Source organism: Streptomyces sp. NPDC001927 (assembly GCF_053594455.1).
The window spans coordinates 1-57286 of record NZ_JBSFEN010000017.1 but is presented as its reverse complement, the minus strand read 5'-3'; the positions used below and the strand labels follow the sequence as shown (position 1 = coordinate 57286).

50 protein-coding genes and 2 tRNA genes (1 of these 52 cut by a window edge) are annotated in these 57286 nt (G+C 71.9%); 39 read left to right on the top strand and 13 right to left on the bottom strand.

The features are described 5' to 3' along the window. Positions 1–607, top strand: the end of a protein-coding gene (locus tag ACWCO8_RS35620; RefSeq protein ID WP_451035716.1) for a glycosyltransferase family 2 protein. The gene continues 986 nt to the left of window position 1, outside the view; only the last 607 of its 1593 coding nucleotides appear in the window; its start codon lies beyond the left edge, outside the window; the stop codon is at positions 605–607. 19 nt (positions 608–626) lie between these two features. After that, on the top strand, positions 627–1613 hold the full coding sequence (galE, locus tag ACWCO8_RS35615) for a UDP-glucose 4-epimerase GalE (RefSeq protein WP_362006550.1): 987 nt from the start codon (positions 627–629) through the stop codon (positions 1611–1613). A gap of 86 nt (positions 1614–1699) precedes the next feature. On the opposite strand, the gene ACWCO8_RS35610 is transcribed toward galE, so the two are convergent. From ACWCO8_RS35610 to ACWCO8_RS35600, 3 genes are all read right to left on the bottom strand, one after another. Next, a complete protein-coding gene (locus ACWCO8_RS35610; protein WP_451035677.1) occupies positions 1700–3259 on the bottom strand; it encodes a DUF6056 family protein in 1560 nt (519 codons plus the stop codon). Positions 3260–3266: 7 nt separating this feature from the next. After that, positions 3267–4373: a glycosyltransferase gene (locus tag ACWCO8_RS35605; protein ID WP_451035715.1), complete on the bottom strand. Its 1107-nt coding sequence runs from the start codon at positions 4371–4373 to the stop codon at positions 3267–3269. 62 nt (positions 4374–4435) lie between these two features. Then, on the bottom strand, positions 4436–7306 hold the full coding sequence (locus tag ACWCO8_RS35600) for a bifunctional glycosyltransferase/CDP-glycerol:glycerophosphate glycerophosphotransferase (protein ID WP_451035676.1): 2871 nt from the start codon (positions 7304–7306) through the stop codon (positions 4436–4438). A gap of 405 nt (positions 7307–7711) precedes the next feature. Between ACWCO8_RS35600 and ACWCO8_RS35595 the strand changes: the two genes are divergently transcribed. The 7 genes from ACWCO8_RS35595 (at position 7712) to ACWCO8_RS35565 (ending at position 14491) form a co-directional block, all read left to right on the top strand. Continuing rightward, complete coding sequence (locus ACWCO8_RS35595) at positions 7712–8692, top strand: glycosyltransferase family 2 protein (RefSeq protein ID WP_451035675.1); 981 nt, start codon at positions 7712–7714, stop codon at positions 8690–8692. Next, positions 8692–9150: a GtrA family protein gene (locus tag ACWCO8_RS35590; protein ID WP_451035674.1), complete on the top strand. Its 459-nt coding sequence runs from the start codon at positions 8692–8694 to the stop codon at positions 9148–9150. Before ACWCO8_RS35595 ends, ACWCO8_RS35590 begins: the two co-directional genes overlap by 1 nt. 164 nt (positions 9151–9314) lie before the next feature. Continuing rightward, positions 9315–10442 (top strand): glutamate 5-kinase, encoded by a 1128-nt coding sequence (gene proB, locus ACWCO8_RS35585; RefSeq protein ID WP_451035673.1) that lies wholly within the window; start codon positions 9315–9317, stop codon positions 10440–10442. Positions 10443–10653: 211 nt separating this feature from the next. Further along, a complete protein-coding gene (locus tag ACWCO8_RS35580) occupies positions 10654–11148 on the top strand; it encodes a hypothetical protein (RefSeq protein ID WP_362006532.1) in 495 nt (164 codons plus the stop codon). A 138-nt stretch (positions 11149–11286) separates the two neighbouring features. After that, on the top strand, positions 11287–12570 hold the full coding sequence (locus ACWCO8_RS35575; RefSeq protein ID WP_362006529.1) for a glutamate-5-semialdehyde dehydrogenase: 1284 nt from the start codon (positions 11287–11289) through the stop codon (positions 12568–12570). A 115-nt stretch (positions 12571–12685) separates the two neighbouring features. After that, a complete protein-coding gene (locus tag ACWCO8_RS35570; protein ID WP_451035672.1) occupies positions 12686–13291 on the top strand; it encodes an SCO2584 family spore wall biosynthesis protein in 606 nt (201 codons plus the stop codon). 120 nt (positions 13292–13411) lie between these two features. Further along, positions 13412–14491, top strand: coding sequence for an SCO2583 family membrane protein (locus ACWCO8_RS35565; protein ID WP_451035671.1), 1080 nt, complete (start codon positions 13412–13414; stop codon positions 14489–14491). On the opposite strand, the gene ACWCO8_RS35560 is transcribed toward ACWCO8_RS35565, so the two are convergent. Next, complete coding sequence (locus tag ACWCO8_RS35560; RefSeq protein ID WP_451035670.1) at positions 14476–15636, bottom strand: M48 family metallopeptidase; 1161 nt, start codon at positions 15634–15636, stop codon at positions 14476–14478. The two genes, ACWCO8_RS35565 and ACWCO8_RS35560, sit on opposite strands and share 16 nt — an antisense overlap. 225 nt (positions 15637–15861) lie before the next feature. On the opposite strand from ACWCO8_RS35560, the gene ACWCO8_RS35555 reads away from it, so the two are divergent. From ACWCO8_RS35555 to ACWCO8_RS35530, 6 genes are all read left to right on the top strand, one after another. After that, complete coding sequence (locus ACWCO8_RS35555; protein ID WP_260226309.1) at positions 15862–16023, top strand: hypothetical protein; 162 nt, start codon at positions 15862–15864, stop codon at positions 16021–16023. A 52-nt stretch (positions 16024–16075) separates the two neighbouring features. Next, the gene (gene nadD / locus ACWCO8_RS35550; protein ID WP_362006522.1) at positions 16076–16696 is read left to right on the top strand and encodes a nicotinate-nucleotide adenylyltransferase; all 621 of its coding nucleotides are present in this window, start codon (positions 16076–16078) and stop codon (positions 16694–16696) included. 19 nt (positions 16697–16715) lie between these two features. Next, positions 16716–18461 carry an LCP family protein gene (locus tag ACWCO8_RS35545; protein ID WP_451035669.1) on the top strand — a complete coding sequence of 582 codons (1746 nt, stop codon included), beginning with the start codon at positions 16716–16718 and terminating at the stop codon, positions 18459–18461. An 80-nt stretch (positions 18462–18541) separates the two neighbouring features. After that, the gene (gene rsfS / locus ACWCO8_RS35540) at positions 18542–18982 is read left to right on the top strand and encodes a ribosome silencing factor (RefSeq protein ID WP_361970235.1); all 441 of its coding nucleotides are present in this window, start codon (positions 18542–18544) and stop codon (positions 18980–18982) included. Further along, positions 18979–19632, top strand: a complete 654-nt coding sequence (locus ACWCO8_RS35535; RefSeq protein WP_451035714.1) for a histidine phosphatase family protein — start codon at positions 18979–18981, stop codon at positions 19630–19632. The genes rsfS and ACWCO8_RS35535 overlap by 4 nt, the downstream gene beginning before the upstream one ends. 85 nt (positions 19633–19717) lie before the next feature. Then, positions 19718–19790 (top strand) — tRNA-Ala (locus ACWCO8_RS35530). 55 nt (positions 19791–19845) lie between these two features. On the opposite strand, the gene ACWCO8_RS35525 is transcribed toward ACWCO8_RS35530, so the two are convergent. Further along, positions 19846–20712 carry a helix-turn-helix transcriptional regulator gene (locus tag ACWCO8_RS35525; RefSeq protein ID WP_451035668.1) on the bottom strand — a complete coding sequence of 289 codons (867 nt, stop codon included), beginning with the start codon at positions 20710–20712 and terminating at the stop codon, positions 19846–19848. Positions 20713–20814: 102 nt separating this feature from the next. On the opposite strand from ACWCO8_RS35525, the gene ACWCO8_RS35520 reads away from it, so the two are divergent. The 3 genes from ACWCO8_RS35520 (at position 20815) to ACWCO8_RS35510 (ending at position 22739) form a co-directional block, all read left to right on the top strand. After that, positions 20815–22248 (top strand): MFS transporter, encoded by a 1434-nt coding sequence (locus tag ACWCO8_RS35520; protein WP_451035667.1) that lies wholly within the window; start codon positions 20815–20817, stop codon positions 22246–22248. 71 nt (positions 22249–22319) lie between these two features. Continuing rightward, positions 22320–22502 carry a hypothetical protein gene (locus ACWCO8_RS35515; protein ID WP_451035666.1) on the top strand — a complete coding sequence of 61 codons (183 nt, stop codon included), beginning with the start codon at positions 22320–22322 and terminating at the stop codon, positions 22500–22502. A 3-nt stretch (positions 22503–22505) separates the two neighbouring features. Then, a complete protein-coding gene (locus ACWCO8_RS35510; protein ID WP_362006510.1) occupies positions 22506–22739 on the top strand; it encodes a hypothetical protein in 234 nt (77 codons plus the stop codon). Here ACWCO8_RS35510 and ACWCO8_RS35505 read toward each other — a convergent pair. After that, positions 22718–23992, bottom strand: a complete 1275-nt coding sequence (locus ACWCO8_RS35505; protein ID WP_451035665.1) for a glycosyltransferase 87 family protein — start codon at positions 23990–23992, stop codon at positions 22718–22720. The genes ACWCO8_RS35510 and ACWCO8_RS35505 overlap by 22 nt on opposite strands. Positions 23993–24112: 120 nt before the next feature. Here ACWCO8_RS35505 and ACWCO8_RS35500 point away from each other — a divergent pair. Then, positions 24113–24185: transfer RNA gene (locus ACWCO8_RS35500), tRNA-Ala, on the top strand. 82 nt (positions 24186–24267) lie between these two features. On the opposite strand, the gene ACWCO8_RS35495 is transcribed toward ACWCO8_RS35500, so the two are convergent. Both ACWCO8_RS35495 and ACWCO8_RS35490 read right to left on the bottom strand, forming a co-directional pair. Next, entirely contained in the window at positions 24268–25845 is a 1578-nt protein-coding gene (locus ACWCO8_RS35495) for an NADH-ubiquinone oxidoreductase-F iron-sulfur binding region domain-containing protein (protein WP_451035664.1), read from the bottom strand. Next, positions 25842–27038 (bottom strand): hypothetical protein, encoded by a 1197-nt coding sequence (locus ACWCO8_RS35490; RefSeq protein ID WP_451035663.1) that lies wholly within the window; start codon positions 27036–27038, stop codon positions 25842–25844. Before ACWCO8_RS35490 ends, ACWCO8_RS35495 begins: the two co-directional genes overlap by 4 nt. 498 nt (positions 27039–27536) lie before the next feature. On the opposite strand from ACWCO8_RS35490, the gene leuS reads away from it, so the two are divergent. From leuS to ACWCO8_RS35465, 5 genes are all read left to right on the top strand, one after another. After that, positions 27537–30407 carry a leucine--tRNA ligase gene (leuS, locus tag ACWCO8_RS35485; RefSeq protein ID WP_451035662.1) on the top strand — a complete coding sequence of 957 codons (2871 nt, stop codon included), beginning with the start codon at positions 27537–27539 and terminating at the stop codon, positions 30405–30407. Between the two features lie 182 nt (positions 30408–30589). After that, positions 30590–31387: a hypothetical protein gene (locus tag ACWCO8_RS35480; protein WP_451035661.1), complete on the top strand. Its 798-nt coding sequence runs from the start codon at positions 30590–30592 to the stop codon at positions 31385–31387. A 59-nt stretch (positions 31388–31446) separates the two neighbouring features. Then, the gene (locus ACWCO8_RS35475) at positions 31447–32292 is read left to right on the top strand and encodes a DegV family protein (RefSeq protein WP_451035660.1); all 846 of its coding nucleotides are present in this window, start codon (positions 31447–31449) and stop codon (positions 32290–32292) included. Positions 32293–32688: 396 nt separating this feature from the next. Next, positions 32689–33432, top strand: coding sequence for a helix-hairpin-helix domain-containing protein (locus tag ACWCO8_RS35470; RefSeq protein ID WP_451035659.1), 744 nt, complete (start codon positions 32689–32691; stop codon positions 33430–33432). After that, a complete protein-coding gene (locus ACWCO8_RS35465) occupies positions 33429–35939 on the top strand; it encodes a ComEC/Rec2 family competence protein (protein WP_451035658.1) in 2511 nt (836 codons plus the stop codon). The genes ACWCO8_RS35470 and ACWCO8_RS35465 overlap by 4 nt, the downstream gene beginning before the upstream one ends. Positions 35940–35980: 41 nt before the next feature. Here ACWCO8_RS35465 and ACWCO8_RS35460 read toward each other — a convergent pair whose 3' ends face one another. Then, complete coding sequence (locus ACWCO8_RS35460) at positions 35981–36466, bottom strand: pyridoxamine 5'-phosphate oxidase family protein (RefSeq protein WP_451035657.1); 486 nt, start codon at positions 36464–36466, stop codon at positions 35981–35983. A gap of 116 nt (positions 36467–36582) precedes the next feature. Between ACWCO8_RS35460 and ACWCO8_RS35455 the strand changes: the two genes are divergently transcribed. Further along, positions 36583–37383 (top strand): arylamine N-acetyltransferase family protein, encoded by an 801-nt coding sequence (locus ACWCO8_RS35455; RefSeq protein ID WP_451035656.1) that lies wholly within the window; start codon positions 36583–36585, stop codon positions 37381–37383. 171 nt (positions 37384–37554) lie between these two features. On the opposite strand, the gene ACWCO8_RS35450 is transcribed toward ACWCO8_RS35455, so the two are convergent. After that, on the bottom strand, positions 37555–37815 hold the full coding sequence (locus ACWCO8_RS35450; protein WP_451035713.1) for a hypothetical protein: 261 nt from the start codon (positions 37813–37815) through the stop codon (positions 37555–37557). A gap of 52 nt (positions 37816–37867) precedes the next feature. Between ACWCO8_RS35450 and holA the strand changes: the two genes are divergently transcribed. Continuing rightward, complete coding sequence (holA, locus tag ACWCO8_RS35445; protein WP_362006480.1) at positions 37868–38854, top strand: DNA polymerase III subunit delta; 987 nt, start codon at positions 37868–37870, stop codon at positions 38852–38854. Positions 38855–39447: 593 nt separating this feature from the next. Here the strand turns inward: holA and rpsT are convergent. Further along, positions 39448–39714, bottom strand: coding sequence for a 30S ribosomal protein S20 (rpsT, locus tag ACWCO8_RS35440; protein ID WP_055643511.1), 267 nt, complete (start codon positions 39712–39714; stop codon positions 39448–39450). A 185-nt stretch (positions 39715–39899) separates the two neighbouring features. On the opposite strand from rpsT, the gene lepA reads away from it, so the two are divergent. The 3 genes from lepA to hemW all read left to right on the top strand — a co-directional run bounded on the left by lepA (position 39900) and on the right by hemW (position 45284). Further along, positions 39900–41768, top strand: coding sequence for a translation elongation factor 4 (gene lepA / locus ACWCO8_RS35435; protein ID WP_451035655.1), 1869 nt, complete (start codon positions 39900–39902; stop codon positions 41766–41768). A 325-nt stretch (positions 41769–42093) separates the two neighbouring features. After that, complete coding sequence (locus ACWCO8_RS35430) at positions 42094–43968, top strand: AMP-dependent synthetase/ligase (protein ID WP_451035654.1); 1875 nt, start codon at positions 42094–42096, stop codon at positions 43966–43968. Positions 43969–44081: 113 nt separating this feature from the next. Next, complete coding sequence (gene hemW, locus ACWCO8_RS35425) at positions 44082–45284, top strand: radical SAM family heme chaperone HemW (protein WP_451035712.1); 1203 nt, start codon at positions 44082–44084, stop codon at positions 45282–45284. Positions 45285–45479: 195 nt separating this feature from the next. Here hemW and ACWCO8_RS35420 read toward each other — a convergent pair whose 3' ends face one another. Together ACWCO8_RS35420 and ACWCO8_RS35415 are read right to left on the bottom strand one after the other, a co-directional pair. After that, the gene (locus ACWCO8_RS35420; RefSeq protein WP_451035653.1) at positions 45480–46280 is read right to left on the bottom strand and encodes a DUF3097 domain-containing protein; all 801 of its coding nucleotides are present in this window, start codon (positions 46278–46280) and stop codon (positions 45480–45482) included. A gap of 10 nt (positions 46281–46290) precedes the next feature. Continuing rightward, the gene (locus ACWCO8_RS35415) at positions 46291–47013 is read right to left on the bottom strand and encodes an MBL fold metallo-hydrolase (protein ID WP_362006468.1); all 723 of its coding nucleotides are present in this window, start codon (positions 47011–47013) and stop codon (positions 46291–46293) included. A gap of 199 nt (positions 47014–47212) precedes the next feature. Between ACWCO8_RS35415 and hrcA the strand changes: the two genes are divergently transcribed. The 10 genes from hrcA to ACWCO8_RS35365 all read left to right on the top strand — a co-directional run bounded on the left by hrcA (position 47213) and on the right by ACWCO8_RS35365 (position 57147). Beyond that, entirely contained in the window at positions 47213–48232 is a 1020-nt protein-coding gene (gene hrcA, locus ACWCO8_RS35410; RefSeq protein WP_362006465.1) for a heat-inducible transcriptional repressor HrcA, read from the top strand. Further along, positions 48233–49372: a molecular chaperone DnaJ gene (gene dnaJ / locus ACWCO8_RS35405; protein ID WP_362006463.1), complete on the top strand. Its 1140-nt coding sequence runs from the start codon at positions 48233–48235 to the stop codon at positions 49370–49372. Between the two features lie 72 nt (positions 49373–49444). Further along, complete coding sequence (locus tag ACWCO8_RS35400; protein ID WP_451035652.1) at positions 49445–50524, top strand: nitronate monooxygenase; 1080 nt, start codon at positions 49445–49447, stop codon at positions 50522–50524. Beyond that, on the top strand, positions 50521–51264 hold the full coding sequence (locus ACWCO8_RS35395) for a 16S rRNA (uracil(1498)-N(3))-methyltransferase (protein ID WP_451035651.1): 744 nt from the start codon (positions 50521–50523) through the stop codon (positions 51262–51264). The genes ACWCO8_RS35400 and ACWCO8_RS35395 overlap by 4 nt, the downstream gene beginning before the upstream one ends. A gap of 63 nt (positions 51265–51327) precedes the next feature. After that, the gene (locus tag ACWCO8_RS35390) at positions 51328–52611 is read left to right on the top strand and encodes an ATP-binding protein (RefSeq protein WP_451035650.1); all 1284 of its coding nucleotides are present in this window, start codon (positions 51328–51330) and stop codon (positions 52609–52611) included. After that, entirely contained in the window at positions 52608–53693 is a 1086-nt protein-coding gene (locus ACWCO8_RS35385; RefSeq protein WP_451035649.1) for a tetratricopeptide repeat protein, read from the top strand. Before ACWCO8_RS35390 ends, ACWCO8_RS35385 begins: the two co-directional genes overlap by 4 nt. After that, on the top strand, positions 53693–54790 hold the full coding sequence (locus ACWCO8_RS35380; protein ID WP_451035648.1) for a tetratricopeptide repeat protein: 1098 nt from the start codon (positions 53693–53695) through the stop codon (positions 54788–54790). The genes ACWCO8_RS35385 and ACWCO8_RS35380 overlap by 1 nt, the downstream gene beginning before the upstream one ends. Positions 54791–54869: 79 nt before the next feature. Next, entirely contained in the window at positions 54870–55229 is a 360-nt protein-coding gene (locus ACWCO8_RS35375; RefSeq protein WP_361969069.1) for a histidine triad nucleotide-binding protein, read from the top strand. A gap of 3 nt (positions 55230–55232) precedes the next feature. Continuing rightward, a complete protein-coding gene (locus ACWCO8_RS35370; protein ID WP_451035647.1) occupies positions 55233–56135 on the top strand; it encodes a ribonuclease Z in 903 nt (300 codons plus the stop codon). A 10-nt stretch (positions 56136–56145) separates the two neighbouring features. Continuing rightward, positions 56146–57147: an adenosine deaminase gene (locus ACWCO8_RS35365; protein WP_451035646.1), complete on the top strand. Its 1002-nt coding sequence runs from the start codon at positions 56146–56148 to the stop codon at positions 57145–57147. The last annotated feature ends 139 nt before the right edge of the window (positions 57148–57286 follow it).

Genomic DNA, 57286 nt, shown 5'->3' with positions numbered 1-57286 from the left:
CCCGGCCCGCCTCCTCCCGCCGTACGCCCGGAAGGGCGACACCCCCGTCTGGTCCGACGACCTGCCCGACGTGGAGCTTGACGGCGTCGACACCCTGCCCCTCGCCGAGCTCCCGCTGGTGGTGGACGCGGCCCTGCGCACCGGCGCGGGCGCCGAGCTGCGCCTCACGGTCCGCGACCTGTACGGCCGGGTGGGCTCGGCCGGCCCCCGTACCGCCGAGGTGGCGTTCGTCCCCCGGGGCGCGGACGCGCCGGCCCGTACCGAGCGGGCCGAGCTGACCGAGGTGGACGGCGGCTGGACCGCCCGCGTCCCGGCCGGGCTCACCGGCCTGGCCAGGGCCGGCCGCAGCCGCGGCAACGCCGGGATCCAGTTCTGGGACATCCGGGCCACGGTGACGTGCGCCGACGGGGAGACCTTCGTGACGGCGCTCCGGCTGCCGGAGGGCCGCCAGCGGCGCTCGGTGCTGCCGAGCAGCCGGTACGGTGTATTGCTGGTGCAGCAGTACACCACGGCGAACGGCTCGCTCGCGGTGCGGATCGCACCCGGCGCCCGCGACGGGCTCGGGGCGGTCGGAGCCAGACTCCGAAGGCTCTCGCGCCGTTCATAGCGAAAGGAATTGGGGCGTAATGACTTATCTGATCACCGGTGGCGCCGGATACATCGGCTCGCACGTGGTCCGCGCGATGACGCGGGCGGGGGAGCGGGTCGTCGTCCTCGACGACCTGTCCACCGGCTACGCGGAGCGGGTGCCGGAGGGTGTGCCGCTGGTGGTCGGTTCGACCCTGGACCGCGAGGTCCTGGACCGCACCATCGCCGAGCACGGGGTCACGGGCGTCGTCCACCTCGCGGCGAAGAAGCAGGTCGGCGAGTCCGTCGAGATGCCGCTGCACTACTACCGCGAGAACGTGCAGGGTCTCACCGTCCTCCTGGAGGCGGTGGCCGCCGCCGGCGTCCGCAACTTCCTCTTCTCCTCCTCGGCCGCCGTGTACGGCATGCCGGACGTCGACCTCGTCACCGAGGAGACGCCCTGCCTGCCGCTCAGCCCGTACGGCGAGACGAAGCTGGCCGGCGAGTGGATCGTCCGCGCCGCCGGCAAGGCCCACGGCATCTCCACCGCCTGCCTGCGCTACTTCAACGTGGCGGGCGCCGCGACCCCCGAGCTGGCCGACACCGGTGTCTTCAACCTGGTCCCGATGGTCTTCGAGCGGCTCGACGCCGGTGAGGCCCCGCGGATCTTCGGCGACGACTACGCCACCCCGGACGGCACCTGCGTCCGCGACTACATCCACGTCGAGGACCTCGCCGACGCCCACCTCGTCGCCGCGCGCAAGCTCGCCGAGTGGGCCGCCGCCGGTGAGCCGCGCGACCTGACGGTCAACATCGGCCGCGGCGAGGGCGTCTCCGTGACCGAGATGATCGACCTGATCAACGAGATCACCGGCCACTCCGTCGCCCCGGTCGTCACCCCGCGCCGCGCCGGCGACCCGGCGCGCGTGGTTGCCTCCGCCGACCGCATCGCCGGCGAGCTGGGCTGGAAGGCCCGCCACGACGTCCGCGACATGATCGACTCGGCCTGGGCGGGCTGGGTCGCCCGCCGCTCGGTCAACGCCTGATCGGACCCCGCCGGGAAACCGGTACGACGAAGGGCCGGGGAGTTCGCTCCCCGGCCCTTCGTCATGCCCGCACGTTCAGCGGCCCGTCACGGACGGTGGATGCGCTCCACCCCGTAGTACGTGGACACGCACTGGGCGACCCAGTCCTTCTTGTAGTTCTTGGTGTAGTACGGCTCGGCCAGCCAGCCGATGTGCAGCGGCCGGTACTCGACGTCCGTCACACCGCGCGCGACCTGCGCCCGGATCCGCGCGTCCTGCTTGTCCCAGGCGAGACCGCGCGCCACCGTGCCCGAGGTGAGCGTCTGCATCTCCGGCAGCAGGGCCGCCGCGCTGCCGAGGACGGCGGCGGCGGTGACCGCGACGGCCACGAACGAGAGCCGCGCCGAACGGCCGCCGGAGGCCGCGAGCCGCGTCCCGAGCAGCCGGCCCAGCCAGGCGCCGTACAGGCAGAGGGCCATGAGCAGCGGGACCATGAAGCTGGTCCAGGTACGGGCGTACGTCCAGCCCGAGGGGCCGTAACCGCTGCGCAGGCCGTACGTCACGGCGAGCGTGGCGACGACGATCAGCGGCACGGGAAGCAGCATGACGAGCCGCACCACACCGCGCGAAGGGCCCGCCTCGGCGGTCTCGGCCGCTTCGAGGTCGTCGATGCCCGTGCGCGAGACACGGCGCGAGTAGAACGCCACGGCGAGACCCAGCAGCACACCGGCGGCGATCGCGCCCAGGTACGCCCACTGGTCCGACAGCACCTGCCAGATCCGCAGCCAGTCGCGGACCGTCGCCTTCAGCTCCTCCGGCGCGAGCGTGTCGCGCGGCGGCTGCTGGGAGCGGCGCCAGCGGGCACCGGGGGAGGTGTAGAGCAGGACCAGGCCGGCCACCAGGCCGAAGCAGGCCGCGGCGCACCAGGTGAAGGGGAACCAGTCCTTCGCCAGCTTCAGCCGGGGCAGCGACAGCAGCCCGGCGGTGCCGGCGAACAGGCCCGCGACGGCGGTGAACGGCTCGCTGAGCGTGCCGATCGCGACGCCGAGGAGCACCACGCCGACCACGGCGGTGACGCGCGCCGCGCGACGGCCGCTGCGGGCGGCCCAGATCGCCGTGAGGACGGCCCAGATGCCGATGATGCTGGGCAGCGTGTGGGAGATGGTGGCCGGGGCCCAGAGCAGCACCTGGTACGAGCGGGTGCCCGCGAAGAACAGCAGCGTCTCGAGGAGCATCGCGGCGGCGACCAGGCTGATCAGGGGGACCCGCAGACCGAAGGCGCGCAGCACCTCGCGGCCCAGCAGGACCAGGCCCACGCCGAGCGTGAGGATCAGCACGAGGGGCAGCACCTTCGGGCCCAGCAGGCCGTCGGCGTACACCACGCCGCTCAGGAGCGCGTTGGTGACCCGCCCGTTCTGGGTCATGTAGAAGTCCGAGGCGATGCCGAAGACTCCCATGTCACGGGTCTTCCAGACGGCGCACCAGTCGTCCGAGGTGGGGCGCACGTACAGTCCGAGGAAGGCTCCGACGGACAGCAGGGCACCGGTCACGGCGACCGATATCAGCCCGACCCAGCGGAGAAGGCGCCGGATCCCGGCCGGTGCGGCGTCCGCACCCTCACCCTCCGCGCGGCGCACGTGGCGCCGCGACGCCGTAGTACTGCTCATCGTTGTTCTATCTCTCCAGGAACAGGAAGAGGTCTTCCCAGCGGTCGGTGATCTCCTCGGCGGCGTACCGCTGGACGTTCTGCCACGCGGCGTCGCCCATGCGGTCGCGCAGCTCGTCGTCGGCGATCAGGGTGCTGATGTGCGCGCCGAGCTCGATCGTGTTGCCGAGCCGGGCGAGCAGGCCGTCCTCGCCGTCACGGATGATCTCGCGGACACCCGGCGCGCAGTCGAACGCGGCGCAGGGCACCCCGGCGGCCATGGCCTCGAGGAGGGTGATCGGGAAGCCCTCGGCGCGGGACGCCTGGGCGAAGACGGACGCGCCGCGCAGCGCGCCGAGCACGTCGCTCGTGCGGCCCATCCACTCGACGGAGTCGTCCAGGCGCATCGACGTCGCGTGCCGGCGGAGCGTTTCCTCCTCGTCGCCGGCGCCGTAGATCCGCAGCTTCCAGTCGGGGTGCCGGGGGGCGACCTCGGCCCAGGCGTCGAGGAGCATGTCGACGCCCTTCTCGTGCGAGAGGCGGCCGATGCAGGCGACGACCTTCTCGGTACGGGGGGCGGGCGCCTTGGGCATGAACGGCAGCGGGTTCGGCAGGTGGCCGACGTTGTCCATGCCGTTGCGGATCCACAGGTCGGCGTCGCCCGGGGTGAGCACGAGCAGCCGGTCGACGTCCTTGTAGTACCGCTTCACCCGGGCGAGCCGGGAGGAGGCGGCGCTCGCCTGGTACGACTCGTGGCTCATGCCGATGACGGTGAGGCCCTTGGTGTCGGAGAGCGCGACCCACTCCATCGCCCAGACCTGGGTGACGATGACGATCGCTCCGGGGCGGGCCGCGGCGAACAGCGCCGTCAGCTTGTCCGCCTGCTCCCGCATCCCGGCCGCACGGGCCCGGTGGCGCATCCGCTCGGCCGCGTTGAGCTTGCCCTTGAGGCCGCGCAGCGACCCCACGTGCGGCGGGTGGGCGTCGTACAGCGTGGTCGTGGCGTACGGCAGCTCGGCGGGGAACTCGTGGGCGCGACCCGCCGGCGCCGGGGTGATGCCGATGACGTGCACCCGGTGGCCGCGGTCGGCGAACTGACGGGCCATCTGGTGCGACCAGGTGGTCACACCGCCCATCTCGTCGACGCTGTTGGACACGAAGAAGATGTCACGGCCGCCGGACACGGCGGTCTGCTCGGTCACTTACCGCTCCTGGTGAAGAACTTTGCGACGATCTGCCGGGCCGCGTCGCCCCGGTCGTAGGCGCTGAACTCGGCGTTGAAACGCTCCCGAGCCGCCGAGTACTTGGCGTCCGCCTCGTCCTTGAGGTGGGCGATCGCCGAGAACAGCTCGTCCTCGGTGGCCACCACGGGGCCGGGCGCCTTCTCCTTCAGATCGAAGTACGTGCCGCGGCTCTCCGTCGAGTACTCCTCGTAGTCGTACGTGAAGAAGATCATCGGCCGGTCGAGCAGCCCGTAGTCGAACATCACGGACGAGTAGTCCGTGATCAGACCGTCGGCCAGCTCGAGCAGCGGGGTGATGTCGTGGTGGTTCGTGACATCGATGACCCGGCCGCGCACCGAGGGCGGGAGCGTCAGGTTGTTGAGGTAGTGCGAGCGGATCAGCAGGGTGTGCGTGTCGCCGAAGCGGTCCGCGAACTCCTGCACGTCGAACGGCAGCTCGAACTTGCGTACGGCGCCGCCCGGCGCGGCCCGGAAGGTCGGCGCGTACAGCAGCACCGTCTTCTCCGGCGCGATGCCCAGCTCGGCGGCGAGCGCACCGCGCTCACGGGTGCCGTCCCCGCTCTCCCGCTGCCGCGCCGCCACCAGGGCGTCGTTGCGCGGGTAGCCGACCGGGAGGAGCTTCTCCTCCTTGAGCCGGAACGCGGCCGCGAGGGTGTGGATGTCGTGCTCGGAGCGGATCAGGAAGTGGTCGAACCGGTCCAGCGAACGCTGGAACGAGTCCTGCGCCGCCCGGCCCTGCTTCTTCGTGCCCGGCTCGTGGAAGCCCATCCGCTTGAGCGCGGAGCCGTGCCAGGTCTGGATGTACGTGGTGCCGGGACGCTTGGTCAGCTTCAGCGGGAAGCCCTGGTTGTCGACCCAGAACTCCGCCTGGGCCAGCGCCCGCAGGTACTGCCAGCTCCACCGCTTGACCAGCGTGGCGTCCTTGGGGAACCCGGTGGGACGGGCGCCCGCGTAGGACCACACGGCCTCGAACGCCACACCCTGGCGGCGCATCTCCTCGTAGATCGCCTTCGGGCTGTCGCTGTACTGCTTGCCGAGGTGGCTCTCGAAGACGACGAGGCCCTTGCGGATCGGCAGCTTGCTGTACACGTCGTGGTAGACGCGCAGCTTGGTCTCGCCCGCGTTGAGGTCGCGGCGGGCCTTGAGGATCCTGCGCAGGCCCGTCTTGGCCAGGCCGGCGGTGCGGCCGTGCATGGCGCCCTCGATCAGCGCGGACGCGCGGACCGCCGCGCGACCCTCGGCCGTGAGGACGTACGACAGGTTGCCCTTCTTGGTGACCTCGGGCGCGAACCGGTCGGAGACCAACCGGGTCAGCCGGGGCCGGACCCGCACCGTACGGGTCTCGCTGAGCTCGACGCTGCCGGCGGACACCCGGGTCCGCAGCTCGTCGCCGTCGACCACGAGGACGAGACGGACGTCCCAGACCGCGTCGATGATGCCCAGCGGGCGCACCTTGCGGGTGATGTCGGCCGTGGCGTCCCACTCGATCGCGGTGTCCGTGCGGCGCAGCGAGGTCACCGGGAACCGGAAGGCCCGCACACCGATCTTGCGGCGCGGCTGGAACTCCAGGTACGCCCTCAGCTCGGCGTCGGCCCCGATGCGGCCCAGCGGGTTCACGACCGCGCCGGAGAGCCGCACGGCGCCGTCGGTGCCCTCGTAGGAGGTGAGCCGGTTGCCGAGGGCCATGGAGGCCAGCGGCTTGGTGTGGTACCCGGCCGAGGTGACGTCCAGGATGCGCCGGCCCTCGGGGTCGTCGAGGTGACCGTCGCACCAGAAGATCTGACCGTCGTGCTCGATCAGCGGGGCCGTCAGCCGGCCCTTGTTCGCGAGCGCGTCGGACGCCGGGAGCAGGTTGTCCCAGTCCTCCTTGCCCAGCAGATAGGCGCAGATCGCGTGGAGCGGCTGGACCTCGCTGTAGGCGTTCGGGTCGATCCCGGAGAGGTAGCCGTTGGCCAGCTCGGCGAACTCGCGCCGGTACTCCTCGCCCATCCGGGGCAGGTCGCGCAGGTGCAGGACCAGGTCGTGCTTGAGGAACTTGATGTCCTTGCGGTACCGCAGCTCGTCGTAGCCCTTGCTCTTCAGCAGGGCGTCCACCCGACGGTGTATTTCCATGCGGTGCACGAAGTTGGCGATCTCGTGGCGCCGGTTGCTGATGGACTTCGACGCCGCGCCCTCCTGCACGTTCCAGTAGTAGACCTGGTTCGGGATGAGCGTGATGCGGCTGGCGGCGACGTACGCCTGCGCGGAGAAGAGCAGGTCCTCGTAGTGGATGCCGACCGGGAACTCGAGCTGCTGCTCCAGCAGGAACGCCCGCCGGTAGCACTTGTTCGTCGAGAGGGTGTCGAAGACCATCAGGTCGGGCAGCTCGGTGATCGACTCGATCGTCCGGGTGCCCGAGTAGATCCAGGGGTACCACTCGGTGGTCTTGCGGTGGCGGCTGTCGAGGTGGACGCGCACGCAGAGGCCGGAGACGATGTCGGAGTCGGTCCGCTCGGCGGCCTCCAGCATGTTCCGGCAGGCGTTTCGTTCCAGCACGTCGTCGCTGTCCAGGAACATGACGTAGGCGCCCTTGGCACGCTCCACGCCGTAATTGCGGGGAGCCCCGCAACCACCACTGTTCTGGGGCAGCTGGTACGCGCGGACCCGGTCGGGGTGCGCGGCGGCCAGTCCCTTGGCGACCTCGAATGTGTCGTCCTTGCTGCAGTCGTCGACGATGAGGACCTCGACGCTCTGCAGGGTCTGGTCCAGCACTGATCGGACGGCCGTCGGGAGACGCTCTGCGTCGTTGTACGCGATGACGACCACGGAGACGTCAGGCACTTGCACCTCGATCCACTTTCTTCCTTTAGACAGATCCAAGCTACCTGGTGTTAGCCCCCGCCCCTGCCGCACGGGCACTCGGGTGGCGAGGAGCCGTTTCACGATCGTTACGGGACCGCGCCCCCCTCCACCACAACCTTCTCCTCTGTTCATCGGTCACCTTTGGTGCCGACCGAGCGGACTTTCCCCGTCCGGTTGGTGAGATTCTTCGCATCGCCCCCGCAGAACCCCATCAGGGCAGGTAAATGCGGCATTGTCGCGTGATCTGTATCACGGTGCCCGCGCGGTTTAGCCGCCGCGACCCGTACTCTGAGAGGGCTGCCTGCGAGAGCGACCGGTGACCACCCCGGACTCCCGTCCGGTACGCCTCCGCGCCGTACTTTCTCGCTCATCAACCAGGAGTGACCGTTCATGACCAGGCTTTCGGTCGTTGTTCCTTGCTACAACGAGGAAGAGGTCGTCGAGAACTTCGACAACCGAATCCGGGAGGTCCTCGACGGCCTCTCCCTCGACTACGAGATCTGCTACGTGGACGACGGCAGCGCCGACGGCACCCTCGGCAAGCTCCGGGGCATCGCCGCACGTCACCCCGAGGGCACCCAGTACGTCTCCTTCAGCCGTAACTTCGGCAAGGAGGCGGGCATGCTCGCCGGCCTGCGCAAGGCCACCGGCGACGCCGTCGTGATCATGGACGCCGACCTCCAGCACCCGCCGGAGCTCATCGAGGCCATGCTCGACCTCTACCACCTCGGCCACGACCAGGTGATAGCGCGGCGCACCCGCGAGGGCGACAAGAAGGTCCGCTCCGCCCTCAGCCGGCTCTACTACCGGGCGGTCAACCGCTGGGTCGACGTCGAGCTGACCGACGGCGTCGGCGACTTCCGGCTGCTGTCCCGACCCGCCGTGGACGCGCTGCTGTCGCTGCCCGAGTACAACCGCTTCTCCAAGGGCCTGTTCTCCTGGATCGGTTTCGACACGGTCACCTTCGACTACCAGAACGCCGCCCGCGAGGCCGGCGAGACGAAGTGGAAGTTCAGCTCCCTGGTCAACTACGGCATGGACGGGCTGATCTCCTTCAACAACCGTCCGCTGCGCATCGCGATCTGGATGGGTCTCGGCCTGTCCGCCCTGGCCGCGCTGTACGCGATCTGGATCACCGTCACGGCGATCACGCAGGGCGTCTCCGCGCCCGGTTACGTCACGCTCGTCGCGATCATCGTCGGCCTCGGCGGCGTTCAGATGATCATGCTGGGGCTGATCGGCGAGTACATCGGCCGTATCTACTACGAGAGCAAGCGCCGGCCGCACTTCCTGGTCAAGGAGACCCACCGCTCGGTCCCGCGCGGCAACGACAAGCGGGTGCGCGTCGCGGCCACCGACCGGGAAAGCTGATGCGCGGACAGCTCGGGCAGATCGTCCGCTTCGGTCTGGTCGGCGGGATCAACACCGGCACGTTCTACGGGTGCTATCTGCTGCTGCACCCGTGGATGCCGTACTTCGCCGCCTACTCCATCGCGTTCGTGCTCAGCATGATCGGCTCGTTCTTCCTCAACACGTACTTCACCTACCGGACCAGGCCCACCTGGAAGAAGTTCGCGCTCTTCCCGCTCACCAACGTCACCAACTACCTGGTGCAGAGCGTCGGCCTGTACGCGCTGGTGACCTGGGCCGGGATGGACGACCGGATCGCGCCGCTGGTCGCGGCCGTCGTGGCCATTCCGTTCACCTACCTGCTGTCGAAGAAGATCCTCGTGCCGGGCGGCAAGCAGCCGAGCCCGGCCGGGCCTGCCGGGCCGACCGGTCCGGCGGGCGGCGCGGACGTCGAGACGGACCCGGTCGCCAGCCGCTGACGGGTTTCTTCGCTCTTGCCGGTTGGGCGTCCTTGGTCCAGCCGGCAGCGCGCGGTCCAGCCGGCGAAACGGGCGGGCGCCGGTCGTGCCCGCTCGCGTAGATTGCGGCCTGACATCCGAAGAGGGCGACGCCGGTGACGGCGGTACAGGTGGCGGCGGTTCAGGTGACAGTGGCAAGGCAGTTCGTGACGGAAGCCCGCAGGATCGTCGTCAAGGTCGGCTCGTCCTCCCTCACCACCGCCTCCGGCGGGCTCGACGCCGACCGGGTCGACGCCCTCGTCGACGTCCTCGCCAAGGTCCGCAGCGGCGGCGAGAAGGAGATCGTGCTGGTCTCCTCCGGCGCCATCGCCGCCGGACTCGCGCCGCTCGGCCTCACCCGCCGCCCCAAGGACCTCGCCAGGCAGCAGGCCGCCGCCAGCGTCGGCCAGGGCCTCCTCGTCGCCCGCTACACCGCCTCCCTCGCCCGCTACGGCGTCCGCGTCGGCCAGGTCCTGCTCACCACCGACGACACCAGCCGCCGCGCCCACTACCGCAACGCGTACCGGACCCTCGACCAGCTGCTCGCCATGGGCGCCCTGCCGGTCGTCAACGAGAACGACACCGTCGCCACGGACGAGATCCGCTTCGGCGACAACGACCGGCTCGCCGCCCTCGTCGCCCACCTCGTCCGCGCCGACCTGCTCGTGCTGCTCTCCGACGTCGACGGGCTCTACGACGGCGACCCCGCGAAGCCGGGCACCTCGCGGATCGCCGAGGTGGCGGGCCCCGAGGACATCGCCCACGTCGAGATCGGCTCCGCCGGCAAGGCGGGGGTCGGCACCGGCGGCATGGTCACCAAGGTCGAGGCGGCCCGGATCGCCGCGGCCGCCGGCATCCCCGTGGTCCTCACCTCCGCCGTCCGCGCGGCCGACGCCCTGGCGGGCCGCGACACCGGTACGTACTTCCACCGCACCGGCCGCCGCTCCGCCGACCGGCTCCTCTGGCTCGCCCACGCCTCCACCCCGCAGGGCAGCCTCACCCTGGACGAGGGCGCGGTACGGGCCGTGGTCGAGGGCAAGAAGTCGCTGCTCGCCGCCGGGATCGCCGCCGTCGAGGGGGAGTTCGTTGCGGGCGACCCGGTCGAACTGCGCGACACCGACGGCCGCGCCGTCGCCCGCGGGCTCGTCAACTTCGACGCCAAGGAGATCCCCCGGATGCTCGGCCGCTCCACGCCCGAACTCGCCCGCGAGCTCGGGCCGGAGTACGAGCGCGAGGTCGTCCACCGCGACGATCTGGTGGTCGTCCGCGCCTGATCCGTCCCCTTGTGCGAGGTGTGTGGGCGCGTACGTGCGGGCGTGTGTGAGTGCGTGTGGGTGCGGTGTGGAGAAAACGGCTGAAAGACCGGCCATCCGGTAGGGACCTTTACCAAAACCGCCCCACGTGGAGCCTCGGGCTGGTCAACTTTGTCTCGGGGACAAGACAAGGGCGGGGTACAGCACCACACGCATCAACAGGAGGCCGCCGGTGAGACGAGCGCGCCCAGGGGCACCGCCCCGCGGGACAGCCGAACGCGCCCTGACCAGTGTCGAGGCCGGAGCCGACTTCGACGAGGGACAGGGCGGCGGGGGACAGGGCACCCAGACCGCCGAGGTACGCGGTGAGGAGCGGCCCGTGGTCGCCTCGAAGCTCTGGCACATCACCCTCAGCGTCTCGGGCGCCGAGGCCCCGCTGAAGGAGGTCAGGCGCGGCCTCGAGCAGCTGGCCCACGACCATCCCTTCCTGCTGACCAGTCGCTACGCCAATGATCACGCGGAGATCCGCTACTGGGAAGAGGCCCGTGACCTGCACGATGCCGCGGCGGTCGCGCTGCGGCTGTGGGGCGAGCACCGGCAGAGCGCCAAGCTGCCGCCGTGGGAGATCGTCGGTCTCGAGGTCATCGACCGCGAGACCTACCACCTGCGCATCGCCGAGGGCTACGGCCCACCGCCGGCCGCCCCGGTGGGGGTCCACCCGTACTGACGGGCCGGCGCCCCGCTGCCGAGGGGTCGGCGAGGCATATCGGAGGGCGGGGACGTCGGGGGGCCGGGGCGTCTCGGAGTGCGGGATGGGGACGGCATTCGTGAGGGATGTCCGCAGAGGTGCCAGTACCCTGCGGGCATGACCTCGCTCACGCCCCTCGACAACCTGTCCCCGGTAGCCCGGGCCGCCTACCGCGCCCGCGCCGCCGCCGCCGAAATCGCGCCACTTCCGCGCGCGGCCAAGGACGACGCCCTGCTGGCGATCGCGGACGCCCTCGAGGTCCGTACCGCCGAGATCGTCGAGGCCAACGCCGAGGACATCGCCCGCGCCCGCGAGGCCGGCACCAGCGAGACCGTCATCGACCGGCTCACCCTCACCCCCGAGCGCGTCCGCGCCATCGCCGCCGACGTCCGCGACGTGGCCGCCCTGCCGGACCCCGTGGGCGAGGTCGTGCGCGGCTCGACCCTCCCCAACGGCATCGACCTCCGCCAGGTCCGCGTCCCCCTCGGCGTCGTCGGCATCATCTACGAGGCCCGGCCCAACGTGACCGTCGACGCGGCCGCCCTCTGCCTCAAGTCCGGCAACGCCGTCCTGCTGCGCGGCTCGTCCTCCGCGTACTCCTCCAACACCGCCCTGGTGAAGGTCCTGCGCGACGCCGTCGGAGGCGCCGGTCTGCCCGCCGACGCCGTGCAGCTCGTCCCCGGCGAGTCCCGCGACTCGGTACGGGAGCTGATGCGCGCCCGTGGCCTGGTCGACGTCCTCATCCCGCGCGGCGGCGCCTCCCTGATCCGTACGGTCGTCGAGGAGTCCACCGTCCCCGTCATCGAGACCGGCACCGGCAACTGCCACGTCTACGTGGACGCCCAGACCGACCTCGACATGGCCGTCGACATCCTGATCAACTCCAAGGCCCAGCGGCCCAGCGTCTGCAACTCCGCCGAGACGCTCCTGGTCCACCAGGACATCGCCGAGGCCTTCCTGCCGCGCGCCCTGGCCGCCCTGGCCGACGCCGGCGTCACCGTCCACGCCGACGAGCGCGTCCTCGCCCACGCCGAGGGCTCCAAGGCCACCGTCGTCCCGGCGACCCCCGAGGACTGGGAGACCGAGTACCTCTCCTACGACATCGCCGCCGCCGTCGTCGACTCCCTCGACAAGGCCGTCGAGCACATCCGGCTCTGGTCCTCCGGCCACACCGAGGCGATCGTCACCACCTCGCAGGCCGCCGCCCGCCGCTTCACCCAGCTGGTCGACTCCACGACGGTCGCCGTCAACGCGTCCACCCGTTTCACCGACGGAGGCCAGTTCGGCTTCGGCGCCGAGATCGGCATCTCGACCCAGAAACTCCACGCCCGCGGGCCCATGGGCCTGCCCGAGCTGACCTCGACGAAGTACATCGTCACGGGCGACGGCCACACCCGCTGACCCGCGGTTTTCCCTCGTTCGGCCCCGCTCCCGCGGGGCCGAACGGGACGGGACGGGCAGGGATGTTCCGCACTCTCCCTGCCCAAAACCACCTCCCAGGTCTACTCTGAAAAACGTGCCGGACGACGTGGGGGGCAGGCCGTTCCAGGACGGCAGGGACCCTGAGAACTCGGACGACCGCGGGGGCGCGAAGGACGACTTCGCCAACGTGGTGTTCGACGAGGACTTCGTACGGGCCGCCGAGGTCCACGAGCCGACCGCCGTGGAACGCCTCCTGGCGGCCGCCCAGGCGCGCGCCGAGGCCGAGGCCGCCCGCGCCAGAGCCGGCGTGCGACCCGGCGACGACGACGGCTACGAGGACGGCTACGACCCCTCGGACCCCTTCGGCGGCCTCCACGGCGACGCCTACGACCCGGAGGACCCCGACGGCGACCGCAGCCCCTACGGCCCGCACGGCGGCGCCCTGCGCCCCTACCGGGGCAGCGCCCGCTGGCACCGGCCCGTCGCCTGGGTGCTCGCCTTGGTGATGGGCGTCGGCATGGTCGCCCTCGCCTTCACGGCGGTCTACCGGGGCGCCTCCGCCAACCGCCAGGACCAGGTCCCGGCCCCCGCGACCACCGGCATCGACAAGCCGCGCGAGAACCCTCCGGCGGTCACCGCGCCCTCGGCCTCGGCCGAGTACTCCGCGCCCCCGGTCCCCGCCGTTCCGCGCACTCCCTGAACACACCCGGACACCGGCCCGGACGCACGGCCGGTCCCCTCGCGCCACCCGTGCGAATTCTTCGGAACTTGTCGTGTACCTGGGCGTTTACCGAAGCCGCGTCCGACCTACTCTGAAGGTATGGCAGGGCGTGGCGACCCGCCTGAGGGGCCGGTTCCCGACCCCGGCGGTGGTGAGGACGAGTACCGATCCGTCGTCTTCGACGAGTCGTTCGTCAATGCTGCCCGGCTCCAGGAGTTCTCGGCCGAGGAGCGGATGGGCGAGCACTCCCAGGCCGTCCGCTCCCGCCCCCACTGGGAGCCCAGAAGCGGCTCCCGCCAGGCGCTCCTGCTGGTGCTGCTGATCCTCCTCGCCTTCGGCACGGCCATCTATCTCGGCGTCCGCAACCCCTACCAGCCGCCGGTCGACCAGCGGGCCGAACCGCTGCGGATCACCGTGGTCCCGCTCGCCCCGCAGGGCCCGGTCCCGGGCGGCCAGCCCGCCCAGCTCTTCGACCACAGCCCCGCCGCCGAGTACCGCGTCGGAGCCGCCGGCATCAACCTCCCGGTCGCCGGCCGGACCACCCACTTCTCGGAGAGCCAGGTGGTGACGGCCCTGTCCATCGCCAAGGACTACCTCGTCGCCTCCTCCCTGGAGCCCGACGTCCTCGCGGGGGTCACGGTCCGTCCCGCCCGCCTGCTGCTCGACCCCGACCAGCTCGCCCAGTTCGACCAGAGCGTCGAGTCCTCGCTCGACGACGGCCGCCACGCGGAGGCCGGCTGGCTGGTGCGGTTCGACCCGGCCGAGGTCGCCCTCGCCGACCCGGGCGTCCGCGTCCAGGGCACCCTCCGCTTCGCGGAGACGGCCGCCGACATGCTGGAGGTCACCGCGGACCACACCTTCACCTACGCGCTGCGTCCGGCAGCCGCCGGCGCCGGGCCCGTGGCCGCCGCGTCCCTCTTCACCGTCCACCGAGCGGTCCACTTCCGCTTCGACCGCGAGGACCTGCGGATGCACCGCGCCGAGCTGCTGGCCAGCACCGTCCAGGCCGGCCCACAGGCCTGCGGACCCGATGCCGGCGGAGCCCTCCACCCGCTGCTCGCGGGCGAACGGACCCCTGACCCGGGCGGCCCGGCCGTCACCGACCCGTACGCCACGGGCCGGCCCGCCGTCTCCGCGCTCTGCGGGACCCTCGCCCCGGGCGCTCAGCCCTCGCTCTGAGCGCCGCCGCCTCTGCCGCTCTCGCCGCCCGCGTCGCCCTTGCCGCCGTCGGCCTGCTCACCGCCGGCCTTCCCGCCGGCCGTGCCGCCGTCGCCGCGCGGGGCCCCGCCGCCGAACCGGCTGCGCAGCTTCCCGCCCAGGTCGCCCGCCAGGTCGCCCGCGCCACCGGCGATGTCGCCGACCAGCTTCATCAGCGGGTCCTTGCTGGTGCGCACCGACTCGGCGTAGTGCCCGGCGGACTCCCGGAAGGAGTCGGTCACCGAGGTGTCCTTGTCCTCCGTGCGCCGCGGGTAGTGACCGTCCATGATCCGCTGGAAGTCCCGGGTCTCGGACCACTTCTTCAGCTCGGCCGCCCGCACGGTGGTGAAGGGGTGCGTACGCGGGAGCACGTTCAGAATCTTCAGGACGGAGTCACGCAGATCGCCGCCCTTCTCGTACTCGTCGGCCTGGGCGAGGAACGCGTCCACGTTCATCTCGTGCAGATGGTTGCCACCGGCGATCTTCATGAGACCGCGCATCGACGCCTGCAGGTCCTGGCCGACAAGCAGCCCCGCCCGGTCTGCCGACAGCTCGGACTTGCGGAACCACTCCCGCAGCGCCGTCACGATCGCCATGATCGCCACGTTCCCGAGCGGGATCCAGGCGACCTTGACCGCCAGGCTGGTGAGGAACAGCAGGATCGTGCGGTACACGGAGTGACCCGAGAGGGCGTGGCCCACCTCGTGGCCGACGACCGCCCGCATCTCCTCCTCGTCGAGCAGCTCCACGAGGCCCGTGGTGACCACGATGATCGGCTCGTCCAGGCCGATGCACATCGCGTTCGGCTTCGGGTCCTGCGTGACGTACATCGGCGGGACCTTCTCCAGGTCCAGGATGTAACACGCGTCCCTCAGCATGTCGTTGAGGTGGGAGAACTGGGCGTCGCTCACCCGCACGGAGTCGGAGAGGAAGAGCAGTCGCAGGCTCCGCTCGGGCAGCAGCCCGCTGAGCGCCTTGAAGACCGTGTCGAAGCCGGTCAGCTTGCGCAGGGCCACGAGCGCCGAACGGTCCGCCGGGTGCTCGTAGGCGCGTGAGGAGATGTCCGGGAAGCGCTTGCGCTGCCTGCTCGGCACGTTCCCCTGGCCGTTGTCGGTCTTCTCAGTCATGGATGCCCCCTGTTCGTACGAGACCTTGCTCGTCCCCCTGACGCGTCCCAGCCTAGGTGCTGGGGTCCCGGAGCGCCCGAGCCTGTGGATAACTCCGGCGCGGGTGCGACGGCGGGGTACGACAGCCCGGTCAACGACTGAGTCGGCGTGAGCGTGCCCGGACGGCCCGCATACGATGTGCGCGAAGTCTCCGCTCCCATCCCCGATCGATAGGTCCTGCCGAAGATGAGCCTCCACAGCACCGCCGCGAACCTGGTCATGCTCGCCGAGGGCGCCGAGCACGGTGGCAACCACGACAGCCTCAACCCCTACCTCACCGGTTTCGGCGCGCTGGGCGCGCTGCTCCTGCTGCTGTGGATCACCACCCGCTTCAACCGCGACCGCTGAGCCGGAGACCGGACCGAGGGTGCCCGCTGCCGTGCCAGTAGGCTCTGCACGCATGGGAGAGCAGGAAGTGCCTACTGGCGGCCGCGGCAAGCGCCGACTCGGCGTGATGGGCGGAACGTTCGACCCGATCCACCACGGACACCTGGTGGCCGCCAGTGAGGTGGCCGCCCTGTTCCACCTCGACGAGGTGGTGTTCGTACCGACCGGGGAGCCGTGGCAGAAGAGCCACAAGGCGGTGTCGCCGGCCGAGGACCGCTATCTGATGACGGTCATCGCCACGGCGTCCAACCCGCAGTTCTCGGTCAGCCGTATCGAGATCGACCGGGGCGGGCCGACGTACACCATCGACACCCTCCGGGACCTGCGCTCCCTCAACAGCGACTCGGACCTCTTCTTCATCACGGGTGCCGACGCGCTGTCGCAGATCCTCACGTGGCGCGACGCGGAGGAGCTCTTCTCGCTCGCCCACTTCATCGGCGTCACCCGGCCGGGCCACGACCTCACGGACGACGGCCTGCCCAAGGGGGGCGTCTCGCTCGTCGAGGTTCCCGCACTCGCCATCTCCTCCACCGACTGCCGGGCGAGGGTCGCCAAGGGCGATCCGGTCTGGTATTTGGTGCCGGACGGTGTGGTTCGCTACATCGACAAGCGCCAGTTGTACCGCGGCGAGTGAGCCTCGGAGAGGGGCACCGGTGAACGACCAGAACCCGTACGACCCGTACTACCCGCAGCCGCAGATCATCGGCTACGACGAGTACGGGCAACCGGTGTACCAGCAGGTCCCAGCACAGGCGCAGCAGCCGTACGACCCGTACGCCCAGCAGCAGCATGTCCAGCACCAGGGACAGCACCAGGGACAGCAGGGGCAGCAGCCGGGGCAGCACCAGGGACAGCAGCAGGGGTACGGCTACGACGCCTATGGGCAGCCGATCCAGCCCCAGCAGCCCCAGCCGGCCCCCCAGCAGCAGCCGCAGTACGACCCGTACGGGCAGCCCCAGCAGCACCCGCAGCAGGGCTACGGCTACTCCTCGTACGACACCGGCCAGCAGTGGGCCGTCCAGGCCGACACGGCCCCGGCCGCCGCGCCCAGGCCCGCCCCCGCGCCGGCCGCCCCGGTGGCCGCGCCGCCCGGTGTGCCGGGCCAGCGCCCCGCACCCGAGGGCGGCGGTGACCGCGACTACCGCACCGAGCAGTTCTCGTTCATCGAGGAGCCCGACGAGGACTCCGAAGACGTCATCGACTGGCTGAAGTTCACCGAGAGCCGCTCCGAGCGGCGCGAGGAGGCCAGGCGGCGCGGCCGCAACCGGGTCGTCGCCCTCATCGTGGTCCTGGCCCTCGCCGCCGTCGGCGGGGTCGGCTACCTCTGGTCCGCGGGCAAGCTCCCCGGCATGTCCGGCGAACAGCAGAAGCAGAACACCGCGACCGGCCCGCAGAAGCGCGACACGATCGTCGTGCACCTCCACGACATCAAGAGCGGCAACACCTCCACCGCCCTCCTCGTCGACAACACCACGACCGGGCAGGGCACCACCGTGCTGCTCCCGAACAGCCTCTCCGTGTCCAACTCGGAGGGCTCCGCGACCACCCTCGCCAAGTCCGTCGAGGACGACGGATCCAGCGGCACGCGCGAGGCAGTCGGCAACCTCCTCGGCACGAAGATCGCCGGCACCTGGCGCCTGGACAGCCCGTTCCTGGAGAACCTGGTCGAGCTGGTCAGCAACATCGACCTCACCACCGACGTCACCGTGCCCAGCGACAAGAAGGGCGAGGACCCGCTCGTCACCAAGGGCGAGAACCAGACACTGAACGGACGCGCCGCCGTCGCCTACGCGACCTACCGCGCGCCCGGCGAGGCCGAGGCCAAGCAGCTCCAGCGCTTCGGCCAGGTCCTCTACAGCGTGCTGCGGAAGATGTCCGACGACCCCAAGGCCAACGCGGACACCATCGCGACGCTGGTCATGATCCTGGACCCGTCGCTGCCGGAGAAGGACCTCGGCGCCTCGCTCGCCGGTCTGGCCAAGCACGCCAAGGGCGGCGACTACAAGACGGCCGTCCTCCCGGTGGAGCAGGACGGCTCGCTCAGCGAGGCCGCGGCCGACAGCGTGGTCAAGGACATCCTCGGCGGCAAGGTCAGCGCCCCCGAGCAGGGCGCGGCGGTCCGTGTCTCGATCAAGGACTCCACCGGCAAGGACGCCACCGAGGCCGCCAGGGTCGTCCTGGTCAACGGAGGCTTCGCCTTCGTGGGCGGTGCGAAGGCCGGCACCGAGGAGACGTCCCAGGTCCTGTACGGCGACGACGCCCAGAAGGCGACCGCCGCCGAGGTCGCCAAGACCCTCGGGCTCCCGGACGGCGCGGTCAAGAAGGGCAAGCCCGCCGGAAACGCCGATGTCACGGTGGTTCTGGGCCAGGACTACAAGATCCCCGGGACCAAGAAGTGACCCGTTCGTAATCGTTTGCGGGGCGGTCGGCGGTACGTGAGACCCTTGATGTGTCTCTGACCGCCGACGAAAGCCTGCTTGTGACCGCCACGGATCGTTCCATCGAGCTCGTCAACGCCGCCGCCCAGGCGGCGGCCGACCGGCTCGCGCACGACATCATCGCGTACGACGTCAGCGATGTGCTGTCGATCACCGACGCCTTCCTGCTCGCCTCCGCGCCCAACGACCGCCAGGTCAAGTCGATCGTCGACGAGATCGAGGAGCGGCTCAACAAGGAGCTCGGCGCCAAGCCGGTCCGCCGCGAGGGCGACCGCGACGCCCGCTGGATCCTGCTGGACTACGTCGACATCGTCGTCCACGTCCAGCACAGCGAGGAGCGGGTCTTCTACGCCCTGGAGCGGCTGTGGAAGGACTGCCCCGAGCTGCCCCTCCCCGAGGACGCCCTGAAGACCCGCGGCAAGGCCGCCGAGCATGCCGCGCTGACCGGCGTCGGCGAGGAGACGGACGGTGAGCTGAGCTGAGCACCACCAAGGGCGGCACTGGCCGCCGCATCGTCCTGTGGCGGCACGGCCAGACCTCATGGAACCTGGAGCGCCGCTTCCAGGGCTCCACGGACATCGAGCTGACCGAGACCGGCGTCGCCCAGGCGCGCCGGGCCGCCCGGCTGCTCGCCTCGCTCAAGCCGGACGCGATCATCGCCTCCGACCTGAAGCGGGCGGCGGCCACGGCCGCCGAGCTGTCCGCGATCACCGGCCACGTCATCACGCACGACTCCGCCCTGCGCGAGACGTACGCGGGGGAGTGGCAGGGGCTGACCCACGACGAGATCGTGGGGCGCTTCGGCGAGCAGTACGCGGCCTGGAAGCGCGGCGAGCCCGTGCGCCGGGGCGGTGGCGAGCTGGAGACCGAGGTCGCCGACCGGGCCGCCCCGCTCGTCCTGGAGTACGCCGACAAGCTGCCCGAGGACGGCACTCTCGTCGTCGTGAGCCACGGCGGCACCATCCGCACCACCATCGGCCGGCTCCTCGGCCTGGAGGCGCATCACTGGGAGAGCCTCGGTGGGCTCTCCAACTGCTGCTGGTCCGTCCTCGGCGAGGGCGCCCGAGGCTGGCGGCTCCTGGAGCACAACGCAGGCACGCTGCCCGAACCGGTCCTCGGCGACGACGACTGAGCGCTCCTCCGACCCGGATTTCACTTTCCGGCAGGTCACAGGCTAAAGTTCTTCTTGTTCGCAGCGCGGAGCGCGAAGAACACGAGGGGCTATAGCTCAGTTGGTAGAGCGCCTGCATGGCATGCAGGAGGTCAGGAGTTCAATTCTCCTTAGCTCCACAGTCACCGAATCCCGTCCCCACCAGGGGGCGGGATTCGTCGTTTCCCGCTCGTCTCACGCCCAGGTGTCCACCCCCATGGCGATGAGCGTCTCGATCGCCCGTCCGCTCTCCTCGTCGTTGGGGGTGTAGGCGACGATCCGGCACTCCGGCATCCCGTTGATGGAGAGCGACACCGAGGTCATCCGGAGCTCTCCCACCGCGTCGTGACGGAAGGTCTTGACGTGGCTGCCCGGCGGGACCACGTCGCCGCTCCGCCACAGCCGCGCGAACTCCGGGCTCGCCGCCGCGAGCCCGCGGACGAACGACTCCCAGGCGGGTTCGCCCACGTGCCGGCCGTAGGCCCCGCGCATCTGGGCCACCATCAGCGGAAGCTCGCGTCTCTTGTCGACGAGCGGGCAGCTGTGGTCCTCCATGGTGAAGAGCGTCCACAGGACATTGCGGGTGTCGGCCGGTGTGGTGTCCGGAGCGGGGAACAGCAGCCGGTACGTCGAGTTGGTCGCGAGCACGTCGTACCGGCTGTTGTAGACGACCGCCGGGTGAGGGGCCAGGGCGTCCAGGATGCCCTGGATCTCCGGGCTGACCACGTCCACGTCCTCGGCGGCGTGGTCCGGCGCCAAGGGCACCTCCGCGAGGTGGTACAGGTGCTCGCGCTCGGGCCGGTCGAGCCGGAGGACACGGGCGACGGCGTCGAGCACCTGGGCGGAGGCGTTGATCGGACGGCCCTGTTCCAGCCAGGTGTACCAGGTGACGCCGACGCCGGAGAGCTGGGCGACCTCCTCGCGGCGCAGCCCCGGCGTGCGGCGGCGTAGGCCGGGTGGCATCCCCACGTCCTCCGGAGTCACCCTGGCCCGGCGGCCGCGCAGGAACGCGGCCAGTTCGTGTCTGCGGCGCGGCTGTGCCGGTGCTGCCAAGATCGTCACACCCCCATGGTCGAGTCCCCGTACCGCCGTTGCCAGGTGGTGTCAGTACCAGCATCAGCGGGCTCTCGTTACCCGTATCGGACCCCCGTCAGGCTGGCTGCCATGACGACGACCACAACACGTCCCGTACTCAGTAAAGACGGTGGCACCGACAACCGCCCCGGGCTGCTGCTCGCCGTGGTGCTCGCCGCGCAGTTCATGGCGCTGCTCGACGTGTTCATCGTCAATGTCGCCGCCCCCACCGTCCGTACCGAACTGGGGGCCTCCGGGGCGGGACTTCAACTGGTCGTCGCCGGATACACCATCGCCTACGCGGTCCTGCTGATCACCGGCGCGCGTCTCGGCGACCGCCTCGGCCACCGCAGGATGTACCTCGGCGGACTCGCCGTCTTCACCGCCGCCTCGCTCGCCTGCGGACTCGCCGCCGACACGGGCCAGTTGATCGCCTTCCGGCTCGTCCAGGGAGCCGGGGCGGCCCTGATGATCCCGCAGGTGCTCAGCCTCATCCAGCGCACCTTCACGGGCGAGGGCCGCGTCCGCGCCCTCGGCGCGTACTCCGCCGTGCTCGCCACCGGCGCCGCCGCGGGACAGGTCGTCGGCGGTGTCCTCGTCAGCGCCGATCTCCTCGGCAGCGGATGGCGGCCGGTCTTCCTCGTCAACGTGCCCATCGGACTGGCCCTGCTGGCGCTCGGCGCACGCGTCCTGCCGCGCGACGCGCGCACCGAACCCGAACGCTCCCGCCCCCTCGACCTGCCCGGTCTGGTCCTCCTTGCGGCGGCCGTCTCGCTCCTGACCGTCCCGCTGGTCCTCGGGCAGGAGGAGGACTGGCCGCTGTGGTCCTGGATCTCGCTCGCGGTCTCCGCGGTCGTGTTCGTGGCCTTCGGCGCGTACGAGTCGAGGCTCGCCCGCCGGGGCGGCGCCCCGCTCATCGCCCCGCGCGTCCTACGGATCCCCGGCATCGGGAAGGCCGCGTTCCGGATCGGCGTGGCGATGGCCGTCAACGCCGGCTTCCTGTTCACCCTCACCCTGCACCTGCAGGGAGGGCTCGGCTACAGCGCGCTGCGGGCCGGGCTGACCTTCGCGCCGGCCGCCGTCGTCTTCGGCGTGATCGGCCTCACCTGGCGGCGCTGGCCCGCCCGCGCGCAGCGCGTGCTGGTCCCGGCCGGCTTCCTCGCCGCCACGGCCGCCGCACTCGCCATGGGCCTCCTCTTCCGGGGCGGCGGCACGGGTGGCTGGGCCCTCTACCCGGCGCTCGCCGCCATGGGCGGCGGGCTCGCGCTCGCCTTCAGCCCCGCCCTGACCCGTGCGCTGGCCGCCGTCAGGCCCGAGGACGCCGCCGACGCCAGCGGACTGCTCGCCACCGTCACCCAGCTCGGGCAGCTGATCGGCGTGGCGACCTTCGGCACGGTCTTCCTGGGACGACTGCACGCGCCGGGGGCGTATGACTCCGGCGAGGCGCTGTGGGCGTGCGCCCTCGCGCTGGCCGCCGCTTCGATCTTGGGCGCGTCGACCGCTCTCGTACGCCGAGCTCGCTGACCCCCTTGCGGGGCCATGGCAGAATCGGACGGCCGGAGGGGAACGAGGGTCCGGGCGGGAGGGAGTGCGCGTTGGCCGTGAGCGGTGCCGAGGATGCCGAGGCCCATGCCGTCACCGAGCCCGTCGAGTCCGCGGAACCTCTCGAGGCTCTGCTCGACTGCCCCTCGTGCGGTTCCGCCCAGGTGGCCCAAATGCTCGGTGACAACGGCGGAGTGTCCTATGTGTGCACGTCCTGCGGCCACAGCTGGAGCTGAGTGATGGGTGCGCACAGGCGGAAATGCGACTGGTGCGGCAGTGGTACGCCCATCGTCCGTGACATGGACCCGGTCAACGTCGACTACCAGTACTGGTGCGAGGAGTGCGCGCGGGCGCTGATCATAAAAGGCGACCCCATCGAGACCTACCGCGAGCTCGAAGGGGAGCCGATCTACGGCCGGCTCCTCGACGAACACTGCACCCTCAAGCGCTTCTACTCCTTCGCCACGGCCTGACGCGGGACCGGGGTCCGAGGACGGGCCGGGGCCTGAGGACCGGCCGGGGCGCGGCGCGTGAGCGCATACCCCACGAAGAGCGCCGTCGCGGTCAGCGGATAGATCGCCGAGAGCACCATCTGACCGGCGTTCTGGTCGAGTTCGGGGCGGCCCGGGTCGTGCGGCACCCACCAGAGCGCGAACGAGGCGAAGACCAGCGGCACCGCCCAGACCGTCCACGCCGGCCGTATCCGCTCGCGGCGGTCCACCAGCAGCACCAGGAGCGGCACGCACCACACCCAGTGGTGGGACCACGAGATCGGGCTGATCATGAGCGCCGTGACCGCGCAGACGATCACGGCCAGCGCCTTGTCCCCGCGCAGCGCGGCCCGGACCGCGAGCGCCATCGCCGCGCCGCCGAGCGCGGCCGCGACGACCGCCCACAGCAGACCGGGGTCGTCGGTGTGCAGCAGCCGGGCCAGCACCCCGCGCAGCGACTGGTTCGCGGTCTCCTCTGCGAAGCCGACCCGGCCCGTCTCGAAGAGCGTGTGGGTCCAGAAGCGCTTGGAGTCGTACGGCAGGGCCAGCGCGCTGGCCAGGGTCGTCCCCAGGAACACCGCCGTCGCCGTGGCGGCCATCCGCAGCCACGCGTTCCAGCGCCGCTCGCGGCGCCACTGGAGCAGCCCGGCCACCAGCAGGAGGACGACGAAGAGGCCCGGTGTGAGCTTCACCGCAGTCGCCAGACCGATGCCCACGCCCGCCCAGCGGCTGCCCTCGCGGCGTGTGAAGTCCCACAGCACGGCCACCGCGATGAGCAGGTTGATCTGCCCGTACCGCAGCGTCGTCCACACCGGCTCGGACCAGACGACGACCGCCGCCACCAGGAGCGTGGCGCGCCACAGCCGCTCGCCGGTGAGGGAGGGCCGAACCAGGCGCAGCGAGAGCTGGACCAGCGCGACCACGAGCAGCAGGTTCCCGGCCGTGGCCAGCGTCCGCATCAGCGGGACGTCGACGAACGTCAGCGGGACGAACATCAGCCCCGCGAAGGGCGGGTAGGTCATGGCGAGGTTCGCCGAGGTGGCGCGCATCGCGTAGAGATCGCCACCGGCCCGGACCGTCTCCCCCTCGGCCCGGTAGACCATCACGTCGAGCATGTTCACGTGGGCGAGCCGCTGCGCCACCCAGAAGGCGACGAACGACAGGAGACATACCGCCACGGCGGTGGCGAGGGGCCACTGGCGGGCGCGGGTGCGGGCGATCACGGGCACGGTCACAGAGGGGGACCCTACCGGCCGCGTTCGAACGCCCAGGGAAACGATTTGGTGATCCCCCGGGCGGCCGGTTAATGTTCTGTCTGTCGCCGCGGGGGAAACCCGGAACGGGGCGGACAGCACGGGGCTATAGCTCAGTTGGTAGAGCGCCTGCATGGCATGCAGGAGGTCAGGAGTTCAATTCTCCTTAGCTCCACAGAACGAAGAAGCGGACCATCCGGATCGGATGGTCCGCTTCTTCGTGTGTGGCCGTCTGCGGCCGTCCACGGCTCCTGGGGTCAACCCCTGCCGCTGCCCAGCGCCTTGCGGCCGCCGCCCGGCGGAAGCGCCGGCCGCTCCTGGGTCGTCTGCTCCATCCGGAGCGCCAGCGCGGGACAGCGGCGTACGGCCCGCTGGGCCCGGCCCCGCAGATGCGTGGGCACGGAGGCGTCGGCGAGCGCCGGATAGCCGTCCGGGCCCAGCCGGATCAGCTCCGGCACGATGTCCGCGCACAGCCCGTGCCCCTGGCAGAGCGTCCAGTCCACGGCCAGCTTCTCGCCGCTCGGAATCGACTCCTCCGTGTCCTGGTAGCCGGGTCCTGGCAGCGGCAGTACGCCGAGGGTCGGGCGGCCGCAGCCGCCGCCGAGGACATGGGCGGCCAGATCGTCCGTGAACGCCGAGAGCGTCGACGCGAGGAAGCGGGCCGAACCGTCCGGGTGCTTGCACGCGCCCCGGCCCTTGACCGCCTGGGTGACCGCCCGCAGCGCCTCCAGCGCGGCCGGTCCGCCCCCGTTCAGGACGTCGGAGAGACCGCCGGCGGCCGCGGGGAGCCCGAGCCGGCACGGCCCGCACTGGCCGGCGGTCTCCGCCGCCAGCCAGTTCGCGACCCGCAGCGACTCCCCGAGCGGGCAGGTCTCCGGCCCGATCGGCAGGATCGCCCCGGCCCCGAGCGCGCCGCCCACGGCCGCGAAGGACGCCCGCGAGACGACCGCGTCGTCGACCGCGACCGAGTCGATCCAGCTCCCGTGGTAGCCGCCCGTGAGCACGCCCTGGGGCAGCACCGGGGCCCCCGCGAGCTGGAGCACGTACCGCAGCGGGACCCCGGTCGGCACCTCGACGACCATGGGGCGCGCGACCGCGCCGGACAGCGTCAGCAGGACCGTGCCGGGCTCCGCGTCCAGGCCGGTGTGGCGGTAGCGGCGCGGACCGATCCGGGCCGCCACCGCCAGCTGGGCGAAGGTCTCGGCGTTGGACAGCAGCGTCGGCGCGCCGCCCACCCCGGACTCGGCCGCGCGCTCCCGGCGGCCGGGCGGCAGGGCGGGGCCGCCGCTCACCGCGCGGATCACCGCGGAGGCCTCTCCGGAGACCATCCGTTCGGGAGTACGGACGACACGCGCGCGTAGACCCTGTCCGCGCCGGTCGGACAGGCCGCGCTCGGCGAGTGCGGCCCGGACGGATATCTCCGTGGAGTTGCGGGTGACGGCCACGATCAGCGTCCGGGCGCCGAGGGCCTCCGCCGCGAGCAGCGCGCCGTCCAGGATCAGGTGCGGGGCGCGGTTGAGCAGCACGGTGTCCTTGCGGCAGGCGGGTTCGCCCTCACTGCCGTTGACCACGACCACCGGGCGGACCCCACGGCGGATCGCCGCCTCGCCGACCGCTCTGAGCTTGCGGCCGAAGGGAAATCCGGCGCCACCGCGCCCGTGGAGGGACATCTCGTCCGCGAGCCGGGCCAGGAACTCGCCGCTCATGGGGTCGAGCGGGCCGTGCACCTTCAGGTGCATGTCGAGGCCGAGCCGCTCGACCAGGTCGAAACCCTGGGTGAGCTGGGGCAGGCCGACCACCCGGACCTCGGGGACGTCGGGGAGCGGTGCGTTCACGGGCGTTCTCCTGAGGGCGCGGTCCAGGGCTCACCCGCGGGCGGCGGGCTGGCGTACGTCGGCGCCGGGGGAGGGGCTCCGTACGTCGGCATCGAGGCCGGCGCCCCGTACGTCGGTGTCGGGGCCGGGGCCGCGTAGGTCGGCATCGGGGGCGAGGGGGCGGGCCAGAAGCCGGGGCGGCGGGGCGGTTCGGGGACGACGGGTATCTCCTCGGTCAGGGGAACGCGCTCGGCGAGCGGGGCGGGTCCGACGGGATCGGCCGCGGCTGCGTACGGAGTGGGTTCGGGCTGGTACGGGGTGGCCTCGGGCTGGTACGGGGTCGGTTCCGAGGCGTACGGCACGCTCTGCGTGACGTACGGGGCCTGGTCGGGCCGGGGCTCGGCGATGGCGCGGGAGACCGCGCGGTAGGCGGCCGAGAAGCCGCCGGGGACCCCGGGGGCGGGGCGGTCGAGCCACTCGGCGGACAGGGTGGCGGGCTCCTCGGGGACGGGCGCGGCGGGCGGGCTCGCCGGGCTCTCGGCGCTCTCAGGGCCTTCGGGCCTCTCGGCCGTCCTGTCCGGCCCGGGGCGTCGCGTGCGGCCCTCCAGGGACGCCAGGAGGCCGGCGACCCGGTCCACGAGCTCCCGCTGAACGGGGGCGGGCAGCATGCGGAGCGAGACGGCCGCCGCGACCGCGGTCAGCGCCAGGCAGTACATGACGAGGACCCAGGTGGCGGCGGGCCGGCCCGCGTACAGGCCGTGGACCAGGGCGAAGCACCAGGCCGGGTACGCCAGCATGTGCAGCGGGCGCCAGCGGGCGGCGAAACGGCTCCGGCCCGCCAGGGTGCTGCGCAGGGCGCCGGTGGCGGCCGTGACGACCATGAGGAGCCCGGCGAGCGAGCCGAAGCCGATGAGCGCCGAGCTCCCCGTGACGCCGAGGCCGAAGGGGAGCAGCGCGCCGACCGGCTCGACCCGGCCGAGGGCGACCTTCACGGTGCCGTGCAGCAGCAGGAAGCCGAGCGCGGCGACCGCGGTGGCGCGGTGGATCCCCTGGGCGAGCAGCCGGTGCCGCGTGGAGAGCAGCAGCCGGTCGCTCGCGATCAGACCCCACGCGACGGACGCGGTGAGGGACACCAGCGACAGCACGCCGCTGGTGAAGTCGAGGGCGGCCCGGAAGCCGTCACCGCCGCCGAGGACGAGCAGGGGAATGATCACCAGCCCCGCGACGTATATCCCGCCCTGAACCGGCCGACTCACAGCGGTTCGCGGAACGGGGGAAGAGCGGATCTTGCGATGAGGGTTCATGGGTGCGACTCCGAATGGTGCGGATAAGCGGTCCCGTTGCGGCATGCTAAGTCGCTCCATACCGAGCGGTAGGTGGTTTGCTCGTTTACGCGGTACGCGACCGAGAACTGACTCTGGGGTTGCCCCGGATAGGGGCGATACGCGGAGTAACCCGGGCGCCCCGGGCGCGGTCGGCAGTCGGGTGACCGGCGGGCGGAACGTCGGTGCGACCCCTGTGGGCCCTGCGGTACCCTGACGCCATGCGTGCCGTACGCCTCCTGCTTAGCGAGCCGCGCTGATCAGTCCCGACGGATGAAAGATCCGGTCGGAATCGGCGCGGCGTCCCCTCCTGTGCGAGGGGATTTTTCATTTCGTGGCAGTGCAGTTCGCGGGCAGTGGGCAGAGACGATCGATGGAGCTTCAAGGATCATGAGCGAGATGAATTCGGCTGCCGAGACGGCGGCCCCGCATCGTTATACGGCGGCCATGGCCGCCGACATCGAGGCACGCTGGCAGGACTTCTGGGACGCCGAGGGAACCTACGAGGCCCCGAACCCGACGGGTGACCTGGCGGGCGACGCGGCCGTCGCGGCCCGCCCCAAGAAGTTCATCATGGACATGTTCCCGTACCCCTCGGGCGCGGGCCTGCACGTCGGTCACCCGCTGGGCTACATCGCCACCGACGTCTTCGCCCGCCACCAGCGCATGACCGGCCACAACGTGCTGCACACCCTGGGCTTCGACGCCTTCGGCCTGCCGGCCGAGCAGTACGCCGTGCAGACGGGCACGCACCCGCGCGTGTCCACCGAGGCCAACATGGAGAACATGAAGGTCCAGCTGCGCCGGCTGGGCCTGGGCCACGACAAGCGCCGGTCGTTCGCGACGATCGACCCGGAGTACTACAAGTGGACCCAGTGGATCTTCCTGCAGATCTTCAACTCCTGGTACGACGACGAGGCCGAGAAGGCCCGCCCGATCGCCGAGCTGGTCGAGCAGTTCGAGAACGGCACGCGTGACGTCCCCGGCTCCACGCGTGCGTGGAGCGAGCTGAACGCGTCCGAGCGCTCCGACGTCCTGGGCGAGTACCGCCTGGCCTACGCCTCCGACGCGCCGGTCAACTGGTGCCCCGGCCTGGGCACCGTCCTGGCCAACGAGGAGGTCACCGCCGACGGCCGTTCCGAGCGCGGCAACTTCCCCGTCTTCAAGGCCAAGCTGCGCCAGTGGAACATGCGCATCACCGCCTACGCGGACCGGCTGCTGGACGACCTGGACGCGCTGGACTGGCCCGAGGCCATCAAGCTGCAGCAGCGCAACTGGATCGGCCGCTCCGAGGGCGCCCGCGTCGACTTCCAGGTCGGCGACGCCGGTGCGATCACCGTCTTCACCACCCGCCAGGACACCCTGTTCGGCGCCACCTACATGGTCCTGGCGCCCGAGCACGACCTGGTCGAGAAGATCGTCCCGGACGCGTGGCCGGCGGGCACGCACGACGTGTGGACGGGCGGGCACGCCACCCCGGCCGACGCCGTCGCCGCCTACCGCAAGCAGGCCGCCTCCAAGTCCGACGTCGAGCGGCAGGCCGAGGCCAAGGACAAGACCGGTGTCTTCACCGGCGCGTACGCGACCAACCCGGTCAGCGGCGAGCAGGTCCCGGTCTTCATCGCCGACTACGTCCTGATGGGCTACGGCACCGGCGCGATCATGGCCGTCCCCGCCCACGACACCCGCGACTTCGCCTTCGCCCGCGCCTTCGAGCTGCCGATGCGCTGCGTCGTCGAGCCGAGCGACGGCCGCGGCACCGACCCGGCCGACTGGGACGACGCCTTCGTCTCGTACGAGGCGAAGCTGGTCAACTCCGCGAACGACGAGATCTCCCTGGACGGCCTGGGCGTCGTCGAGGCCAAGGCGAAGATCACCGCCTGGCTGGCCGACCGCGGCATCGGCGAGGGCACCGTCAACTTCCGCCTGCGCGACTGGCTGTTCAGCCGCCAGCGCTACTGGGGCGAGCCCTTCCCGATCGTCTACGACGAGGACGGCGTCGCGCACTCGCTGCCCGAGTCGATGCTGCCGCTGGAGCTGCCCGAGGTCGAGGACTACTCGCCGCGCACCTTCGAGCCGGACGACGCCGACACCCAGCCCGAGACGCCGCTGTCCCGCAACGAGGACTGGGTCAACGTCACCCTGGACCTGGGCGACGGGCCGAAGAAGTACCGCCGCGAGACCAACACCATGCCCAACTGGGCCGGTTCCTGCTGGTACGAGCTGCGCTACCTGGACCCGAACAACTCCGAGAAGCTGGTCGACCCGGCGATCGAGCAGTACTGGATGGGCCCCCGCGAGGGCATGCCCACCGGTGGCGTCGACCTGTACGTCGGCGGTGCCGAGCACGCCGTACTGCACCTGCTGTACGCGCGGTTCTGGTCCAAGGTGCTGTTCGACCTGGGCCACGTCTCCTCGGCCGAGCCGTTCCACAAGCTGTACAACCAGGGCATGATCCAGGCGTTCGTCTACCGGGACGCGCGCGGCATCGCCGTGCCGGCGGCCGAGGTCGAGGAGCGCGACGGCGGCTACTGGTACCAGGGCGAGAAGGTCAGCCGCGTCCTGGGCAAGATGGGCAAGTCCCTGAAGAACGCCGTCACGCCGGACGAGATCTGCGCCGAGTTCGGCGCCGACACCCTGCGCCTGTACGAGATGGCGATGGGCCCCCTGGACGTCTCCCGCCCGTGGGACACGCGCGCGGTGGTCGGCCAGTACCGGCTGCTGCAGCGGCTGTGGCGCAACATCGTCGACGAGGCGACCGGTGCGGCGACCGTCGTCGACACCGAGCCGGACGAGGACACGCTGCGCGCCCTGCACAAGGCGATCGACGGCGTCTCGCAGGACATGGCGGCCATGCGCTTCAACACCGCCATCGCCAAGGTCACCGAGCTGAACAACCACCTGACCAAGGTGGGCGGTCCGGTCTCCCGCTCGGTCGCCGAGCGGCTGGTGCTGCTGGTCGCCCCGCTGGCCCCGCACATCGCCGAGGAGCTGTGGCGCAAGCTGGGCCACACCGCCTCCGTCGTCCACCAGGACTTCCCGGTCGCCGACCCGGCGTACGTCGTCGACGAGACCGTGACCTGCGTCGTGCAGATCAAGGGCAAGGTCAAGGCCCGCCTGGAGGTCTCCCCGGCGATCACGGATGCGGAGCTGGAGGCGCTGGCCCTGGGCGACGCGAACGTGGTCGCGGCGCTGGGCGGCGCGCAGATCCGCAAGGTCATCGTGCGGGCGCCGAAGCTGGTCAACATCGTCGCCGGGTAGCTTCGGCGGTTTTGGCCGCTTCTGCTGCCTCTGCTGCTTCGGCGGCTGATGTCGGCAGCGCGGTATGAGGGGTTTCCCCTACGGGCAGGTTGGGGGTTCCATTGGAACCTCTGGCCTGCCCGTTCCGTTTACCGTGGAAGAACGACAGCCCAGGGAATTCGACCCACGCCGGAGGGGCGGACATGGAAGCCGCGATTGTGATCATGGCGCTGCTCTTCTTCGCCTTCGTGGCGCTGGGGGTGTACGCGACCGTGAAGGCGGTCAAGGCCGCCAAGCGCGGTGTCGACCGCACGATCCACCAGGCCCGGCGCACCGTCGAGGACACCACGCTGCGCGCCAAGAGCTACGGACAGGGCGGGGTCGGCGGTGAGCTGGCCCAGCTGCGGCTCTCCCTGCGGACCTCGATGCGCGCGACGCAGGACGCTCTGCAGGCGGGCGTGGCCGAGGACGCCTCGCTGAGGGAGTCCCTCGACCTCTTCGCACGGCTGAGCGCCCACGGCCACGAGCTGGACGAGGACCTCAAGCGGCTGGAGCGCGAGCCGGACAAGGCGCGCGTGTCCGCACAGCTCAAGGACCTGCGGGAGCGTACGGAGCGGATCACGCACTCGGCCGACTCGCTGCGCTGGGCCGCCAGGGACCGGGCGCGGAAGTTCGCGGAGGACGACCTGGGCTCGCTGAGCGCCCAGATCGACCTGGAGGCGGGCGCGCTGCGCCACTGGTCCGGGTCGACCGCCCAGGACCCCGCCTCGGACGACTTCTCCTGGCCCGCCGCGGGCGCCCCGGCGCCGGACGCCGAGCGGGGGCAGACCTGGCCCGCGGAGGCGGACGCGCGGGCCGACGGAGGCCGTGACGCGGAGGCCGGACCCCGCCCGGACGGGGAGACCCCGGACCGGCAGGCGCCGCAGGCGATCACGGCCCGCGACCCGCGCGCGACGACCTACCCGTGGGAGAAGTCCGCCCGGCCCGAGACCACGACCTGACGTCGTGGAACGCGGGGGCGGGCTGCCGCGCAGCGGCCCCGGCGGGTAACCTCCCGCTCATGTCCCGGCATGTCGCGATCGTCACCGATTCCACGGCCTACCTGCCACCGCAGACGATGGAGCGGCACGGCATCACCACGGTCCCGCTCACCGTCGTCATCGGCGACAGAGCGCTCGAAGAGGGCACCGAGATCTCGGCCCGCTCACTGGCCCAGGCGCTCCAGAAGCGCCGGCCCGTGACCACCTCGCGGCCCGGGCCCGAGGTCTTCGCGGCGACCTACCGCGCGGCGGCCGAGTCCGGTGCGACGGGCATCGTCTCGCTGCACCTCTCCAGCGAGCTGTCCGGTACGTACGACGCCGCCGTCGTGGCGGCCAAGGACGCCCCCGTGCCGGTCAAGGTGATCGACACCCGCATGGTCGGGATGGCGCTCGGCTTCTGCGCGCTCGCGGCGGCGGAGGTCGTGGACGCCGGCGGCTCGATCGACGAGGCCGTCGCCGCCGCCGAGAAGCGGGCCGCCGGAACCTCCGCCTTCTTCTACGTCGACACGCTGGAGTACCTCCGCAGGGGCGGGCGGATCGGTGCCGCGCAGGCGCTGCTCGGTTCGGCGCTCTCCGTCAAACCGCTGCTCCAGCTCGACGGAGGCCGGATCGAGCTGCGTGAGAAGGTGCGGACGGCGTCGAAGGCGATCGCCCGCCTGGAGGAGATCGCGGTGGAACGGGCGGGCGCGGGCCCGGTCGACGTCGCCGTGCACCACCTCTCCGCACCCGAACGGGCCGCCGTGCTCGCCGACCGGCTGCGTGAACGCGTGCCGGGCCTTGAGGAGTTGCAGGCCAGCGAGGTGGGCGCGGTGATCGGGGCGCACACCGGGCCCGGACTCCTCGCCGTCGTCGTGTCGCCGCGCTGACGGGTCCGTCCCTCGTGTGAGTGACGGGTTTTTCCACAACTGGGCGTCTGTCCACGGAAATCGACGGGTCTCAAGCGGATTCGGACGGATGTGCCTACCGTCCTGTCCATGGCTCTTCGCGCACATCTCGCAACCCGTCCCTCCGTTGTCAACTCCACCCGTCCCACGGCTCGTCGTACGACCGGGGGCGCGGCCAGCGGTCCGGGCCGCGCTCCGGGATCGGACGGGCGCAGGCGCGTCCGGGGGCGGGGCTCGCCTCCCGCGCGGGCCCGGGGAAGGCGCGCGGTCGCGGCGAACGGCGCGGCGGTACGACGCCGGGGTGAGGCGCTCTTCCCCGCCAGCACGCGGCCGCCTTCCGTGTCGACTCGACCCCCGGCGGAGTGGGGAGCGCCCGAGGTGGTCGAGCCACCCGGGCCCCGGGAGGAGCTGGCGGCTCCCGGACGGTGGGAGCGGCTGCGGCCGGCGCTGAGCGAACGGTTGCCGGTGTGGGTGCAGACCCGGTGCGGCCTCGAACCGCGGACGCTGGCCGCGCTGGCCGTGGTCCTCGTCGTGGCCGCCGTATTCGCCGGGCGGTCCTTCTGGACCGGCAGGCCGGAGGCGGTCAGGGCGCCGGAGATCGTGCATGCGGCGCCGCCGGCGGAGGCCGGGGTGTCTCCGGGAGCCTCGGCGGCGCCGACAGCCGGGGCGTCGCCGTCGGGTGTGGTCGTCGACGTGAGCGGCAAGGTACGGCGGCCCGGGGTGCTGACGCTGCCGGCCGGGTCGCGGGTCGCGGACGCCCTGCGGGCGGCCGGAGGAGCCCGGCCCGGGACGGACCTGACCGGCCTCAACCGCGCCCGGGTCCTGCTGGACGGCGAACAGGTCGCGGTCGGGGTGACGCCGGCGGCGGTCGTGGGCGGTGCTCCGGGGGTGGGCGGGGGAGGCGCTGGAGCGGCGGCCGGAACGCGGGCGGCACCGCTGAGCCTGAACGCGGCGACGGTGGAGCAGCTCGACACCCTGCCCGGAGTGGGTCCGGTCCTTGCCCAGCACATCGTCGACCATCGTGCGGAGCACGGTGGATTCCGGTCGGTGGCCGAGCTGCGCGAGGTCAATGGCATCGGGGAACGCCGGTTCGCGGACCTCGCGCCGCTGGTCCGGCCATGAACGCCCGCCAGGTGACGGAGGAGCCCGCCCCGTCGTGGCGCGGCCGGCTGCTCGAGGAGGGGCCCACCGATCTTCGGCTCGTTCCGCCCGCGTTGGCGGCCTGGGGAGCGGCCGGGCTCGCGGTGGGGGTGGCCGGGTGGTGGGTGTGCGTGGGGGTGCTCGTCTGCCTGGTGGGGGCGGGGGTCTTGATGGTGGCGGTTCGGGTGAGGTCCGGTCGGGAGGGGGGCGGTCGGGAAGGGGGCGGGTGGTGGCTTCAGGGTACTGCGGGGGCGGCTGTGCTGCTCTGCGCGGCCGCCGGTGCCGCCGCGGGCGGGCTGCATGGTTCGGACCTGAGGCGGGGGCCCGTGCCCGGGCTCGCGGACGAGTACGCCCGGGTGGGAGCGGAGGTCACGGTCACCTCCGATCCCCGGCTCACCCGGCCCCGGATCCGGGGCGACAGGACGGCCCCGGTCTCCGTCGTCCTCAACGGCGAGGCGACCCTCGTCGAGGCGGCTAGCGGAGCCGCGCACCGGACCAGGACACCGGTCCTGGTGATCGTTCCGGCCGGGGAGGCCCAGCGGGAGTGGCTGCGGCTGCTGCCGTCGACCCGGCTGCGGCTCGTCGGACGGCTGGCACCCCCGATGCGCCCGGGGGACAGGTTCGCGGCGGCGCTGCGGGTCGACGGATCCGGACCGCCCCGGATCACCGGGCCGCCGAGCGGCGTGCAGCGCACGGCCGGGGAGCTGCGGGCGGGGCTGCGCCGTGCGACCGAGGACCTCGACGGTGACGCGCGGGCGCTGTTGCCCGGGCTCGTCGTCGGCGACACCTCGCGGATCGATCCGGAACTCGGCGACGCCTTCGAGGCCACGGACCTCACTCACTTGCTGGCCGTGTCCGGGTCCAACCTCACGGTTGTCCTGCTCCTGCTGATCGGGCGGCCGGGTGCGGCGATGCGGGTGGAGCGGGGTGGGCTCGCGCCCCGGCTCGGGCTTTCGCTGCGGGCCACCGCGGTGATCGGGGGAGGCCTGACGCTCCTCTTCGTGGTCGTGTGCCGCCCGGATCCGAGTGTGCTGCGGGCGGCGGCCTGCGGCTCGGTTGCGCTGCTCGCCATCGGCACGGGCAGGCGCAGGTCGCTGATTCCCGCGCTGGCCGGCGCCGTGCTGTTGTTGGTGCTCTATGACCCGTGGCTGGCGCGGAGTTACGGATTCCTGCTTTCGGTCCTGGCCACCGGGGCGTTGCTCACGATCGCGCCGCGCTGGAGTGACGCGCTGCGGCGGCGCGGGGTGCCGGACAGGCTCGCAGAGGCGCTGGCGGCGGCCCTGGCGGCCCAGGCCGTGTGCGCGCCCGTGGTGGCGGTGTTCGCCGCCCGGGTGAGTCTGGTCGCGATTCCCAGCAACCTGCTCGCCGAGGTGGCCGTGGCCCCGGCCACGGTGCTCGGCTTCGCCGCGCTCGCCCTTGCCCCGGTCTCGCTCCGGGCGGCGGAGCTGGTGGCGGAGGTCGCGGCCTGGCCCGCCGGGTGGATCGCCGGTGTGGCCCGGACCGGTGCCGCGCTGCCCGGCGCGGAGGCCGGCTGGCCCGGCGGCTGGTGGGGCGGGCTGCTCCTGGCCGGGCTCTTCGGCCTTGTGGTGCTCGGGGCGTGGAAGCTGCCGTACCGGCGGAGGGTGGCGGTCGGCTGTGTCGTCCTGCTGTTCTTCGCGGTGGTGCGACCGGCGCCGTTGACCCGGCTGGTGAGCGGCTGGCCGCCGCCGGGCTGGACGTTCGCGATGTGCCAGGTGGGGCAGGGCGACGCGACCGTGCTCGCGGCCGGCGGGGACACGGCCGTCGTCGTGGACGCGGGGCCCGACCCGGCCCTGGTGGACCGCTGCCTGCACGATCTCGGTGTCCGGCGGATCCCGCTGCTCGTCCTGACCCACTTCCACGCGGACCATGTCGCAGGGCTTCCCGGGGTCCTGCGGGGCCGGTCGGTCGGGGCGATCCAGACGACGGGGCTGGAAGAGCCCCGGGCACAGGTGGCGGCAGTACGGCGCGTGGCCCAGGCGGCGGGGGTGCCCGTCATCCGTGCCTTGCCGGGGGAGCGGAGACGGCTGGGGCCGCTGGAGTGGCAGGTGCTGTGGCCGGCGGGGACGCCCGGGATGCTCGGGGCGGCGGGGCCGGAGGAGTCCGGGCCGAACGACGCCAGCGTCACCCTGCTCGTCCGGAACCGGGAGGGGCTGAGGCTGCTGCTCCTGGGAGACCTCGAACCACCGGCCCAGCAGGGCCTGTTGCGGGCCCACCCCGAGCTCGGCCCGGTGGACGTGCTCAAGGTCGCCCACCACGGTTCCGCCTACCAGGACCCCGGGCTGATACGGGCGGTCCGGCCACGGCTCGCGCTGGTTTCGGCCGGGCGGGACAACCCGTACGGCCATCCCGCTCCGGTGACGGTCGAGGCGTTGCGGGCCGGGGGAGCGGAGGTGCTCCGGACGGACCGGGACGGGGCGATCGCGGTCACGGGGGTGGGGCCGGGGCTGGCGGCCGTACCGAGTCTGTGAGGGCGGCCGGCAGGGCCGGCCCGCCCCGGGCGCTCCGGGCCTCAGGTCAGCCAGGCGCCGTCGCGCATCAGGACGCGGCCCTTGAGTTCGTGCTCCTCGTGCCAGGCTCGCACCGTCCTGGGGGTGACTCGGAGGTAGACCCAGTCGGTCGCGCCGCGTGGATCCCAGGAGAGCTTGGCCGCGAAGGCGTCCGCCGAGGGCGTCGGCAGGTCGGAGCCCTCCACCTTCTCGGCCGTGCCGTCGATGAGGACGACGTCGCGGGTGTGGCCGAGGCTGAGCCGGACCTTGCCCTTGGGGGTGAGGTTGCGGGCCGTGGGGTTGTTCCGCTTCGTGCAGAAGAGGAGCGTCCCCGCATCCGTCTCCGCACCCGCGTCCCAGAGGAACCACAGGGGCACCAGGCAGGGTTCGCCGTCGGTGGAGGCGGTCGCGACCCAGATGTCCTCCTCCGTGGCGAGCCGGTCGAGGACGTCCTGCTTGCGCTGGGCGCGGGGGCGTGGGCTGGGGTGGGGCGGTTCATGATCGGCCATGGTTCGCACGGTAGTCGGGGCGGTACGGGTGCCGCCTCGGCCGACGGACCTCGGGCAACAGGCCTAGGTCCAGGGACTCATGGGCGGGCGGAGGGAGGGAGCGGCAGACTCGGTGCATGACCACTCACACCCTGCAGAACCCGGACGTCCCCGTCGAGGCGTACCTGCGGCGCATCGGAGCGGAGCGACCGGACCGCCCCGACGCGGCCGCCCTGCGCGCCCTGCAATTGCGGCACTTGAAGACGGTTCCCTTCGAGAACCTGTCGATCCACCTCGGCGAGAACATCGTCCTGGAGGAGAAGGCACTGCTCGACAAGGTCGTCGGGGCGAGGAGGGGCGGGTTCTGCTACGAGATCAACGGGACGTTCGCCGCTCTCCTGCGGGAACTCGGCTTCGGCGTCATGCTCCTGCAGGCGCGCGTGTTCGGCGAGGGCGGCCGGCTGGGTATTCCGTACGACCACATGGCGGTCCTGGTGGAGACGGAGACGGAAGGGCGGTGGCTCGCGGATGTCGGGTTCGGTGAGCACAGCCACTTCCCGCTGGCGCTGGACGAGCGGGGCGACCAGACCGACCCCGCCGGCACATTCCGTGTCGTGGAGACCGAGGACGGCGACCTGGACCTGCTGCGGAACGGCAAGCCGCAGTACCGGCTGGAGACGCGGCCGCGCGTGCTCGCCGACTTCACGGCAGGCGCCTGGTACCACCGCACCTCACCGGACTCGCACTTCCCCCGCTCCCTCGTCTGCACCCGGCTCACCGACGCGGGCCGGGTCACCCTCAGCGGCCACAAGCTCGTCACGCACGTGGACGGCGAGCGCAGCGAGCGGATGCTCGAAGGGGACGCGGAGGTGAGGGCGGCGTACCGGGACCTGTTCGGCATCGAGCTCGCGGAGTTGCCGAGCGATCCGCACGCGTAAATCGGACCTCGCGTGCTGCGACGCCGCGTCCATCGACACCGGTGTGCAGATGCGCGACGACCACCTGCGCTCCAGCGACTTCCTGGACGTCGGCCGCCACACGACGATCGAGATCGTTCCGGCGGGGGAGCGGCGGGAGCTGACGGGAGCTGAGCGTTGCGCTGGGGCCCTCTACGGGGCCTCCAGCCAGCCCTCGTACTCCGCCGCCAGTTCGTCCAGCGCCGACGAGTCGAGCCGGCCCTCCGGGTCCTCCACGACGACCAGCCACTGCGCGTCCTCGGCGTCGTCCTCGCCGGCCAGCGCGTCCCGTAGGAGCTGGGGCTCCTCGGCGACGCCGAAGCGGGCGGGGAGCTCCTCGGCCACCTCTTCGGCGGCGTCGCGGTCGGGCAGTACCAGTACGTGTCGTTCACTCACCCCGCCATTCTCGGGCATGGGGATCGGTGCCGGGGATCGGTGTCAGTGGCGCGTGGGATGCTGGTTCGCGATGGCCACCAGGAAGAATTCGAACGACGATCTCCTCGCCCCCGTCACGCTCGCCGTGGGCCAGGAGGACCTGCTCCTCGACCGCGCGGTCCAGGAGGTGGTGGCGGCTGCGCGAGCCGCCGACGCCGACACGGACGTACGCGACCTCAACTCCGAGCAGCTCCAGCCCGGGACGCTCGCGGAGCTGACGAGCCCGTCGCTCTTCGCCGAGCGCAAGGTGCTGGTCGTGCGGAACGCGCAGGACCTGTCCGCGGACACGATCAAGGACATCAAGGCGTATCTCGACGCGCCCATCGAGGAGATCACGCTCGTGCTCCTGCACGCGGGCGGCGCCAAGGGGAAGGGCCTCCTGGACGCGGCGCGGAAGGCGGGCGCGCGGGAGGTGGCCTGCCCGAAGACGACGAAGCCGGCGGAGCGGCTGACGTTCGTACGGCAGGAGTTCCGGGCGATCGGGCGGTCGGCCACGCCCGAGGCGTGCCAGGCGCTGGTGGACTCGATCGGCAGCGATCTGCGGGAGCTGGCGGCGGCGGTGTCGCAGCTGACGGCGGACGTGGAGGGGACGATCGACGAGACGGTCGTCGGCCGGTACTACACGGGGCGGGCGGAGGCGTCGTCGTTCAACGTGGCCGACCGTGCGGTGGAGGGGCGGGCGGCGGAGGCGCTGGAGGCGCTGCGCTGGTCGCTCTCGACCGGCGTCCCGCCGGTCCTGATCACCAGCGCGCTGGCGCAGGGCGTCCGGGCGATCGGCAAGCTGTCGTCGGCGCGGGGCGGGCGGCCGGCGGATCTGGCGCGGGAGCTGGGGATGCCGCCGTGGAAGATCGACCGCGTTCGGCAGCAGATGCGGGGCTGGACCCCGGACGGGGTGTCGCTGGCGCTGCGCGCGGTGGCGGAGGCGGACGCGGGCGTGAAGGGCGGGGGGGACGACCCGGAGTACGCGCTGGAGAAGGCGGTGGTCGCGGTGGCTCGGGCGGCGAGGTTGAGGCGGTAGGGGGTACGGGCCCGGGTGGGGTGCGGTGCGGGCCCGGTCCGGGTGCGGGCCGGTTCGGTTCCGGGCGCCGGGGCCGGGGGCTGTGCGGGTGCGGGTGCGTTGCGCCGAGGGCGGTTGATTCCCCCACCCCGCCCCTTCCCGAAACCCTGCCGGGGGCTGGTGGGGGTTGAGGGCCATCCGGGGCTTCGCCCCGGCCCCCGCCGGGATGCGGCGGCTTCGCGCCGCGGCGGGGCCTGGGGCTGCGCCCCGGCCTTAGGAGGGTGGGCGGTGCCCCCGGTCCTTGGGGGGCCGCCCCCAAGTACGTGGCGCCTCTGGAGGGCGGGCGGTGCCCCCGGTCCTTGGGGGCCGCCCCCAAGCGCGTGGCGCCTCAGGAGGGTGGGCGGAGCCCCGGTCCCTGGGGGGCGTTCCCAAGGACGGGGTTCGGGTACGGCGAAGGCCCCGGTGTTCCTGGGGAAGGAACAGGCGGGGCCTTCGGCGTATCGCTGTGGGCTCGTGCACGCGTGGCGAACGCGTGTCGCGCGCGAGTCCGGGGTGCCGGGTGGGAGCGGGAGAGAGGGCCCGCTGGGTCCCGTCCGGCGTTACATCAGAGGGGCTCAGCCCTGCAGGGTGGCAACCTTGGTGGCCAGCGCCGACTTCTTGTTGGCGGCGGCGTTCTTGTGGATGACACCCTTCGAGACAGCCTTGTCGAGCGCGCGGGAGGCGGCGCGAGAAGCCACGACGGCCTTCTCGACGTCACCCGCGGCGACGGCCTCGCGGGCCTTGCGGATCGCGGTCTTGAGCGAGGACTTGACGGCCTTGTTGCGCAGGCGCGCCTTCTCGTTCGTCTTGTTCCGCTTGATCTGGGACTTGATGTTCGCCACGAAAAGAGCCTTTTCAGGTTCGGTGTTGTTTCTGAGGTGTGCCCCATCGCTGAGAGGGCGTACGAGACACAGCTGTCCACGTTATCAGGGCATAGAAGCTCTGCCCAAACCGAGCGGTGGCTCCCACTCGTGGGACGATGGAGCCTACGTATCCAACCGACCATCGCCCCGAGACGAGACCTTGCGTGCCCGCGACTCCTACCCACGTGCCTGAGCCGAGCCGTACCGACCCGGCGTTGATCCGCAATTTCTGCATCATCGCGCACATCGACCACGGCAAGTCCACACTCGCCGACCGGATGCTTCAGCTGACCGGTGTGGTCGACCAGCGGCAGATGCGCGCCCAGTACCTCGACCGGATGGACATCGAGCGCGAGCGCGGCATCACGATCAAGTCCCAGGCGGTGCGTCTTCCCTGGGCGCCCACCGAGGGCGAGGGCCAGGGGAAGACCCACATCCTCAACATGATCGACACCCCCGGGCACGTCGACTTCACCTATGAGGTCTCGCGGTCCCTGGCGGCCTGTGAGGGCACGATCCTGCTCGTCGACGCGGCCCAGGGCATCGAGGCGCAGACCCTCGCGAACCTGTACCTCGCGATGGAGAACGACCTCACCATCGTTCCCGTACTGAACAAGATCGACCTGCCCGCCGCGCAGCCGGAGAAGTTCTCCGAGGAGCTCGCCAACCTCATCGGCTGCGACCCCGATGACGTGCTCAAGGTCTCCGCCAAGACCGGTCTCGGTGTCGAGGCGCTGCTCGACCGCGTCGTCGCGACCGTGCCGGCCCCCGTCGGTGTCGCCGACGCCCCCGCCCGCGCGATGATCTTCGACTCCGTCTACGACTCCTACCGGGGTGTCGTGACGTACGTCCGTGTCGTCGACGGCAAGCTCAACAAGCGTGAGCGCATCAAGATGATGTCCACCGGCGCCACCCACGAGCTCCTCGAGATCGGCGTCTCCTCTCCGGAGATGACGCCGGCCGACGGCCTCGGCGTCGGCGAGGTCGGCTACCTGATCACCGGTGTGAAGGACGTCCGCCAGTCCAAGGTCGGTGACACGATCACCAGCCTGGTCAAGGGCGCGACCGAGGCCCTCGGCGGGTACAAGGACCCCAAGCCGATGGTCTTCTCCGGCCTCTACCCGCTCGACGGCTCGGACTACCCCGAGCTGCGCGACGCCCTCGACAAGCTGCAGCTCAACGACGCCGCGCTGGTCTACGAGCCGGAGACCTCCGCCGCCCTCGGCTTCGGCTTCCGCGTCGGCTTCCTCGGCCTGCTGCACCTGGACGTGATCCGGGAGCGCCTGGAGCGCGAGTTCGGTCTCGACCTCATCGCCACCGCGCCGAACGTCGTGTACCGCGTCGTCATGGAGGACGGCAGCGAGCACACGGTCACCAACCCGAGCGAGTTCCCCGAAGGCAAGATCAACGACGTCTTCGAGCCGGTCGTGCGCGCCACGATCCTCGCCCCGAGCGAGTTCATCGGCGCGATCATGGAGCTGTGTCAGACCCGGCGCGGCACGCTCATCGGCATGGACTACCTCTCCGAGGACCGGGTCGAGATCCGCTACACCCTCCCCCTCGCCGAGATCGTCTTCGACTTCTTCGACCAGCTGAAGTCCAAGACGCGTGGTTACGCCTCCCTCGACTACGAGCCCACCGGCGAGCAGTCCTCCAGCCTGGTCAAGGTCGACATCCTGCTGCACGGCGACAAGGTGGACGCCTTCTCGGCGATCACCCACAAGGACGCCGCGTACGCGTACGGCGTGCGGCTCGTCGCCAAGCTGCGCGAGCTCATCCCGCGCCAGGCCTTCGAGGTGCCGATCCAGGCCGCCATCGGCTCCCGGGTCATCGCCCGCGAGACCATCCGCGCCATCCGCAAGGACGTCCTCGCCAAGTGCTACGGCGGTGACATCTCCCGTAAGCGGAAGCTGCTGGAGAAGCAGAAGGAAGGCAAGAAGCGGATGAAGATGGTCGGCTCGGTGGAGGTCCCGCAGGAGGCCTTCATCGCCGTTCTGTCGAGCGACGAGTCCGGCGGCAAGGCGAAGAAGTAGCCGACGCACGCACGACGCGCGCATCCGGCGCCCGCATGCGACGCGCGCATCGGACGCGCGTATCCGTCGGATGCCGACGTACGCGTCCGACGGATGCGTGAATGGGTCCCCGCACCGGCAGTGCGGGGGCCCGTTCGTCTTTGGTTCTGTTATCAACCGGGTATGAAGAGGCAGCCCGCAGCCTCTTACGCGCCGGACCCCCGCGCCTTACTCTGATCGCGGCTCGAAGGTTACTCGCGAGTTAGTTCGCAGGGAACCTCGTGGAACCGCCAGGTACCGCATGGAACGCACCGCCAGAACGCACCGCCGCCGCCCGGAGGACGTCGTGAGCGACACACAGACCCAGATCGAGAACCGGCCGCCCTCGGTGGCGAACCTTTTCCTTGAGCGCGTGGAGCGGACCCCCGACGCGGAGGCCTACCGCTATCCCGTTCCGGCGGCCGACGGCCAGGGCCCGGACGACTGGAAGTCGCTCAGCTGGGGACAGGCCGCCGAGCGGGTCTACGCGATCGCGGCGGGTCTGATGGATCTGGGCGTCCAGCCGGAGGAGCGGGTCGCCCTCGCCTCCTCGACCCGGGTGGAGTGGATCCTCTCCGACCTCGGCGTGATGTGCGCGGGCGCCGCCACCACGACCGTCTACCCGCAGACCAACGCCGAGGAGTCGGCGTTCATCCTCGCCGACTCCGAGTCCAAGGTGCTCATCGCGGAGGACGCGGCCCAGCTGGCCAAGGCCCGCGAGACCCGCGCCGACCTGCCCGGCCTCCACCACGTGGTCGTCATCGACGCCACGGGTGTCGAGAGCGACGACTGGGTCCTCTCCCTCGCGGAGCTCGAGGCGCGCGGCAAGGCGTACCTGGAGAAGCACCCGGACGCGGTCAAGGAGCGCGTCTCGGCCATCACCTCCACGCAGCTCGCCACCCTCATCTACACCTCCGGCACCACCGGCCGTCCCAAGGGCGTCCGCCTCCCGCACGACAACTGGTCGTACATGGCCAAGGCCATCGCCGCGACCGGCCTGGTCACGCAGGACGACGTCCAGTACCTCTGGCTGCCGCTCGCGCACGTCTTCGGCAAGGTGCTCACCTCCGGCCAGATCGAGGTCGGCCACGTCACCGCCGTCGACGGCCGCATCGACAAGATCATCGTGAACCTGCCGGTGGTCCAGCCGACCTACATGGCCGCCGTGCCCCGGATCTTCGAGAAGGTCTACAACGGCGTCGCCGCCAAGGCGCGCGAGGGCGGCCCCGCCAAGTACAAGATCTTCCAGTGGGCGGCGGGCGTGGCCCGCGAGTACGCCAAGGTCACCCAGGACAACTTCCGCCGTACCGGCACGGCCTCCGCGCCCTTCGGCCTGGAGGCGAAGCACAAGGTCGCCGACGCGCTGGTCTACAAGAAGCTCCGCGAGGCCTTCGGCGGCCGGCTGCGCGCCGCCGTCTCCGGCTCCGTCGCGCTGGCGCCCGACATCGGCTACTTCTTCTCCGGCGCGGGCATCCACATCCTGGAGGGCTACGGCCTGACGGAGTCCAGCGCCGCGTCCTTCGTCAACCCGGGCGAGGCGTACCGCACCGGCACCGTCGGCAAGCCGCTGCCCGGCACCGAGGTCCGGATCGCCGACGACGGCGAGATCCTGCTGCGCAGCCCCGGCATCATGGAGGGCTACCACGGCCTGCCCGAGAAGACCGCCGAGGTGCTCGAGGCGGACGGCTGGTTCCACACGGGCGACATCGGTGAGCTGTCCGCCGACGGCTATCTGCGGATCACCGACCGCAAGAAGGACCTGTTCAAGACCTCGGGCGGCAAGTACATCGCGCCGACCGAGATCGAGGGCCAGTTCAAGGCCGTCTGCCCGTTCGTCTCGAACATCGTCGTCCTGGGCGCCGACCGGAACTACTGCTCCGCGCTCATCGCCCTCGACGAGCCCGCCATCCTCGGCTGGGCCGCCGAGCACGACCTCGCGGGCAAGTCGTACGCCGAGGTCGTCGCCGCCCGGCAGACGCAGGAGATGGTCCAGGGGTACGTGGACCGGCTCAACGAGGGCGTGCAGCGGTGGCAGACGATCAAGAAGTTCCGGCTGCTGCCGCGCGACCTCGACGTCGAGCACGGTGAGCTGACGCCGTCGCTGAAGATGAAGCGGCCGGTGGTGGAGCGGACGTACAAGGACCTGATCGAGGAGATGTACGCGGGGGCGCGGGAGGCGTAGCCCTTCCGGGGCCCCTGGGCCGGCCCTCGTGGGGTTGTCCACAGGGCGGTCGGCTTCGTCGGGCGGTACGGGACAATGGGCTCATGCCTTCCGTACTGCCCGATGGTGAGCCCATGCCCGAGGACGGGGCGCTTCCCGCACACGCCCTGGAAGGGGCCGGGGAGCGGCCGCTCGGGTTCTATCTGCATGTGCCGTACTGCGCGACGCGGTGCGGCTACTGCGACTTCAACACGTACACCGCGAGCGAGCTGCGCGGTGCCGGCGGCGTGCTCGCCTCCCGGGACAACTACGCGGGGCAGGTCGTCGAGGAGATACGCCTCGCCCGGAAGGTGCTCGGTGACGACCCGCGCCCTGTGCGGACCGTCTTCGTCGGCGGCGGTACGCCCACGCTGCTCGCCGCCGGGGATCTCGTACGGATGCTGGGGGCGATCCGGGACGAGTTCGGGCTCGCGGACGACGCCGAGGTCACGACGGAGGCGAACCCGGAGTCGGTGGACCCGGCGTACCTGGAGGAGCTGAGGGCCGGTGGCTTCAACCGGGTGTCCTTCGGCATGCAGAGCGCCCGCCAGCACGTCCTGAAGGTCCTCGACCGGACGCACACCCCCGGACGGCCCGAGGCGTGCGTCGCCGAGGCGCGGGCGGCCGGCTTCGAGCACGTGAACCTGGACCTCATCTACGGGACGCCCGGGGAGTCCGACGACGACTGGCGTGCGTCGCTGGAGGCGGCGATCGGGGCGGGTCCCGACCATGTCAGCGCGTACGCGCTGATCGTCGAGGAGGGGACGCAGCTGGCGCGGCGGATCCGGCGGGGCGAGGTGCCGATGACGGACGACGACGTGCACGCGGACCGGTACCTGATAGCCGACTCCGTCTTCGCGGAGGCCGGCTTCGACTGGTACGAGGTCTCGAACTGGGCCACGTCCGAGGCCGGGCGGTGCCTGCACAACGAGCTGTACTGGCGGGGCGCCGACTGGTGGGGCGCGGGGCCGGGGGCGCACTCGCACGTGGGCGGTGTGCGGTGGTGGAACGTGAAGCATCCGGGGGCGTATGCGGCGGCGCTGTCCTCAGGGAGGTCGCCGGGTGCGGGCCGGGAGGTCCTGTCGGCGGAGGACCGGCGGGTGGAGCGTGTCCTTCTGGAGCTACGGCTCCGGGAGGGGTGCCCGCTGGAGCTCCTGCGTCCGGACGGGCTGGCCGCGTCTCGCAGGGCCCTGGAGGACGGGCTCCTCGACGCCGGGGCGTACGGGGAGGGGCGCGCGGTCCTGACCCTGCGGGGCCGCCTGCTGGCCGACGCGGTCGTCCGCGACCTGGTGGACTAGGCCGCGGGCCCCGGGCGGGGCCTTGGGGGCCTTGGGGCCTTTCGAGCGCGCCCACCCCGTGCCAGGGGCCTGAGCAGGCACCGCCCCCGTGGGTTGTGCCCACCCTCCCCCTAGGACTTCGTCCTGGGGGGACCCCCAGCCCTGCGGAACGATTGCCCACAACGGTGTGGGGGGAGTCGATGTTGTCTCGCCCGGCTACGGGGCCGTGACGAAGTCGATCAGTTCTTCTACTCGGCCCAGGAGTTGGGGTTCCAGGTCCTTGTAGGACGTGACCTTCGACAGGATGTGTTGCCAGGCCGCGCCTGTGTTGGGGGGCCAGCCCAGGGCTTCGCAGATGCCCGTCTTCCAGTCCTGACCGTGGGGGATCCTCGGCCAGGAGTCGATGGACAGGGACGACGGCTTCACCGCCTCCCAGATGTCGATGTACGGGTGGCCGACGATCAGGACGTCCGGGGACGAGATCTGGGCCGCGATGCGGGACTCCTTCGAGCCCGGGACCAGGTGGTCGACCAGGATGCCCAGGCGGGCGTCCGCTGCCGGGGCGAAGTCGGCGACGATCGCCGGGAGGTCGTCGATGCCCTCCAGGTACTCCACCACCACGCCCTCGATCCGCAGGTCGTCGCCCCAGACCCGCTCCACCAGCTCGGCGTCGTGCCGGCCCTCCACGTAGATCCGGCCCGCCCGTGCCACCCTCGCCCGCGCCCCCGGGACCGCGATCGAGCCCGAGGCCGTGCGATTCGAGCGCGCGGGGCCCGACGTCGGGCGTACCAGCGTCACCGGCTTGCCCTCCAGGAGGAACGCCCTCGGGTCCATCGGGAACACCCGGTGCTTGCCGAAGCGGTCCTCCAGCGTCACCGTGCCCGCCTCGCAGCGGATCACCGCCCCGCAGAACCCCGTCGAGACCTCCTCCACCACGAGGTCCACCTCCGCCGGTACCTCCGGCACCGGGGCGGATCGCTTCCAGGGGGGCGTCAGGTCCGGGTTGTAGCTGCGCATTCGCGTGACGTTATGCGACGGCGAAGCGCCGTGCCAGTTCCTCGCGTTGGCGTCGTACGAACGTGGCGTCCACCACCGCCCCGTGGCCCGGCACGTACACCGCGTCCTCGCCGCCGAGGGCGAGCAGCCGGTCCAGGGCGTCCGGCCAGCGGGACGGGATCGCGTCAGGGCCCGCCTGCGGCTCCCCCGACTCCTCCACCAGGTCCCCGCAGAAGACGATCTCCGGCTCACCCGGGACCAGGAGCGTCAGGTCGTGCGCCGTGTGGCCCGGGCCCACGTTCGCCAGCAGCACCTGCCGGCCGCCCAGGTCCAGCGTCCACTCCCCGGACACCACGTGGTGCGGCGCCACCAGCACGTCCACCGCCTCCGCCGCCGCGAACGCGTCCACCCCGTGCCGTACCGCGTCCGCCATCAGCTCGCCGCCCTCCCGGCGCAGCAGCGCGTCCACGCCCACCGCCCCGTACACCTCCGCCCCCGCGAACGCCGCCGTGCCCAGTACATGATCGAAATGGGGGTGGCTCAGTGCGATGTGTGTCACTCTTCGGCCCCCGGTCAGCCCCTCGATCTGGGTGCGCAGAGCGGTTCCCTCCCGCAGCGTCGAGCCCGTGTCGTACAGCAGTACCGCCTGTTCGCCCACCACCAGGCCCACCGTGGCGTCCCAGCCGGGCAGCCTGCGCCGCCCCACGCCGTCCGCGAGCCGCTCCCAGCCGAACTCTTCCCAAGCGACATCCATACCGCGACGCTATCCGCAAAGACCCGACCCCCGAATCCGCGACGACCCGACCTCCGACGCCGACTCCGACGCGGCCTCCTTGCCAGGAGCGATGCCCGCCGCCGTACACTGGCCGGGGGATTCCTGGCACTCGGGCAGGGCGAGTGCCAAATGCGGAGCAACCGAAGCAACCCGATACGACGAGCTGGAGGTGTGCGCGATGCTCAGCGAACGCAGACTCGAGGTGCTGCGCGCCATCGTCCAGGACTACGTCGGGACGGAGGAGCCGGTCGGCTCCAAGGCGCTCACGGAGCGCCACAAGCTCGGCGTCTCGCCCGCCACCGTGCGCAACGACATGGCCGTCCTGGAGGACGAGGGCTACATCGCCCAGCCCCACACCAGCGCCGGCCGCATCCCGACCGACAAGGGGTACCGCCTCTTCGTCGACCGGCTCGCCGGCGTCAAGCCGCTGTCGACGCCCGAGCGGCGCGCGATCCACAACTTCCTCGACGGAGCCGTCGACCTCGACGACGTCGTCGGGCGCACGGTCCGGCTGCTCGCGCAGCTGACCCGCCAGGTCGCCGTCGTCCAGTACCCGTCGCTGACCCGCTCGACGGTCCGGCACGTGGAACTGCTCGCGCTGGCGCCCGCCCGGCTGATGCTCGTGCTCATCACGGACACCGGCCGCGTCGAGCAGCGCGTCATCGACTGCCCCGCGCCCTTCGGCGAGACCTCCCTCGCCGACCTGCGCGCCCGGCTCAACAGCCGGGTCGTCGGCCGCCGTTTCGCGGACGTGCCGCAACTGGTGCAGGATCTCCCGGAGTCCTTCGAGGAGATGGAGGACCGCGGGACGGTCTCGACCGTGCTCGCGACCCTGCTCGAAACCCTGGTGGAAGAGCACGAGGAGCGGCTGATGATCGGCGGTACCGCCAATCTCACCCGCTTCGGCCACGACTTCCCCCTCACGATCCGGCCTGTGCTCGAAGCGCTCGAGGAGCAGGTCGTGCTCCTCAAGCTGCTCGGCGAGGCCAAGGACTCGGGCATGACCGTACGGATCGGGCACGAGAACGCCCATGAGGGCCTCACCTCCACGTCCGTCGTCGCGGTCGGCTACGGTTCGGGCGACGAGGCAGTCGCCAAACTCGGCGTGGTCGGACCGACCCGCATGGACTACCCCGGAACGATGGGAGCGGTACGCGCAGTGGCACGTTACGTCGGACAGATCCTGGCGGAGTCGTAAGTGGCCACGGACTATTACGCCGTACTCGGCGTACGCCGCGACGCGTCCCAGGACGAGATCAAGAAGGCATTCCGGCGGCTCGCGCGCGAGCTGCACCCGGATGTGAATCCCGATCCGAAGACGCAGGAACGGTTCAAGGAGATCAACGCCGCGTACGAGGTGTTGTCGGACCCGCAGAAGAAGCAGGTCTACGACCTCGGCGGCGACCCGCTGTCCGCGTCCGGTGGCGCCGGTGGTGCGGGCGGCTTCGGCCAGGGTGGCTTCGGGAACTTCTCGGACATCATGGACGCGTTCTTCGGTACGGCGTCGCAGCGCGGGCCGCGCTCGCGCACCCGGCGCGGCCAGGACGCGATGATCCGGCTGGAGATCGACCTCAACGAGGCCGCCTTCGGCACGACGAAGGACATCCAGGTCGACACGGCCGTCGTCTGTACGACGTGCTCCGGTGAGGGCGCCGCTCCCGGTACCTCCGCGCAGACCTGTGACATGTGTCGCGGCCGTGGTGAGGTCTCGCAGGTCACCCGGTCCTTCCTGGGCCAGGTCATGACCTCCCGCCCCTGCCCCCAGTGCCAGGGCTTCGGCACCGTCGTCCCGACCCCGTGCCCCGAGTGCGCGGGCGACGGACGGGTCCGTTCGCGGCGCACGCTCACCGTGAAGATCCCGGCCGGTGTCGACAACGGCACGCGCATCCAGCTCGCCGGCGAGGGCGAGGTCGGCCCGGGCGGCGGCCCGGCGGGCGACCTGTACGTGGAGATCCACGAGGTCCCGCACGAGACCTTCCAGCGGCGCGGCGACGACCTGCACTGCACGGTGACCATCCCGATGACGGCGGGCGCGCTGGGCACGAAGGTGCCGCTGCAGACGCTCGACGGGCTCGAAGAGGTCGACATCCGCCCGGGCACCCAGTCCGGCCAGTCCATCCCGCTGCACGGGCGCGGCATCACGCACCTGCGCGGCGGCGGCCGCGGCGACCTGATCGTCCACGTCGAGGTGACGACCCCGTCGAAGCTCGACGCCGAGCAGGAGCGGCTCCTGCGCGAGCTCGCGAAGCTCCGCGGCGAGGAGCGGCCCACGGGTCAGTTCCAGCCGGGGCAGCAGGGGCTGTTCTCGCGCTTGAAGGACGCGTTCAACGGGCGGTAGGCCTACGTTGTGCCTGGCAGGGCGGCATTCGCGAGGAGCGGGTGCCGCCCTGCCGTATGGCACGATGCCTGCATGCCCACCGTGCTGAACGATCTCTCCCGGTACCCGATCGTGCAGGCCCCCATGGCAGGTGGCGCCGCCAGTCCGCAGCTCGTCGGGGCCGTGTGCGAGGCCGGTGGGCTCGGGTTTCTCGCCGGGGGGTACAAGACCGCCGGCGGGCTGTACCAGGAGATCAAGCAGGTGCGCGGGCTGACCGGGCAGCCCTTCGGCGTCAACCTCTTCATGCCGCCAGGCGGACAGCACGCCGATCCCGCCGCCGTCGAGGTGTACCGGCACCAGCTCGCCGGCGAGGCCGCCTGGTACGAGACGGAGCTGGGCGACCCCGACAGCGGGCGCGACGACGCCTACGACGCCAAGCTCGCGCTCCTGCTCGACGACCCCGTGCCCGTCGTCTCCTTCACCTTCGGCTGCCCCGACCGCGACACCTTCGAGGCCTTCGCCCGCGCCGGTACGTTCACCGTCGTCACCGTCACCTCCGCCGAAGAGGCACAGGCCGCCCAGTGGGCCGGGGCCGACGCCGTCTGCGTGCAGGGCATCGAGGCCGGCGGGCACCAGGGCACCCACCGCGACTACCCGGACGGCGCGCTCGCCGGGACCGGGCTCCTCGCGCTCGTCACCCAGGTCCGGGAGACCGTCCATCTGCCGATCGTCGCGACCGGCGGGATCATGCGCGGCGCCCAGATCGCCGCCGCCCTCGCCGCCGGGGCCGACGCCGCCCAGCTCGGCACCGCCTTCCTGGTCTGCCCCGAATCGGGCGCCCATGTGCTGCACAAGCAGGCCCTGACCAACCCGCTCTTCGTCCGCACCGAGCTCACCCGCGCCTTCTCCGGGCGCCCCGCGCGCGGGCTCGTCAACCGCTTCATGCGCGAGCACGGGCCGTACGCCCCCGCCGCCTATCCCGAGGTCCACCACCTCACCGCGCCCCTCCGCAAGGCCGCCGCCACCGCGGGTGACGCGCAGGGCATGGCCCTGTGGGCCGGCCAGGGGCACCGGCTCGCCCGCGACCTCCCCGCCGGCCAGCTCGTCGAGGTGCTGGCCGCCGAACTCGACACCGCACTGACCGCGCAGGCCCACAGGAGCTCCGCCCCATGACCGCACCCGTCTTCGTCGTCGAGGCCGTCCCCGGCACCGGCACCTTCCTCCTCGACGGCCCCGAGGGCCGCCACGCCGTCGCCGTGAAGCGGCTGCGCGCGGGGGAGGAGCTCGTCCTCACCGACGGGCGCGGCACCTGGGCCGACTGTGTCGTGCTCGCCGCCGAGGGCAAGGACCAGCTCACCGTCCAGGTCTCCGCCACGTACGAGGAGGCCGAGCCCGCGCCCCGTATCACCGTCGTCCAGGCGCTGCCCAAGGGCGACCGGGGCGAACTGGCCGTCGAGATCATGACGGAGACCGGTGTCGACGCGATCGTGCCGTGGGCCGCGTCCCGCTGCATCACCCAGTGGAAGGGCGACCGCGGGCTCAAGGCCCTCGCCAAGTGGCGGGCCACCGCGCGCGAGGCCGGGAAGCAGTCGCGCCGCACGCGCTTCCCCGAGGTCGCCGACGCGATGACCACCAAGCAGGTCGCCGCGCTCCTCGCGGGCGCCGACTTCGCCGCCGTCCTCCACGAGGACCGGGCCCACCCCAGCGGCGCCCTCGCCGACGCCGAACTTCCCGCCGAGGGCGAGATCGTGCTCGTCGTCGGGCCCGAAGGGGGCGTCTCCCCCGAGGAGCTGGCGGCCTTCGAGGAGGCGGGCGCGAAGCCGTACCGACTGGGGCGGAGTGTCCTGCGCACGTCCACGGCGGGTACGGCTGCCACGGCCCTGCTCCTCGGCCGTACGGGCCGCTGGAGCTAGGGCCTTTCCCCTTGCCAGAACCCGGTGGACGGCGGCCCAAGGCCGCTCCCTAGGCTGGGCCGCATGTCCGACGAGTCACCCCTGATCCGTAGTCTGCGCGCCGCCGTCGCCGCCGCACCGGAAGACGTGCCCCTGCGGCTCCACTTCGCCGAACTGCTCCTCGCGGAGGGGCGGGGCGACGAGGCCGTCGCGGAGGCGGCCGTCGCGCTCCAGCACGCGCCCGGGGACGGGGCGGCCCGTGCGCTGATGGTCCGCGCGATGGGGCTGCCCGCCGCGCCCGCCACCCCCTCCGCCGAGCAGGAGACCCCCGCCACCGAGCAGGCACGCCCCGGCTTCGACTGGGACGCCGCCGAGCAGGAGGTCGAGGACCTCGTCGGGCCCCGGTTCGTGACCGGGACAGAAGACGCCGAGCTCGAAGCGCCCCTCGCCGCCGACGGAAGCGGTGACCCCGGTGACGCCTCCGCCTGGGACGTCGACGTGCCCGGTGCCGTACGCCTCGCCGACGTCGGTGGCATGCAGGAGGTCAAGGACCGCCTGGAGGCCGCCTTCCTCGCGCCCATGCGCAACCCCGAACTCCGCAAGCTGTACGGCAAGTCGCTCCGCGGCGGCCTGCTGCTCTACGGTCCGCCCGGCTGCGGCAAGACGTTCATCGCCCGCGCCGTCGCCGGCGAGCTCGGCGCGAGCTTCATGTCGGTCTCGCTCTCCGACATCCTCGACATGTACATCGGCACGTCCGAGAAGAACGTCCACGACATCTTCGAGACCGCCCGCGCCCAAGCCCCCTGCGTCGTCTTCCTCGACGAGCTGGACGCCCTCGGCGCCAAGCGCTCGCGCACCCACCACAGCGGCCTGCGCAATGTCGTCAACCAGCTCCTCACCGAGCTCGACGGCGTCGACGGCGCCGAGAACGAGGGCGTGTTCGTGCTCGCCGCGACCAACGTCCCCTGGGACGTGGACCTCGCGCTGCGCCGCCCCGGCCGGCTCGACCGCACGCTGCTCGTGCTGCCGCCCGACGCCCCGGCGCGCGAGGCGATCCTCCGCTACCACCTGCGCGAGCGGCCCATCGAGTCCGTCGACCTCGGCAAGCTCGTCAAGGCCACCGAGGACTTCTCCGGCGCGGACCTCGCCCATGTCTGCGAGTCCGCCGCCGAGTTCGCGCTCCTCGACTCCGCCCGTACCGGCACCGTACGCATGATCGACATGAAGGACCTGCTGGCCGCGGCGAAGCAGATCCGGCCGTCCAGCGAGTCCTGGTTCGCCTCCGCGCGGAACGTGGCGATGTTCGCCAACGACGGCGGGATGTACGACGACCTGGTCGCCTACCTGAAGAAGAAGCGCAAACTGTGAGCGTGAAGAACCCGCAGTTCGAACGGGCCGAGCTGCTGTACGACATGGGCCGGTACGGCGAGAGCCGGGAACAGGTCGCCCGTCGCATCGCCGAGGCCCCCGACGACCACCACGCCCTCGTGCTGCTCGCCCGCTGCCTCATCGCCGAGGATCGGTGCGCCGAGGGCCAGGCCGCCGCCGACGCGGCGCTGACCCATGCCCCCGACTTCGCCTTCGGGCACTACATCCGCGGCGTCGCGCTGCGGCACCAGGGGCGGCCCCACGACGCCGAGGAGGCGATGCGGGAGACCATCCGTCTCGACCCGGACTACTGGGCGCCGCGTGCTGTGCGCGCCGAGCTGATGCCCTTCGTACGCGACCGGTTCCCGGGAGGCGACGCGGCGGCGGTCGCCGAGGGGCTCGCGGAGGCGCAGGAGGCCGTCCGGCTGGGGCCGGACGAGACCCGCGCGTGGGAGGCCCTGTACAAACTGGCCCTCTTCAACCGGCGCCCCGACCTCGCCGACGAGGCCGTCCGGCAGCTCCTGCGGATCGACCCCACCAACACCCTGGCCGTGACGATGGCCACCAAGGACGAGGCCGCCAAGCCCGGCACCTCCGCCGCGCAGGCCGCCGACCTCTACGCCGGCGGCCTCGCCGCCGCCCCCGGCGCCAACTGGCTCCGCAAGGACCTCGACAGGGCCGTCTACCGGATGCTGCGCGGGACGCGGTGGCTCGCCCTGCTCTGCCTGGTCATGGCGGGCGTCGTCGTCGACGTCTTCCCGACCGGCGGCGAGGAGGCGAAGGAACTCCCGGTCCACCTCGGCACCCGGCTCTGGGCGCTCGCGCTGATGGCGGCCGTGTGGGCCTTCGGCGCCCTGCGCCGCTACCGGCGCATGCGCACCGGCGCGCAGCTGACCGTGCGCGACCTGGTACGGCGGCTCGTCTGGCCCCGGGTCGTCCTCGGCCAGGCCGTCCTCGCCACGCTCTGCGCCCTGCTGATCGTCCTCGTGCCGTGGACCGACCGGACGATCCCCCAGGTCCTGTTCTGGCTCGGACTCGTACCGAACCTGCTCAGCATCACCCACGACCGGGACAAGGTCTGATGAGCCCCGCACCGGACCGCGTCCTCGACCGGGCCGACGCGCTCTTCGACGTCGGACGGTACGAACAGGCCGCCGCCCTCGCCGCCCAGCACCTGGCGACCGACCCGGACGACGCCGCCGCGCTCGTCCTCCTGGCCCGCTGCCAGCACCGGCTCGGCCGGGAGCGGGAGGCGCTCGACACCGTCGAGCGGGCCCTGCGCGCCGAACCCGACGCGCTGCCGGGCTGGTTGATGCGCACCCACATCCTGCTCGCGCTCAAGCGGCACGAGGAGGCCGAGCGGGCCGCCCGGCACGCCGTCGAACTCGCCCCGCAGTACTGGGGCAGCCACTACGCGCTCGGCACCGTCCTCGACCGTTCCGTCCGCACGGAACGCCGGCGCGAGGCGTACGAAGCGGCCCGCACCGCCGTCACGCTCGCGCCGGAGGAGAGCGACGCGCACTTCCTCGTCGGCCTCACCGCCCAGCGCACCGGCCACCACCGCATCGCCCAGCAGGCCTACGAGACGGCCCTGCGCCTCGACCCGGAGAGCAGCGAGGCGCACAACAACCTCTCCCTGCTGCACCTGCGCCGCCGCTGGTTCCGGCGCGGGGCGTGGACGAAGGCCGCCGAGGGCTTCGTCGAGTCCGCCGCGCTCGACATGAACGACCGGCAGGCCCGCTACAACCTGGAGACCATGGCCTGGGGCGCCGCCGCGGGGGCCCGCTGGGTGGCCCTGGCCGGCTATCTGGCGACCCTGTTCGGATCGGGCGCGCTCCGCGGCGGACCGGTGGACGAGGGCCTCGTCACCTACGGGATCGCCCTGGTCGTCCTCGTCGGCGGCTGGGCCGGCTGGGCGGTGTGGAACGTCCGGCGGATACCGACCCGGCTGCGCCGCCCGCTGCTCCTCGTGGCGCGCAACTGCCGGCCCGTCCTCGCCATGGCAGGGGCGGTGGGCCTCCTCGGTCTCCACTCGGCGGTCTCGATGGCGCTGTGGACGCTGGAGGCGTCCGCGTTCAGGGTGCTCGGCTACCCGCTCTTCTGGGTCGTGATCATCACCTACTGGGTGAGCCGCTCCGCCCTGCAGCGCCGCGCGCCCACGTCCGAGCGCGGGCGGTGACCCGGCTGCCCGCCCGCTCGGCCACCCGGCCGATACGATGCCCGAGTAGCTGATCACCGAAGGCGAGGAGGCCCGGGCCATGACCGGAGAGCCGCAGAGCGACTGCCTGTTCTGCAAGATCGCGGACGGGGAGGTTCCGGCGACGATCGTGCGCGAGACGGAGACGACGCTCGCCTTCCGGGACATCAACCCGCAGGCGCCCACGCACGTGCTCGTCATCCCGCGCCTCCACTACCCCGACGCCGCCAGCCTGGCCGCCGCCGCGCCGACGGTCGCCGCGGACATGCTGCGCGAGGCCGGTGAGGTCGCCGCCCAGGAGAAGATCGACGGCAGCGGCTTCCGGATCGTCCTCAACACCGGAGCCGGCGCCGGCCAGACCGTCTTCCACGCCCACGCGCACGTCCTCGGCGGCCGCGGCCTCAACTGGCCCCCCGGATAAGCCGTGTCCGTACGTGAACTCGTCGTGCTCGGGACCGCCAGTCAGGTCCCGACCCGGCACCGCAACCACAACGGGTACCTGCTGCGCTGGGACGGGCAGGGCATCCTGTTCGACCCGGGCGAGGGCACCCAGCGCCAGATGCTCAGGGCCGGGGTCGCCGCGCACGACATCGACCGGATCTGCGTCACGCACTTCCACGGCGACCACTCCCTGGGCCTGGCCGGTGTGATCCAGCGGATCAACCTCGACCAGGTCCCGCACCCGGTCACCGCGCACTATCCGGCGAGCGGGCAGCGCTTCTTCGAGCGGCTGCGGTACGCGACGGCCTACCGCGAGACCGTGCGGCTGACGGAGGCCCCGGTGGCCGCCGACGGCCCCCTCGCCGTGACGGACTCGTACACCCTCGACGCGTACAAGCTCTCGCACCCGGTCGAGTCGTACGGCTACCGGCTCACCGAGCCCGACGGGCGCCGCATCCTGCCCGAGCGGCTCGCCGCGCACGGCATCAAGGGCCCGGACGTCGGCCGGATCCAGCGGGACGGCGTCCTGAACGGCGTGACGCTGGAGTCGGTCAGCGAGGTCCGGCGCGGGCAGCGGTTCGCCTTCGTCATGGACACCCGGCTCTGCGACGGCGTGCACGCGCTCGCCGAGGGCGCCGACATGCTCGTCATCGAGTCGACCTTCCTCGACGAGGACGTCCGGCTCGCCGTCGACCACGGCCATCTGACGGCCGGGCAGGCCGCGGGCGTCGCGCGGGACGCCGGGGTGCGGCACTTGGTCCTGACCCACTTCTCGCAGCGGTACGGCGATCCCGCGGAGTTCGAACGGCAGGCGCGGGCGGCCGGGTTCGACGGCGAGCTGAGCATTGCCCAGGACCTGATGAGGGTCCCCCTCCCGAAGAGATAGACGAACCACCATGCCTCTCCCCAAGGCCGAACTCCACCTCCACATCGAAGGCACCCTCGAACCCGAGCTGGCGTTCGCGCTCGCCGCGCGCAACGGCGTCGAGCTGCCGTACGCCGACACCGAGGCGCTGCGCGAGGCGTACCGCTTCAGCGATCTGCAGTCCTTCCTGGACCTGTACTACGAGCTGATGGGCGTCCTGCACACGGCGCGGGACTTCACCGAGCTGGCCGACGCGTACCTCGCGCGGGCGGCGGCGCAGGGTGTGCGGCACGCCGAGATCTTCTTCGACCCGCAGGCGCACACGGCGCGGGGCGTGCCGATCGGGACGGTGGTGGAGGGCCTGGCCGCCGCGCTCGACCGGGCCGAGGAGCGGCACGGCGTCTCGACCCGGCTGATCATGTGCTTCCTGCGGGACGAGTCCGCGTCGTCGGCGATGGCGACGCTGGAGGCCGCGAAGCCGTATCTGCACCGGATCACCGGTGTCGGCCTGGACTCGGCGGAGGTCGGCCATCCGCCGTCGAAGTTCCGCGAGGTGTACGCGGCGGCCGACGCGCTCGGCCTGCGCAAGGTCGCCCACGCGGGCGAGGAGGGCCCACCGGAGTACATCCGCGAGGCCCTGGACGTCCTGGGCGTGGAGCGGGTCGACCATGGGCTGCGGTGCATGGAGGACGCGGAGCTGGTGGCTCGTCTGGTGCGGGAGCGGGTGCCGTTGACGTTGTGCCCGCTCTCGAACGTGCGGCTGCGGGCGATCGACGTACTGGAGGACCACCCGCTGCCCGCGATGCTCGCGGCGGGGCTTGTCGCGACGGTGAACTCCGACGATCCGGCGTACTTCGGGGGGTACGTGGGGGACAACTTCGCGGCGGTTCGCGGGGCGTTGGGGTTGGGGCGGGAGCAGTTGCGGGTGCTGGCGCGGAATTCGTTCGAGGCGGCGTTCTTGGACGACGCGGAGGGGTTGCGGGCGCGGTATTTGGCGGAGGTGGAGGCGTACGAGTTCGAGGTGGGGGAGTAGGGGGCGGGGCGGGTGCGCGTGGGCCGGTGCGGGCGGGGGCGCCTGCGGCGGGCCCTTTCCCCACCCCGCCCCTTCCCGAACCGGGGCTCCGCCCCGGATAGGAAGAGAGTCGGGTAGGGAAAGAGGGGAAGAACGGTCG

What these genes read in the sequence shown, in the direction of transcription:
- galE (WP_362006550.1), top strand. Translation starts at nt 627, where the DNA reads ATGACTTATCTGATCACCGGTGGCGCCGGATACATCGGCTCGCACGTG.
- ACWCO8_RS35610 (WP_451035677.1), bottom strand. Translation starts at nt 3,259, where the DNA reads ATGAGCAGTACTACGGCGTCGCGGCGCCACGTGCGCCGCGCGGAGGGT.
- ACWCO8_RS35605 (WP_451035715.1), bottom strand. Translation starts at nt 4,373, where the DNA reads ATGGGCGGTGTGACCACCTGGTCGCACCAGATGGCCCGTCAGTTCGCC.
- ACWCO8_RS35595 (WP_451035675.1), top strand. Translation starts at nt 7,712, where the DNA reads ATGACCAGGCTTTCGGTCGTTGTTCCTTGCTACAACGAGGAAGAGGTC.
- ACWCO8_RS35590 (WP_451035674.1), top strand. Translation starts at nt 8,692, where the DNA reads ATGCGCGGACAGCTCGGGCAGATCGTCCGCTTCGGTCTGGTCGGCGGG.
- ACWCO8_RS35575 (WP_362006529.1), top strand. Translation starts at nt 11,287, where the DNA reads ATGACCTCGCTCACGCCCCTCGACAACCTGTCCCCGGTAGCCCGGGCC.
- ACWCO8_RS35565 (WP_451035671.1), top strand. Translation starts at nt 13,412, where the DNA reads ATGGCAGGGCGTGGCGACCCGCCTGAGGGGCCGGTTCCCGACCCCGGC.
- ACWCO8_RS35560 (WP_451035670.1), bottom strand. Translation starts at nt 15,636, where the DNA reads ATGACTGAGAAGACCGACAACGGCCAGGGGAACGTGCCGAGCAGGCAG.
- ACWCO8_RS35555 (WP_260226309.1), top strand. Translation starts at nt 15,862, where the DNA reads ATGAGCCTCCACAGCACCGCCGCGAACCTGGTCATGCTCGCCGAGGGC.
- nadD (WP_362006522.1), top strand. Translation starts at nt 16,076, where the DNA reads ATGGGAGAGCAGGAAGTGCCTACTGGCGGCCGCGGCAAGCGCCGACTC.
- ACWCO8_RS35520 (WP_451035667.1), top strand. Translation starts at nt 20,815, where the DNA reads ATGACGACGACCACAACACGTCCCGTACTCAGTAAAGACGGTGGCACC.
- ACWCO8_RS35510 (WP_362006510.1), top strand. Translation starts at nt 22,506, where the DNA reads ATGGGTGCGCACAGGCGGAAATGCGACTGGTGCGGCAGTGGTACGCCC.
- leuS (WP_451035662.1), top strand. Translation starts at nt 27,537, where the DNA reads ATGAGCGAGATGAATTCGGCTGCCGAGACGGCGGCCCCGCATCGTTAT.
- ACWCO8_RS35480 (WP_451035661.1), top strand. Translation starts at nt 30,590, where the DNA reads ATGGAAGCCGCGATTGTGATCATGGCGCTGCTCTTCTTCGCCTTCGTG.
- ACWCO8_RS35475 (WP_451035660.1), top strand. Translation starts at nt 31,447, where the DNA reads ATGTCCCGGCATGTCGCGATCGTCACCGATTCCACGGCCTACCTGCCA.
- ACWCO8_RS35465 (WP_451035658.1), top strand. Translation starts at nt 33,429, where the DNA reads ATGAACGCCCGCCAGGTGACGGAGGAGCCCGCCCCGTCGTGGCGCGGC.
- ACWCO8_RS35460 (WP_451035657.1), bottom strand. Translation starts at nt 36,466, where the DNA reads ATGGCCGATCATGAACCGCCCCACCCCAGCCCACGCCCCCGCGCCCAG.
- ACWCO8_RS35455 (WP_451035656.1), top strand. Translation starts at nt 36,583, where the DNA reads ATGACCACTCACACCCTGCAGAACCCGGACGTCCCCGTCGAGGCGTAC.
- ACWCO8_RS35450 (WP_451035713.1), bottom strand. Translation starts at nt 37,815, where the DNA reads ATGCCCGAGAATGGCGGGGTGAGTGAACGACACGTACTGGTACTGCCC.
- holA (WP_362006480.1), top strand. Translation starts at nt 37,868, where the DNA reads ATGGCCACCAGGAAGAATTCGAACGACGATCTCCTCGCCCCCGTCACG.
- hemW (WP_451035712.1), top strand. Translation starts at nt 44,082, where the DNA reads ATGCCCGAGGACGGGGCGCTTCCCGCACACGCCCTGGAAGGGGCCGGG.
- ACWCO8_RS35420 (WP_451035653.1), bottom strand. Translation starts at nt 46,280, where the DNA reads ATGCGCAGCTACAACCCGGACCTGACGCCCCCCTGGAAGCGATCCGCC.
- ACWCO8_RS35415 (WP_362006468.1), bottom strand. Translation starts at nt 47,013, where the DNA reads ATGGATGTCGCTTGGGAAGAGTTCGGCTGGGAGCGGCTCGCGGACGGC.
- hrcA (WP_362006465.1), top strand. Translation starts at nt 47,213, where the DNA reads ATGCTCAGCGAACGCAGACTCGAGGTGCTGCGCGCCATCGTCCAGGAC.
- ACWCO8_RS35400 (WP_451035652.1), top strand. Translation starts at nt 49,445, where the DNA reads ATGCCCACCGTGCTGAACGATCTCTCCCGGTACCCGATCGTGCAGGCC.
- ACWCO8_RS35395 (WP_451035651.1), top strand. Translation starts at nt 50,521, where the DNA reads ATGACCGCACCCGTCTTCGTCGTCGAGGCCGTCCCCGGCACCGGCACC.
- ACWCO8_RS35390 (WP_451035650.1), top strand. Translation starts at nt 51,328, where the DNA reads ATGTCCGACGAGTCACCCCTGATCCGTAGTCTGCGCGCCGCCGTCGCC.
- ACWCO8_RS35380 (WP_451035648.1), top strand. Translation starts at nt 53,693, where the DNA reads ATGAGCCCCGCACCGGACCGCGTCCTCGACCGGGCCGACGCGCTCTTC.
- ACWCO8_RS35375 (WP_361969069.1), top strand. Translation starts at nt 54,870, where the DNA reads ATGACCGGAGAGCCGCAGAGCGACTGCCTGTTCTGCAAGATCGCGGAC.
- ACWCO8_RS35365 (WP_451035646.1), top strand. Translation starts at nt 56,146, where the DNA reads ATGCCTCTCCCCAAGGCCGAACTCCACCTCCACATCGAAGGCACCCTC.